The 54,409-nt window shown below is 69.1% G+C and carries 53 protein-coding genes, 2 pseudogenes and 1 riboswitch; of the genes and pseudogenes, 23 read left to right on the top strand and 32 right to left on the bottom strand.

All coding sequences use genetic code 11. From position 1 onward, the window contains the following. Positions 1-96: 96 nt before the first annotated feature. Positions 97-1,782: a M28 family metallopeptidase gene (locus CSC71_RS09865; RefSeq protein WP_162374205.1), complete on the bottom strand. Its 1,686-nt coding sequence runs from the start codon at positions 1,780-1,782 to the stop codon at positions 97-99. Positions 1,783-1,844: 62 nt separating this feature from the next. Beyond that, positions 1,845-2,501, bottom strand: coding sequence for a DUF4097 family beta strand repeat-containing protein (locus CSC71_RS09860; protein WP_211367960.1), 657 nt, complete (start codon positions 2,499-2,501; stop codon positions 1,845-1,847). 138 nt (positions 2,502-2,639) lie between these two features. On the opposite strand from CSC71_RS09860, the gene gpmI reads away from it, so the two are divergent. The 3 genes and pseudogenes from gpmI to CSC71_RS09845 all read left to right on the top strand — a co-directional run. Then, a complete protein-coding gene (gene gpmI / locus CSC71_RS09855; protein ID WP_162374203.1) occupies positions 2,640-4,196 on the top strand; it encodes a 2,3-bisphosphoglycerate-independent phosphoglycerate mutase in 1,557 nt (518 codons plus the stop codon). After that, positions 4,193-5,416: a murein hydrolase activator EnvC family protein gene (locus tag CSC71_RS09850; protein WP_162374202.1), complete on the top strand. Its 1,224-nt coding sequence runs from the start codon at positions 4,193-4,195 to the stop codon at positions 5,414-5,416. Before gpmI ends, CSC71_RS09850 begins: the two co-directional genes overlap by 4 nt. Positions 5,417-5,651: 235 nt before the next feature. After that, positions 5,652-6,992, top strand: a pseudogene (locus CSC71_RS09845) (S41 family peptidase); the annotation flags it as partial. 73 nt (positions 6,993-7,065) lie between these two features. Here CSC71_RS09845 and CSC71_RS09840 read toward each other — a convergent pair. The 4 genes from CSC71_RS09840 to CSC71_RS09825 all read right to left on the bottom strand — a co-directional run bounded on the left by CSC71_RS09840 (position 7,066) and on the right by CSC71_RS09825 (position 9,181). After that, the gene (locus CSC71_RS09840) at positions 7,066-7,389 is read right to left on the bottom strand and encodes a DUF190 domain-containing protein (RefSeq protein WP_162374200.1); all 324 of its coding nucleotides are present in this window, start codon (positions 7,387-7,389) and stop codon (positions 7,066-7,068) included. Then, positions 7,386-7,787, bottom strand: a complete 402-nt coding sequence (gene crcB, locus CSC71_RS09835; RefSeq protein WP_246192135.1) for a fluoride efflux transporter CrcB — start codon at positions 7,785-7,787, stop codon at positions 7,386-7,388. Before crcB ends, CSC71_RS09840 begins: the two co-directional genes overlap by 4 nt. An 85-nt stretch (positions 7,788-7,872) precedes the next feature. Continuing rightward, positions 7,873-7,952: riboswitch (Fluoride riboswitch) on the bottom strand. 130 nt (positions 7,953-8,082) lie between these two features. Next, positions 8,083-8,403 (bottom strand): DUF1820 family protein, encoded by a 321-nt coding sequence (locus CSC71_RS09830; RefSeq protein WP_162374198.1) that lies wholly within the window; start codon positions 8,401-8,403, stop codon positions 8,083-8,085. Positions 8,404-8,497: 94 nt separating this feature from the next. Continuing rightward, positions 8,498-9,181, bottom strand: a complete 684-nt coding sequence (locus CSC71_RS09825; RefSeq protein WP_162374197.1) for a rhomboid family intramembrane serine protease — start codon at positions 9,179-9,181, stop codon at positions 8,498-8,500. Positions 9,182-9,420: 239 nt separating this feature from the next. On the opposite strand from CSC71_RS09825, the gene CSC71_RS09820 reads away from it, so the two are divergent. After that, positions 9,421-10,806, top strand: a complete 1,386-nt coding sequence (locus CSC71_RS09820; RefSeq protein WP_162374196.1) for an OmpP1/FadL family transporter — start codon at positions 9,421-9,423, stop codon at positions 10,804-10,806. A gap of 48 nt (positions 10,807-10,854) precedes the next feature. On the opposite strand, the gene CSC71_RS09815 is transcribed toward CSC71_RS09820, so the two are convergent. Together CSC71_RS09815 and putA are read right to left on the bottom strand one after the other, a co-directional pair. Further along, positions 10,855-12,024 carry a GGDEF domain-containing protein gene (locus CSC71_RS09815; protein ID WP_162374195.1) on the bottom strand — a complete coding sequence of 390 codons (1,170 nt, stop codon included), beginning with the start codon at positions 12,022-12,024 and terminating at the stop codon, positions 10,855-10,857. 210 nt (positions 12,025-12,234) lie between these two features. Next, positions 12,235-15,453: a bifunctional proline dehydrogenase/L-glutamate gamma-semialdehyde dehydrogenase PutA gene (gene putA / locus CSC71_RS09810; protein ID WP_162374194.1), complete on the bottom strand. Its 3,219-nt coding sequence runs from the start codon at positions 15,451-15,453 to the stop codon at positions 12,235-12,237. Positions 15,454-15,729: 276 nt separating this feature from the next. Between putA and coxB the strand changes: the two genes are divergently transcribed. From coxB to CSC71_RS09790, 5 genes are read left to right on the top strand one after another with little or no spacing between them, the layout of a single operon-like run. Next, a complete protein-coding gene (gene coxB, locus CSC71_RS09805; RefSeq protein WP_246192139.1) occupies positions 15,730-16,617 on the top strand; it encodes a cytochrome c oxidase subunit II in 888 nt (295 codons plus the stop codon). A 30-nt stretch (positions 16,618-16,647) separates the two neighbouring features. Beyond that, a complete protein-coding gene (gene ctaD, locus CSC71_RS09800; protein WP_162374192.1) occupies positions 16,648-18,258 on the top strand; it encodes a cytochrome c oxidase subunit I in 1,611 nt (536 codons plus the stop codon). Positions 18,259-18,268: 10 nt separating this feature from the next. Then, the gene (locus CSC71_RS15410; protein ID WP_170295394.1) at positions 18,269-18,415 is read left to right on the top strand and encodes a hypothetical protein; all 147 of its coding nucleotides are present in this window, start codon (positions 18,269-18,271) and stop codon (positions 18,413-18,415) included. Continuing rightward, entirely contained in the window at positions 18,412-19,026 is a 615-nt protein-coding gene (locus CSC71_RS09795; RefSeq protein WP_162374191.1) for a cytochrome c oxidase assembly protein, read from the top strand. Before CSC71_RS15410 ends, CSC71_RS09795 begins: the two co-directional genes overlap by 4 nt. Before the next feature lie 31 nt (positions 19,027-19,057). Continuing rightward, positions 19,058-19,945: a cytochrome c oxidase subunit 3 gene (locus CSC71_RS09790; RefSeq protein ID WP_162374190.1), complete on the top strand. Its 888-nt coding sequence runs from the start codon at positions 19,058-19,060 to the stop codon at positions 19,943-19,945. 200 nt (positions 19,946-20,145) lie between these two features. Here the strand turns inward: CSC71_RS09790 and CSC71_RS09785 are convergent, their stop codons facing one another. Then, positions 20,146-20,364, bottom strand: coding sequence for a twin transmembrane helix small protein (locus CSC71_RS09785; protein WP_162374189.1), 219 nt, complete (start codon positions 20,362-20,364; stop codon positions 20,146-20,148). Between the two features lie 71 nt (positions 20,365-20,435). Between CSC71_RS09785 and CSC71_RS09780 the strand changes: the two genes are divergently transcribed. From CSC71_RS09780 to ubiM, 6 genes are all read left to right on the top strand, one after another. Further along, a complete protein-coding gene (locus tag CSC71_RS09780) occupies positions 20,436-21,173 on the top strand; it encodes an SURF1 family protein (RefSeq protein WP_425501944.1) in 738 nt (245 codons plus the stop codon). After that, the gene (locus tag CSC71_RS09775) at positions 21,170-21,739 is read left to right on the top strand and encodes a hypothetical protein (protein WP_162374187.1); all 570 of its coding nucleotides are present in this window, start codon (positions 21,170-21,172) and stop codon (positions 21,737-21,739) included. Before CSC71_RS09780 ends, CSC71_RS09775 begins: the two co-directional genes overlap by 4 nt. Before the next feature lie 10 nt (positions 21,740-21,749). Then, the gene (locus CSC71_RS09770; protein WP_162374186.1) at positions 21,750-22,934 is read left to right on the top strand and encodes a COX15/CtaA family protein; all 1,185 of its coding nucleotides are present in this window, start codon (positions 21,750-21,752) and stop codon (positions 22,932-22,934) included. Between the two features lie 2 nt (positions 22,935-22,936). Further along, positions 22,937-23,830, top strand: a complete 894-nt coding sequence (cyoE, locus tag CSC71_RS09765; RefSeq protein ID WP_162374235.1) for a heme o synthase — start codon at positions 22,937-22,939, stop codon at positions 23,828-23,830. A 146-nt stretch (positions 23,831-23,976) separates the two neighbouring features. Further along, a complete protein-coding gene (locus CSC71_RS09760) occupies positions 23,977-25,326 on the top strand; it encodes a Gfo/Idh/MocA family protein (RefSeq protein ID WP_162374185.1) in 1,350 nt (449 codons plus the stop codon). Positions 25,327-25,496: 170 nt separating this feature from the next. Continuing rightward, the gene (gene ubiM, locus CSC71_RS09755; protein WP_162374184.1) at positions 25,497-26,708 is read left to right on the top strand and encodes a 5-demethoxyubiquinol-8 5-hydroxylase UbiM; all 1,212 of its coding nucleotides are present in this window, start codon (positions 25,497-25,499) and stop codon (positions 26,706-26,708) included. A gap of 311 nt (positions 26,709-27,019) precedes the next feature. On the opposite strand, the gene CSC71_RS09750 is transcribed toward ubiM, so the two are convergent. The 9 genes from CSC71_RS09750 to CSC71_RS09710 all read right to left on the bottom strand — a co-directional run bounded on the left by CSC71_RS09750 (position 27,020) and on the right by CSC71_RS09710 (position 32,073). Beyond that, complete coding sequence (locus CSC71_RS09750) at positions 27,020-28,012, bottom strand: MBL fold metallo-hydrolase (RefSeq protein WP_162374183.1); 993 nt, start codon at positions 28,010-28,012, stop codon at positions 27,020-27,022. A gap of 261 nt (positions 28,013-28,273) precedes the next feature. Then, entirely contained in the window at positions 28,274-28,768 is a 495-nt protein-coding gene (locus CSC71_RS09745; RefSeq protein WP_162374182.1) for an SRPBCC family protein, read from the bottom strand. Between the two features lie 75 nt (positions 28,769-28,843). After that, positions 28,844-29,197, bottom strand: coding sequence for an ArsR/SmtB family transcription factor (locus CSC71_RS09740; RefSeq protein WP_162374181.1), 354 nt, complete (start codon positions 29,195-29,197; stop codon positions 28,844-28,846). A gap of 223 nt (positions 29,198-29,420) precedes the next feature. Further along, on the bottom strand, positions 29,421-30,314 hold the full coding sequence (locus CSC71_RS09735) for a c-type cytochrome (RefSeq protein ID WP_162374180.1): 894 nt from the start codon (positions 30,312-30,314) through the stop codon (positions 29,421-29,423). 76 nt (positions 30,315-30,390) lie between these two features. Then, entirely contained in the window at positions 30,391-30,699 is a 309-nt protein-coding gene (locus tag CSC71_RS09730) for a putative quinol monooxygenase (RefSeq protein WP_162374179.1), read from the bottom strand. Positions 30,700-30,813: 114 nt separating this feature from the next. Then, positions 30,814-30,984, bottom strand: a complete 171-nt coding sequence (locus tag CSC71_RS09725; protein WP_162374178.1) for a hypothetical protein — start codon at positions 30,982-30,984, stop codon at positions 30,814-30,816. Between the two features lie 60 nt (positions 30,985-31,044). Continuing rightward, entirely contained in the window at positions 31,045-31,425 is a 381-nt protein-coding gene (locus CSC71_RS09720) for a VOC family protein (RefSeq protein WP_246192137.1), read from the bottom strand. Positions 31,426-31,463: 38 nt separating this feature from the next. Next, complete coding sequence (locus tag CSC71_RS09715; RefSeq protein WP_162374176.1) at positions 31,464-31,703, bottom strand: glycine zipper domain-containing protein; 240 nt, start codon at positions 31,701-31,703, stop codon at positions 31,464-31,466. Between the two features lie 133 nt (positions 31,704-31,836). Further along, the gene (locus CSC71_RS09710) at positions 31,837-32,073 is read right to left on the bottom strand and encodes a hypothetical protein (RefSeq protein WP_162374175.1); all 237 of its coding nucleotides are present in this window, start codon (positions 32,071-32,073) and stop codon (positions 31,837-31,839) included. A gap of 163 nt (positions 32,074-32,236) precedes the next feature. On the opposite strand from CSC71_RS09710, the pseudogene CSC71_RS09705 reads away from it, so the two are divergent. Then, positions 32,237-32,560, top strand: a pseudogene (locus CSC71_RS09705) (IS110 family transposase); the annotation flags it as partial. A gap of 44 nt (positions 32,561-32,604) precedes the next feature. Here the strand turns inward: CSC71_RS09705 and CSC71_RS09700 are convergent. The 6 genes from CSC71_RS09700 to dnaG all read right to left on the bottom strand — a co-directional run bounded on the left by CSC71_RS09700 (position 32,605) and on the right by dnaG (position 38,881). Next, positions 32,605-33,081, bottom strand: a complete 477-nt coding sequence (locus CSC71_RS09700) for a YybH family protein (protein ID WP_162374174.1) — start codon at positions 33,079-33,081, stop codon at positions 32,605-32,607. A 144-nt stretch (positions 33,082-33,225) separates the two neighbouring features. Then, entirely contained in the window at positions 33,226-33,744 is a 519-nt protein-coding gene (locus tag CSC71_RS09695; RefSeq protein ID WP_162374173.1) for a hypothetical protein, read from the bottom strand. Positions 33,745-33,942: 198 nt separating this feature from the next. Continuing rightward, positions 33,943-34,419 carry an Hcp family type VI secretion system effector gene (locus CSC71_RS09690; RefSeq protein ID WP_162374172.1) on the bottom strand — a complete coding sequence of 159 codons (477 nt, stop codon included), beginning with the start codon at positions 34,417-34,419 and terminating at the stop codon, positions 33,943-33,945. An 84-nt stretch (positions 34,420-34,503) separates the two neighbouring features. After that, positions 34,504-36,477, bottom strand: a complete 1,974-nt coding sequence (locus CSC71_RS09685) for a S9 family peptidase (RefSeq protein WP_162374171.1) — start codon at positions 36,475-36,477, stop codon at positions 34,504-34,506. A gap of 146 nt (positions 36,478-36,623) precedes the next feature. Further along, positions 36,624-37,136 (bottom strand): protein tyrosine phosphatase family protein, encoded by a 513-nt coding sequence (locus CSC71_RS09680; protein ID WP_162374170.1) that lies wholly within the window; start codon positions 37,134-37,136, stop codon positions 36,624-36,626. Positions 37,137-37,153: 17 nt separating this feature from the next. Beyond that, on the bottom strand, positions 37,154-38,881 hold the full coding sequence (dnaG, locus tag CSC71_RS09675) for a DNA primase (protein ID WP_162374169.1): 1,728 nt from the start codon (positions 38,879-38,881) through the stop codon (positions 37,154-37,156). A gap of 73 nt (positions 38,882-38,954) precedes the next feature. On the opposite strand from dnaG, the gene dld reads away from it, so the two are divergent. Then, on the top strand, positions 38,955-40,670 hold the full coding sequence (dld, locus tag CSC71_RS09670; RefSeq protein WP_162374168.1) for a D-lactate dehydrogenase: 1,716 nt from the start codon (positions 38,955-38,957) through the stop codon (positions 40,668-40,670). Here dld and CSC71_RS09665 read toward each other — a convergent pair. The 4 genes from CSC71_RS09665 to rpsU form a co-directional block, all read right to left on the bottom strand. Next, the gene (locus CSC71_RS09665) at positions 40,667-41,161 is read right to left on the bottom strand and encodes a GNAT family N-acetyltransferase (protein ID WP_162374167.1); all 495 of its coding nucleotides are present in this window, start codon (positions 41,159-41,161) and stop codon (positions 40,667-40,669) included. The two genes, dld and CSC71_RS09665, sit on opposite strands and share 4 nt — an antisense overlap. Before the next feature lie 16 nt (positions 41,162-41,177). Further along, positions 41,178-41,564: a hypothetical protein gene (locus CSC71_RS09660; RefSeq protein ID WP_162374166.1), complete on the bottom strand. Its 387-nt coding sequence runs from the start codon at positions 41,562-41,564 to the stop codon at positions 41,178-41,180. A 5-nt stretch (positions 41,565-41,569) separates the two neighbouring features. Beyond that, positions 41,570-42,016 carry a GatB/YqeY domain-containing protein gene (locus tag CSC71_RS09655; RefSeq protein ID WP_162374165.1) on the bottom strand — a complete coding sequence of 149 codons (447 nt, stop codon included), beginning with the start codon at positions 42,014-42,016 and terminating at the stop codon, positions 41,570-41,572. Positions 42,017-42,143: 127 nt separating this feature from the next. Further along, the gene (rpsU, locus tag CSC71_RS09650) at positions 42,144-42,359 is read right to left on the bottom strand and encodes a 30S ribosomal protein S21 (protein WP_002808376.1); all 216 of its coding nucleotides are present in this window, start codon (positions 42,357-42,359) and stop codon (positions 42,144-42,146) included. A gap of 125 nt (positions 42,360-42,484) precedes the next feature. Here rpsU and tsaD point away from each other — a divergent pair, with 125 nt between their 5' ends. The 3 genes from tsaD (at position 42,485) to CSC71_RS09635 (ending at position 44,408) form a co-directional block, all read left to right on the top strand. After that, entirely contained in the window at positions 42,485-43,510 is a 1,026-nt protein-coding gene (tsaD, locus tag CSC71_RS09645; RefSeq protein WP_162374164.1) for a tRNA (adenosine(37)-N6)-threonylcarbamoyltransferase complex transferase subunit TsaD, read from the top strand. A 155-nt stretch (positions 43,511-43,665) separates the two neighbouring features. Continuing rightward, complete coding sequence (gene folB / locus CSC71_RS09640) at positions 43,666-44,025, top strand: dihydroneopterin aldolase (protein ID WP_162374163.1); 360 nt, start codon at positions 43,666-43,668, stop codon at positions 44,023-44,025. Continuing rightward, the gene (locus tag CSC71_RS09635; protein ID WP_162374162.1) at positions 44,022-44,408 is read left to right on the top strand and encodes a 2-amino-4-hydroxy-6-hydroxymethyldihydropteridine diphosphokinase; all 387 of its coding nucleotides are present in this window, start codon (positions 44,022-44,024) and stop codon (positions 44,406-44,408) included. The genes folB and CSC71_RS09635 overlap by 4 nt, the downstream gene beginning before the upstream one ends. Before the next feature lie 4 nt (positions 44,409-44,412). Here CSC71_RS09635 and CSC71_RS09630 read toward each other — a convergent pair whose 3' ends face one another. Continuing rightward, complete coding sequence (locus CSC71_RS09630; protein ID WP_162374161.1) at positions 44,413-45,183, bottom strand: pteridine reductase; 771 nt, start codon at positions 45,181-45,183, stop codon at positions 44,413-44,415. A 105-nt stretch (positions 45,184-45,288) separates the two neighbouring features. On the opposite strand from CSC71_RS09630, the gene CSC71_RS09625 reads away from it, so the two are divergent. Then, complete coding sequence (locus CSC71_RS09625; RefSeq protein WP_425501943.1) at positions 45,289-46,479, top strand: class I SAM-dependent methyltransferase; 1,191 nt, start codon at positions 45,289-45,291, stop codon at positions 46,477-46,479. 13 nt (positions 46,480-46,492) lie between these two features. Beyond that, the gene (locus tag CSC71_RS09620) at positions 46,493-46,906 is read left to right on the top strand and encodes a VanZ family protein (RefSeq protein ID WP_162374159.1); all 414 of its coding nucleotides are present in this window, start codon (positions 46,493-46,495) and stop codon (positions 46,904-46,906) included. A 31-nt stretch (positions 46,907-46,937) separates the two neighbouring features. On the opposite strand, the gene CSC71_RS09615 is transcribed toward CSC71_RS09620, so the two are convergent. Both CSC71_RS09615 and CSC71_RS09610 read right to left on the bottom strand, forming a co-directional pair. Next, a complete protein-coding gene (locus CSC71_RS09615; protein WP_162374158.1) occupies positions 46,938-49,019 on the bottom strand; it encodes an N-acetylmuramic acid 6-phosphate etherase family protein in 2,082 nt (693 codons plus the stop codon). Positions 49,020-49,031: 12 nt separating this feature from the next. Then, positions 49,032-51,308, bottom strand: a complete 2,277-nt coding sequence (locus CSC71_RS09610) for a beta-N-acetylhexosaminidase (protein ID WP_246192132.1) — start codon at positions 51,306-51,308, stop codon at positions 49,032-49,034. Between the two features lie 141 nt (positions 51,309-51,449). Here CSC71_RS09610 and CSC71_RS09605 point away from each other — a divergent pair, with 141 nt between their 5' ends. Further along, positions 51,450-52,700, top strand: a complete 1,251-nt coding sequence (locus CSC71_RS09605) for an exo-beta-N-acetylmuramidase NamZ family protein (RefSeq protein ID WP_162374156.1) — start codon at positions 51,450-51,452, stop codon at positions 52,698-52,700. 1 nt (position 52,701) lies between these two features. Here the strand turns inward: CSC71_RS09605 and CSC71_RS09600 are convergent. After that, positions 52,702-54,409 (bottom strand): beta-N-acetylhexosaminidase (locus CSC71_RS09600; protein ID WP_162374155.1); only part of this gene is annotated, 1,708 nt, incomplete at its 5' end.

Genomic DNA, 54,409 nt, shown 5'->3' with positions numbered 1-54,409 from the left:
GTGGCGCCAGCCTAACCGAAATCGCAGCGCAAAAAAGAGCACGGCGCCCTGCGGCGCCGTGCTCTCGCTTCCCTTCGCGGAGGGGTCCGGCGCGGCCTACTTCGCCGCCTTGGCCCGCATCATCTCGTCGCGCGCGGCCTTGAAGGCGTTGCCCGCGTACCAGTTCGGCCACGCATCGCCGCCGGCCAGTTCCCTGCCGACGCCATAGGCCAGTTCCAGGTCTTGCACGGTGCCGTCCAGCTTCCACTTGGCCGGATCGTATTCGTCGGCCGGCGAGTGGTAGCGGTTGTCGCCGTAGTCCTTGGCCGCGGCCTTGCCCGCCTCGACGCCGCCCTCGACCAGGTCCTCGCCGCCGTCGATGTACAGCGCCGGCACGCCGGCCTTGGCGAAGTTGAAGTGGTCGGAACGGAAGTAGAAGCCGCTTTCCGGGCTGTTTTCCGCGTGCAGGGTGCGGCCCTGCGCGTCGGCGAGCGGCTTGAGGATGTCCTCCAGTTCCGAGGAGCCGAAACCGGTCACGGTCAGGTCCCTGGCCTTGCCGGCCACCGACATCGCGTCGATGTTGACCACGCCGGCGATCTTGTCGAGCGGGAAGGTCGGGTGGGCGACGTAGTACTTCGAACCGAGCAGGCCCGATTCCTCCAGTGTCACCGCCAGGAACGCCACCGAGCGCCGCGGTTTCGGATCCTGGTGGGCGAAGGCGTCGGCGACCTCGAGGATGCCGGCCACGCCGGTGGCGTTGTCCACCGCGCCGTTGTAGATGTTGTCGCCGGCCTCGCCGTCGTGCTTGCCCAGGTGGTCCCAGTGCGCCATGTAGATCACCGCCTCGTCGGGCCTGTCGCTGCCCGGCAGCACGCCGATCACGTTGCGCGACTTCTTCTCGGTGATCGCGCTCTTCAGGTCGACCGACAGCTTCGCCCGCAGCGGCACCGGCTTGAAGCCGCGCCTGTTCGCGTCCTTGTAGGCCTGCTCGAGGTCGAGGCCGGCGCCGGCGAACAGCGCCTTCGCCGCATCGGCGGTGATCCAGCCCTGCACCGGCAGGCGCGGTTCCGGATCGTCCTTCGCCGGCAGGTCGTACTGCGCCCCCGACCACGAATTCCTGACCACGTCCCAGCCGTAGCTGGCGCCGGGGGCGTCGTGGACGATCAGCGCGGCGGCGGCGCCCTTGCGCGCGGCCTCCTCGAACTTGTAGGTCCAGCGGCCGTAGTAGGTCATCTTCTTGCCTTCGAACAACGACGCATCGCCGCTGTGGAAGCCGGGGTCGTTGACGAACATCACCACGGTCTTGCCGGTCCAGTCCTGGCCGGCGTAGTCGTTCCACTGCTGCTCCGGCGCATCGACGCCGTAGCCGACGAAGACCATGTCGCTGCCGTCGATCTTCACCTCCGGCTGGTTGGTGCGGGTGCCGACGACCATGTCGCTGCCGAACTTCAGCTCGCGCGCCGTGCCGCCCTGTTCCAGTTTCAGCACGGTGTTCTCGTCGGCGGTGGTTTCGACCATCGGCACGTCCTGGGTCCAGCTGCCGCCGTTGCCCGGCTGCAGGCCGATGCGTTGCATCTGTTCGATCAGGTAGGCGACGGTCTTGTCCTCGCCCGGCGATCCGGGACCGCGCCCCTCGAATTCGTCCGAGGCCAGCTTGCCGACCAGCACGCCGAGGTCGGCTTCGTCGATCGCCGTGGCGAAAGTGTGGGCGGGCGCGGCGGGCGCGGCGGCATCGGGCGCTTCGCGCTTGCATGCCGCGACGGCGGCGAGCGCGGCCAGGCCCAGGACAAGCTTGCGGTTCATCGGGATTCCTCGAATGCGGGAATCCCGATTCTAGCCGCAGCGGCGCGCTGCGGCGAAAGCGGTCAATCCTTCGGCGCGGTCGGCGTGTCGAAGGTCTTCGCGGTGGCGCCGGTCACCGGGCCGATCTTCGCGGTCCGGTGCACGTACAGCACGACCGGGCGCTCGAACACCAGCGCGCCCTCGACCACCGCGTTCGGGCCGATCACGATGCGCGGGTCGCGCTTGGCCTCGAAGCGGACCGAGCTCTTGTTCTTCTCGATGCGGATGCCGCCCTTGACGTGCGAATCCACGCCGACGGTGATGTCGCCGGTGACGGTCCGCAGGTCGCCGCCGACTTCGGTGGCGACCAGGCCGATGCCGCCGTTGACGTTGCTGACGTCGCCTTCGACCTTGCCGCCGCGGTCGACGAAGATGCTGCCGTTCACGGTGGTGATGTCGCCGTCGACGGACACGTCGCGGCCGAGCTCGACGCCGCCGTTGACCGTGGTCAGGTCGCCGGTGCGCGCCTTGTCGGCGACGTCGATGCCGCCGTTGACCGTGGTCGCGTCGCCGGTGGTCGCGCCCGCGCCGATGTCGATGCCGCCGTTGACGGTGTTCAGGTCGCCATAGGTCTGGCCGGCGTCGGCGTCGATGCCGCCCAGCACCTTGGAGACGTCCTGCTGGGCGAACGCGGGTACGGCGCCCAGGGCCAGGGTCAGCAGCAGGACATTGCGAGCGATGGACATGTCGTGGTTCCTCATCCGGGTGGTGGTATGGGATTGGATGCCCATGCGGCGCGCAGAGTTTAAACGGCGCGAACCCATGCTGGCGCGCTTCGCTACAATCGACGCCTGCCTGAAGTCACCGTGAGTTCCGCCGTGTCCGCAACGCCTGCCCGTCCCAAGCCCGTGGTCCTGATGATCCTCGATGGCTGGGGCCATCGCGACGATCCGGCCGACAACGCCCTGGCCCAGGCCGAGCTGCCGAACTGGAACCGCCTGCTGGCGACCAGCCCGCACACGCTGATCCACACCGAGGGCCGCTTCGTCGGCCTGCCCGACGGGCAGATGGGCAATTCCGAGGTCGGGCACATGAACCTCGGCGCCGGCCGCATCGTCTACCAGACCCTGACCCGGATCGACACCGCGATCGAGGACGGCAGCTTCTTCGCCAACCCCGAGCTCGACGCGGCCTGCGATGCGGTGCTCGCCGACGGCGGCACGCTGCACGTGTTCGGCCTGCTGTCGCCGGGCGGCGTGCACAGCCACGAGAACCACGTCTTCGCGATGCTCGAACTGGCCAGGCGCCGCGGCGTGAAGCAGGTCGCCGTGCACGCCTTCCTCGACGGCCGCGACATGCCGCCGCGCTCGGCCGGGGAAAGCCTGCGCAGGCTGCAGCAGGTCTGCGACAGGCTCGGCAACGCGAAGGTCTACAGCGTCAGCGGCCGCTATTACGCGATGGACCGCGACAAGCGCTGGGACCGCCTGCGCAAGGCGTGGGACGCGATCGTCGAGGCGCAGAGCGACCTGCATGCGCCGGACGCGCAGGCCGCGCTCGCCGCCGCCTACGCGCGCGACGAGAACGACGAATTCGTGCTGCCGACCGTGGTCGACGGTGCGCAGCCGATGCGCGACGGCGACGCGGTGGTGTTCATGAACTTCCGCGCCGACCGCGCGCGGCAGCTGAGCGCGGCCTTCGTCGACCCGGCCTTCGCCGGCTTCGACGCGCGCAAGCCGAAGCTGGCGCGCTTCGTCTGCCTGGCCGAATACGACGCCAAGCTGCCGGCGCCGGTCGCGTTCGGTCCGCAGGACCTGCGCCACACGCTCGGCGAGATCGTCTCCGAAGCGGGCCTGAAGCAGCTGCGCATCGCCGAGACCGAGAAATACGCGCACGTGACCTTCTTCTTCAGCGGCGGCGTCGAGGATGTGGTGCCGGGCGAGGAACGCATCCTGGTGCCGAGCCCGAAGGTCGCCACCTACGACCTGCAGCCGGAGATGAGCGCGCCGGAAGTCAGCGCGAAGCTGGTCGCGGCGATCGACAGCGACCGGTTCGACCTGATCGTCTGCAACATCGCCAACCCGGACATGGTCGGCCACAGCGGCATCCTCGCCGCCGCGGTGCAGGCCGCGCAGGCGGTGGACAAGGTGGTCGGCGCGGTCGAACAGGCGGTGCGCGAAAAACACGGCGCGCTGCTGATCACCGCCGACCACGGCAACCTGGAGATGATGCGCGACCCCGAGACCGGGCAGCCGCACACCGCGCACACCATCGGCCCGGTGCCGTTCGTCTACGTCGGCGGGCGCGCTGGCGCGAAGCTGCGCGAAGGCGGCGCGCTGCGCGACGTGGCGCCGACCGTGCTCGACCTGCTCGGCCTGCCGAAGCCGGCGGAAATGGACGGCGCCAGCCTGTTTGAGGCGGGGTTGCCCGCCGGATGAAACCGCGTCGCGCCAGCGGCCTGTTGCTCGCGGTATTGGCCGTGCTGCCGCTCGCCGTCCCCGCGCAGAGCGCGCGCGAGACCGAAAAGAAACTCGGCCAGGTCCGCAGCGAACTGAAGTCGATCGCCGCGGAACGGCGCAAGCTCGAAGGCCAGCGCGGCGACGCCTCGCGCAAGCTGCGCGAGGCCGACGAGCAGGTTGGCCGCTCCAGCCGCTCGCTCGGCGAAACCGAGGCCGCGCTGAAACGCGAGGAAGCGGCGCTGGCCGAACTGCAGCGCAAGCGCGACGCCATGCGGGCGCGCCTGTCCGCGCAGCGCGCGCAGCTGGCGACGCTGTTGCGCGCGGCCTACCTGCAGGGCGGCGCCACGCCGCTGAAGGCGCTGCTGTCGCAGGACAGCGTGGCCCGCGCCAACCTGGCGCTGGCCTACCACGGCTACGTGCAGCGCGACCAGGCGCGCAGGATCGCCGCGCTGACCGGCGAACTGCAGGAACTCGCGCGGGTCGAGGACGAGATCGAAGCGCGCCGCGCGCAACTCGAGGAAGCCCGCCAGCGCCAGCGCCAGCAGGTCGCCGCGTTGCAGAAGGACCGCAAGGCGCGCGCCGGCGTCGTCGCCGAACTCGAACAGAAATACCGGGACCGCGCCGCACGCGAGCAGGCGCTGGGCCGCGACGCGAAATCGCTGGAGCGCCTGCTCGCCAATCTGCGCGCCGCCGCCGCGCGCGCCGAAGCGGAGCGCCGCGCGGCCGAACGCGCGGCGAAGCAGGCCGAGGCGCGCGGCCACAAGCCCGGCGAACGCGCGCCGGCGCGCCCGGCGGTGGCCAACGCGCCGGCGTTGAAGGTCGGCGGGCTCGGCTGGCCGCTGTCGGGCAACCTGCTGGCGCGCTTCGGCGGGCGCATGCCCGATGGCCGCGCCAGTTCCGGCGTGCTGATCGGCGCGCCGGCCGGCAGCACGGTCAGCGCGGTCGCCGACGGCACCGTGGTGTTCTCCGAATGGATGACCGGCTACGGCCTGATCCTGATCGTCGATCACGGCAACGGCTACATGAGCCTGTACGCGCACAACGAAAGCCTGCTGCGCGACGCCGGCGACAGCGTCAAGCGCGGCGACGCGGTGGCGCGGGTCGGCAGTTCCGGCGGCTTCGGCACGCCGGCGCTGTATTTCGAACTGCGCCGCAACGGCCAGCCGGTCGACCCGGTGTCGTGGCTGCAGCGGCGCTAGGAGAAACCCTTCCCGCGTCCGTGGGAAAAGCTGCCGAGGACGGACGAGGTCGCGGGTGCGGCGGGCCCGCCGCCGCCTTCCCGAGGCCGACGGCCGGCCCCGGTCCGGCCCGGCGTGCTGCGCGCGTTCGCCTCTCCCGCGGCGATACGGGCGCGGGGGTTAAGAAGCCGTTGCTACAAGCGCCATTCATCGCTGCTTCGCGCATAATCCGGGCATGATCTTCCGGAGCGAATGCATGCGCCTGCCCCCGATCCTCGCGTTGCTGTTGCTGGCCGCGCCCGCTTTCGCGCAGCAGGCGAAACCGGACGCGACCGGCGCCGGCGAACAGGAAGTCGCGTCCAGCGACGATCCCGACGCCGCCGAGACCGCGCCGGCCAAGGTGCCGCTGGAGGAGATCCACCGCTTCGTCGCCGTGTTCAACGCGGTGCGCGACGCCTACGTCGAACCGGTCGACGACAAGAAGCTGATGCAGTCGGCGGTGCGCGGCCTGCTGCTCGACCTCGATCCGCACAGCGCCTACCTCGACAAGTCCGACGCCGAGGACTTCGACGAACAGGCCGAAGGCGCCTACGCCGGCATCGGCGTCGAGCTGATGACCCAGCCCGACAACACGCTGCGCGTCATCGCGCCGATCGACGACACCCCGGCCGCGCGCGCCGGCATCAGGTCCGGCGACGTGATCGTCGCGATCGACGGCAAGTCGCTGCCCGGCGACGACAGCATGGAGCCGCTGCGCGGCGAACCGGGCAGCAAGGTCAGGCTGAGCATCCTGCGCGAAGGCAGCGACAAGCCGTTCGACGTCCAGCTGGTGCGCGAGATCATCCGCATCGCCAGCGTGGACAGCCGCCTGCTGGAACCGGGCTACGGCTACGTGCGGATCAAGGCGTTCCAGGCCGACACCGGCGCCGATTTCCAGAAGCACCTCGACAAGCTGCAGGCGAAGGGCAAGCTGCGCGGACTGGTGCTGGACCTGCGCAGCAACCCCGGCGGCCTGCTGACCGCGGCGGTGCAGGTCGCCGACGACCTGCTCGACAAGGGCGGCATCGTCAGCACGCGCGGGCGCGTGCCGATCAGCGACGCGAAGTTCGAGGCCACGCCGGGCGACCGCCTCGGCGGCGCGCCGGTGGTGGTGCTGGTCGATGCCGGTTCGGCCAGCGCTTCGGAAGTGCTGGCCGGCGCGCTGCACGACAACAAGCGCGCGCGCATCGTCGGCAGCCGCACCTTCGGCAAGGGCTCGGTGCAGACCGTGCTGCCGCTGGACAACGGCGATTCGGTCAAGCTGACCACCGCGCGCTACTACACGCCCAGCGGCAGGTCGATCCAGGCCAGCGGCATCGTCCCCGACGCGGTGCTGAAGCCGGTGCAGGACGCGACGCAGCCGACCATCATCGGTTCGACGGCCCTGTTGCCGCCGACCGAGGCGGGATTGCCCGGCCACCTGCGCGGCGACGAGGAAGGCGCGGAAGGTTATGCCGCCGGCGACGTGCTCGACGGCGACGGATACATCGCGCAGGCGCTGGCCGAACTGAAGCACCCGGGCGCGGTCGCGGCGGCGGAAAAGGCCAGGGCGTCGAAAAAGAAGTAAGCCGTCCCGTCCGGGTCCGCGCGCCGCGTGCCGGGCGGCGCCATTGCCGGTCGTGCCGCCGCGGTCACGGCGCTTCGCCGGTCACGCCGTATTCGGCCGGAAGCATCGCGTAGAACAGCTGCAGCCGTTCCGTACGCAGCAGTTCCAGCAATTGCTGCGCCTGTTCGCGGGTGACGACGAACTCGACCAGGACCGGTTCCTCGCCGGCCAGTTCGAAGAAATGCTGCTCGTGCATCTTGCCCTGGCGGCCGAAGCCGGCGATCGCGCGGAACGCGGAGCCGCCGTGGATGCCCATGTGCCGTGCGCGCTCGAGCAGCCAGTCGTATACCGGCACGCCGGCGTGCTTGCGGTTTTCGTAGGTGTACAGGCGCAGGTGGATGCCGTTCATTGCGCGCCCCCGAAGGCCTTGGACAATGCCTGCACCGCGAACAGCCCGGCGAGGGTCGCCAGCAGCGAAACGCCGACATGGGCGACGGTGTGCAACGCGGCCCAGCGGTATTCGCCGCGCAGCAGCAGCGTGACCGACTCGGCCGAATAGGTCGAGAACGTGGTCAGGCCGCCGAGGAAGCCGGTGGTGAAGGCCAGCCGTACCGCGGGCGGCAGGCTTTCGTACTGCGCGAACACGCCCAGCGCGCCGCCCATCAGCAGGCCGCCGAGCGCGTTCGCCGCCAGCGTGCCCAGCGGCAGGGTCGGGAAGACCGGGTTCATCGCCAGGCCCAGCGCCCAGCGCAGCAGGGCGCCGCAGCCGGCGCCGACGAAGATGCTCAAAGCGGAAATGCCGTCCACGCGCAACGCTTCCTCATGGCCCGGGGAGCATCGTATGCGAGAAGGCGGTCGGAAAAACGCCAACGCCTGCGCACCCGGGGCTCCGGGGTGGGCAGGCATCATCGGCCACGTCGGCGGTTCGCCCCGGAACTCGGGGGCCGGAGGAATGCCATCTGCGTTGCAGCAGGGCCCATCCTGGCACGAGACAGCCGAAGCTTGCCACTTCCTCGGTGCATTCGCGGCTACGTCATTCGGCGTTATTGCTGCCTTTGCTGGGTGCGCGGCCAAGCAGAAGCAGGACGGAGTTTCGCCGCACTCAACGCGGCTTTGCCGGCAGCGGGAACGGCGTCACCACCTTCTCGCCGCTCTCGGCGTCGCGGATCGCCGACTGGCCCTTGCGCTCCACTTCTTCCACGCGCAACACGCTGTGCATCGGCAGGTGCAGCACCTTGGTGTTGCCGAATTCGTCGCGCAGGCGCTCCTCGGTCGGGTCGACGACCAGGCCGTTGTGCACGTCGAACACCAGTTCGCCGACCTCGGTGAATCCCCAGATGCCGCTCGCGGCCACGTGCCGCGCGTACAGCTCGTAGACCTTGCCGTGGCTGAGGAAACTGACTTTGTAGAGCGGTTTGGCCATGTGCGGTTACAGGAGCGGGGCTTTGGTCGGTAATTGGTGGTGGGTGGCGCCAAATCAAGTTCCGCCGGCCGCGAACCGCCCGCTGCGGGCCCGCTCAATACCCCTGCCGCTTGCGCAGGCGCCGCGCGATCGCGGCGCGCACGAACAGCGCGAACAGCGCGCCGAACACGAAGCCGGCGATGTGCGCCGACCACGCCACCGCGCCGAACGCCGGCCTGAAGTAGGCGAACAGCACCTGCAGGCCGATCCACACCCCGATCAGCAGGAACGCCGGCGCCTTGACGAATTCCAGGAACAATCCCAGCGGCAGCACCACGCCCAGCTTGGCGGTCGGGAACAGCGCCAGATAGGCGCCGATCACCGCCGACACCGCGCCGCTGGCGCCGATGATGACCCGGTCGGGCGCGCCGATGTACAACCCCGCGGCCAGGTTCGATACCGCGCCGCCGAACAGGAACAGCCCGAGCAGCCGCCACGGCCCCATCATGCGCTCGGCCGGCAGGCCGAAGATCAGCAGGAACATCAGGTTGCCCAGCAGGTGCGCCCAGTCGGCGTGCAGGAACATCGCGGTGAACAGGCGCAGGATGCTGCCGTCGTGCAGGCCGGCGCGCCATGCCTCGCGGCTGGCCAGTCCGCCCGACAGCGCCCCCCAGTCGCGCAGCAGGCTGGCTTGCGGCTGCGCCTGGCCCCAGACGAAGGCGGCCAGCAGCAGCAGCGCCAGTGTCGGGGTGGCCCAGCGCAGGGCCGGCCGGTGGCGGGAGGGAAGGGCGACGAACATGGGTGCAATTTAGCCGTTGGCCGGCATTGGGCAATGGGGTCCGTATTCACAATCATGAACAGGCAAATGCCGGGATATCAGCCTTCCAGTTGTTAGCCTTGCGTTAGAAAACCGTACATATGCGTATACTGGATACGGCGTCGTATTGTCGGGAGGGGCTTCCGGCAGGGACCATGGCGGGCGCCCGCCGGGTCCGGATGGCGCGGTCTTCTGGTCCACATCCTTTCCCGGAGAATTTCATGACGAGCATTACCCGCATTTCCGCGCTGGCCATCGGCATCGCCGGCGCCCTGGCGATGGGCCAGGCCCACGCCTCCGGCTTCCAGCTGCGCGAATCCAGCGTTGCCAACGTTGGCCGTGCCGGCGCCGGCAGCGCCGTGTACAACGGCGATCCCACCGTGGTGTCGGGCAACCCGGCCGCGATGTCCAGCTTCGACAGCAAGTCCATCCGCGCCGACGTCACCGTCATCGACCTGACCGCCAGCTTCGAGGGCGGCGGCTACGCCGCGGCGCCGCTGGTGCAGGCGGTGCCGACGGCGGCCCCCGCGCTGGCGCTGCAGGGCGGCGACGGCGGCGATCCGGGCGACGCCACGCCGGTGCCGAACCTGTCGTTCGTGCTGCCGCTGGGCGGCGATTTCGACAAGCTGACCCTGGGCGCCAGCGTCGGCGCGCCGTTCGGCCTGAAGACCGACTACGAGCCGGATTGGGTCGGCCGCTACCACGCGCTGGAATCGGACGTGAAGGTCGTCGACCTGACCCTGTCGGCTTCGGTCGAACTCAGCGAGCGCTTCTCGCTGGGCGCCGGCCTGATCTGGGAACGTGCCGAGGCGACCCTGTCCAAGTCGATCGACTTCGGTTCGGCGCTGTGCCTGCAGTCGGGCAACCCGGCCAACTGCCTCAACCCGCAGTTCCCGTTCCACCCGCAGGCCGCCGACGGCACGTTCAAGGTGGAAGGCGACGACACCGGCATGGGCTGGCTGTTCGGCGCGCAGTTCAAGCCGACCGACAAGCTGACCATCGGCTATGCGCACCGTTCCGAGATCGACCACGAACTGGAAGGCACGGTCGACTTCACCGTGCCGGCGGCGGTGCAGGCCGCGATGGGCCCGCTCGCCGCCGCCTATGCCGACGGCCCCGGTGGCGCCAAGCTGACCCTGCCGAGCGTCGACACCCTCAGCGTGCGCTACGACTTCACCGACAGCTTCCGCCTGCTGGCCGACTACCAGCGCACCGACTGGTCGTCGCTGCGCGAGGTCGACGTGCGCCGCAGCAACGGGGCCTCGATCGGCGCCGAGGACTTCCAGTGGAACGACAGCGACTTCGTCGCGCTGGGCGCCGAGTTCGATTTCAACGACGCCTTCACCTTCCGCGCGGGCATCGCCAAGGACGAAACCCCGACCCACGACGACACCCGCACCCCGCGCCTGCCCGACAACGACCGCACCAACTATGCGATCGGCCTGACCTGGCAGGTGTCGCCGGCGTTCCGCGTCGACGCCGCCTACGAGCGCATCGAGATCGACAGCCCGAGCGTCAACGTGGTCTCGTCCAGCGCCTCGCTGCTGACCGGCAAGTTCGACGGCCACGCCGACCTGTTCGGCATCGCCGCGCAGTACAACTTCTGAACCGCGCCAACGCGGAAGGAAGGAAAAACCCCGCTGCGGCGGGGTTTTTCATGCCTGCTGGTTCGCCGCCCCGGCGGGACGCCACGCCCGCACGTGGTTGCGGCCCAGGCGCTTGGCCTCGTACAGCGCCTCGTCGGCGTTGAGCATCAGCGTGTCGATCCCGTCGGCATCGGCGCCGGTGGCGACGCCGACGCTGACCGTGATCGGATCCGGCGCGATTTCGGCGATCTGCTGGCGCGCGACCTCGCGGCGGATGCGCTCGGCCATGCCCAGCGCGTCGTCCGCGGAAATGTCGTGCAGGACCACGACGAATTCCTCGCCGCCGACCCGCGCGAACAGGTCGCCGCTGCGGATGCAGGTGCGCACCGCGTCGGAGAAGCACCGGAGCACCGCGTCGCCGGCGGGGTGGCCGTGGCGGTCGTTGATCAGCTTGAACCTGTCCAGGTCCAGCGCGATCACCGCCGACCCGCGCGAACCGATCGGGACGAAATCGCCGCGCAGCCGCACGCCCAGGCCGCGGCGGTTCAGCGCATCGGTCAGCGGATCGACCAGGGCGACGTGGCGCAACGACTCGGCGGCGCGGAAGCTCGACAGCATCAGCATGCAGAAGTTGAGCAGGAACCAGGTCGGCAAGTCGATGTCGACCCAGTCCTCGTTGGCGCCGTAGCGGCCGCCCAGCGCGTCGCCCAGGTCGCGTGCGTACAGGAACACCAGCACCGCCATCGCCAGCATGATCAGCCGCGCCGGCAGCAGGGCGGGCACGTCGCGCAGGCGGCGCAGGTGGAAGATCGACACCAGCAGCGACACGACCTCGGACGCGCTCATCGCGCCGCCCTGCGCGTTGAGCGTGCCGGAGCCGATCCACGCGCCGAGCGGAACGGCCACGCAGAACGCCATCAGCGCGACGTCGCCCGGCCGCGGGCCGCGCTGCTCGACGAACTGCACCACCGCCCAGGCCAGGCCGGCGATGCCGCTGCTGGCCAGCAGGCCGCCGAGGTTGGCGGCCCACCACGCGCCGCGCGCGTCGCCCGCCTCTTCCAGCAGCGGCGCGGTGCCGTCCAGCAGCGACGCGCCGATGGTGTAGACCAGGTGCGCGATGCCCCACAGCGCGATGCCGCGCAGGCCGCTGGACACCCGCGCGACGTACCAGAACAGCACCAGCAGGAGCAGCGCCAGCGCGTTGTCGCCCAGCAGCAGGGCGTGGAAATCGGTGGTCATGCCGCTTCGGCCGCCTCCCGTCGCCGTACCGGACACCCGGTACGGCGCGAGAGCATACGGCAAGCGAGGCGCGACCGCCGCCGACGGGCGGCAACGCCCCGCCGCGGGGCTGCGATGGGGCGTCCGTACCCGCTGGCGGTTACCCGTTGCGGCCCGGCGAAGCGCGCCGGGCGTTCATTGCGCGCGCGCGGCCGTGCCGCGAAAGCGCGCTTACTCGCCCAGGGTCAGCAGCGAAGCATTGCCGCCGGCGGCGGTGGTGTTGACGGTGACGGTCTGCTCGGTGGCGAAGCGCGGCAGGTAGTGCGGGCCGCCGGCCTTCGGGCCGGTGCCGGACAGGCCCTGGCCGCCGAACGGCTGCACCCCGACCACCGCGCCGATCTGGTTGCGGTTGACGTAGACGTTGCCGACCTTGACCCGCGCGGCGATGCGCTCGACGGTTTCGTCGATGCGCGAATGCACGCCCAGGGTCAGGCCGTAGCCGGTGGCGTTGACCGCGTCGATGACCTGGTCCAGTTCGTCGGCCTTCCAGCGCACCACGTGCAGCGCGGGGCCGAACACCTCGCGCTGCAGGCGGTCGATCGAATCGATCTCCCACGCGCGCGGGGCGAAGAAGGTGCCGTGCGCGGTCGCGCCGTCGCTCGGCGCGACCGCGATCAGCTTCGCTTCCCGGGCCATGCGCTCGGCGTGCGCCTCGAGGATCTTCAGCGCGTCGTCGTCGATCACCGGGCCGACGTCGGTCGACAGCAGGCCGGGGTCGCCGACCTTCAGTTCGGCCATCGCGCCGGCCAGCATCGTCGTGACCTTGTCGGCGATGTCGTCCTGCACGAACAGCACGCGCGCGGCCGAGCAGCGCTGGCCGGCGGAGGTGAAGGCGGAAGCGAGCGCGTCCTTGACCAGCTGTTCCGGCAGCGCGGAGCTGTCGGCGATGAAGGCGTTCTGCCCGCCGGTCTCGGCGATCAGCACGCCGATCGCGGCGTCGCGCGCGGCCAGCGCGCGGTTGATCGCGCGCGCGGTCTCGGTCGAACCGGTGAAGGCGACGCCGGCCACGCGCGGATCCTTGGTCAGCGCCGCGCCGACCGTGGCGCCGTCGCCGGGCACGAACTGCAGCACCGTCTCCGGGATGCCGGCCTCGTGCAGCAATTTCACCGCGTGGAAGCCGACCAGGTTGGTCTGTTCGGCCGGCTTGGCGATCACGCTGTTGCCGGCGGCCAGCGCCGCGGAGACCTGGCCCAGGAAGATCGCCAGCGGGAAGTTCCACGGGCTGATGCAGACGAACACGCCGCGGCCGTGCAGGCGCAGCTCGTTCGATTCGCCGGTCGGCCCCGGCAGCTTCTCCGGCGCGCCGAACTGCGCGCGCGCCTGCGCCGCGTAGTAGCGCAGGAAGTCGACCGCCTCGCGCACTTCGGCGACGCTGTCGGGGATGGTCTTGCCGGCTTCCTTGACGCACAGCGCGATGAACTCGGGCATGCGCTGCTCCAGCAGGTTCGCCGCCTGTTCCAGCAGCGCGGCGCGGCTCGCCGCCGGCGCGCGGTCCCACGCCGGCTGCGCGGCGGTCGCGTTGGCCAGCGCCTTCTCGACCACGCCGGCGTCGGCCGGCTGCCATTCGCCGACCTTCTGCCGGCGGTCGGCGGGATTCGTCACCGGCAGCGCCGAAGCCGAAACCACCGCGCCCGGCACCAGCGGCGCGGCGCGCCATGGCTTGATCGCGGCGTTGACGCGCTCGGCCAGCGCGCGCAGGTCGTTGTCGTTGGCGAGGTTGGCGCCCATGGAATTGTCTCTGTCGGAAGTCGGGTACGGAGCCGGCTGGTTGCGGTACAGGTCGCGCGGCAGCGGGATGCGCGGATGCGGGATGGATTCGAAGTTCGACACCACCTCCACCGGGTCGCGGATCAGTTCGTCGATCGGTACGTCCTCGTCGGTGATGCGGTTGACGAAGCTGGAGTTGGCGCCGTTCTCGAGCAGGCGCCGCACCAGGTACGGCAGCAGGTCCTCGTGCGAGCCGACCGGCGCGTACACCCGGCACGGCACGCCCAGGCGGTCGGCCGGGATCACTTCGGCGTACAGGTCGTCGCCCATGCCGTGCAGCTTCTGGTGCTCGTACGGGCGGCCCTGCGCGATCGAGCGGATCGCGGCGATGGTCTGTGCGTTGTGGGTGGCGAACATCGGGTAGATCGCGTCGCCGTGGCCGAACAGGCGCTTCGCGTTGGCCAGGTACGACACGTCGGTGTTCGGCTTGCGGGTGAACACCGGGTAGCCCGGGTGGCCGTCGATCTGCGCGCGCTTGACCTCGGCGTCCCAGTACGCGCCCTTGACCAGCCGCACCGGCATGCGCCGGCCGACGCGGCGGGCGAGGTCGGCGAGGAAGTCGATCACGTACGGCGTGCGCTTCTGGTAGGCCTGCACGGCGAGGCCGTAGCCTTCCCAGCCGTCGAGCGACTTGTCGGAGAAGGTCGCCTCGATCAGGTCCAGCGACAGCTCCAGGCGGTCGGCTTCCTCGGCGTCGATGGTGAAGCCGATACCGAACGACCTGGCCAGCCGCGCCAGTTCCAGCACCGCCGGCGCCAGTTCGGCCATCACCCGTTCGCGCTTGGCGTGCTCGTAGCGCGGGTGCAGCGCCGACAGCTTGATCGAGATGCTCGGCGCGGCGAACACGTCGTCGAAAGGCCCGGTCGCGCCGATCGCGCGGATCGCCATGCGGTAGGCGTCGAGGTAGCGCGCGGCGTCCTTCGCGGTCAGCGCGCCCTCGCCGAGCATGTCGAACGAATAGCGGTAGCTGGCGTTGCCGCCCTTGCGCGAACGCGCCAGCGCTTCGCCGATGGTCCGGCCCATCACGAACTGGTGGCCCATGATCCGCATCGCCTGGCGCACGGCCAGGCGGATCACCGGCTCGCCGACCCGGCCGACCAGCCGCTGGAACGCGCCCGGCACGTCGGCGCGGGTCAGGTCGTTCAGCGCCACCAGCTTGCCGGTCAGCATCAGCCCCCAGGTCGAGGCGTTGACCAGCACCGAGTCGCTCTGGCCCAGGTGCTTCTCCCAGTCCGCGTCGCCCAGCTTGTCGCGGATCAGCCGGTCGGCGGTGTCCTGGTCGGGGATGCGCAGCAATGCCTCGGCCACGCACATCAGCAGCACGCCTTCCTCGCTGCCGAGGTCGTACTGGCGCATGAAGGCCTCGATCGCGCCCTGGTCCCGGGCGCGGCGGCGCACCCGTTCGACCAGGTCGGCGGCGAGCGCCTGCGCGCGCGCCTGCTCGTCGGCCGGCAGGCGCGCCTGCGCCAGCAGTTCGCGCACGTGCTCGGCCTCGTCGCGCAGGTACGCGGCGGTGATCGCGGCGCGCAGCGGGGCCGGGGCGGGCGGCAGTTCGGGGGAAAGGATCGGGCCCGGCGGCGAAGCGGCGGCCGCGGCGGTACGAGGGGCGGTGTTCGGGGTCATGGCGGCCATGAAGGCGGAAGCAAGCCGGGCATTTTAGTCCCTGCGTCACGCCCGCGTGCGGCTTCGCAGCTTGCCGCCGTCGCGGGCGCAAGGCTACCATCCGGTTGTTTTCCGCGGCCGGGTGAGCGGCCGTCGTTTGCGGGATCACACCGGCGGCCGCCCGCGGCCGCGACCGACGACACAGCAAGGGTCTGGGCAATGACGCAAGGGAAAGGGGGGGGCAAGCGGTTGCGCGGCAGCGTGCTGGGGAAGGGGCTGCCGCTGGCGCTGGGATCGATGGCACCGGCGCTGGCCCTGGCCCAGACGGCCGATCCGAAGCCGTGGCAGCTGAACATGGGCCGCGGCGTCACCGCCTCCGCGCAGCACGCCTACGACGCGCACATGATCGCGCTGTGGGTCTGCGTGGTCATCGGCGTGATCGTGTTCGGCGCCATGGCCGTGGCCATGTTCAGGTTCCGCAAGTCGAAGGGCGCGGTCGCCGCCCAGTTCAGCCACAACACCGTCGCCGAGATCATCTGGACCGCGATCCCGATCGTCATCCTGGTGGCGATGGCGTTCCCGGCCACGAAGAAGCTGATCGCGATGTACGACACCCGCGACGCCGAGATGACGGTCAAGGTCACCGGCTACCAGTGGATGTGGAAGTACGAGTACCTGGGCGAGGGCGTCGAGTTCACCAGCCGCCTGGCGCGCGAATCCAACGCCCTGCGCCAGAGCCACGCCGTCGCCACGCTGGAGAACAACCCGCACTACCTGCTGGAAGTCGACAACCCGCTGGTGCTGCCGGTCGACACCAAGATCCGCTTCGTGCTGACCGCCGACGACGTGATCCACGCCTGGTGGGTGCCGGCGCTGGGCTGGAAGCAGGACGCGATCCCCGGCATCGTCAACGAGGCGTGGACCGACATCCAGACCCCCGGCACGTACCGCGGCCAGTGCGCCGAACTGTGCGGCAAGGACCACGGCTTCATGCCGGTGGTGGTGCAGGCGGTGTCGAAGGAAGAGTTCAAGCAGTGGCTGGCATCGAAGAAGCCGGCCGCGCCGGCCGAGGCCGCGCCCGCGGAACCCGCCCCGGCGGAGCCGGCGCCCGAGCCGGACCCCGCCGCAGCCGCGCCCACCGCGGCGCGCACCGATTCCGCAGTCGCCGCGCCCGCGGCCGGCTGATCGAACGCCCATTCCGAAGGTAAGTCGCCCATGTCCGTGACCCATCCCGAAGCCGTCGGCCACCACGAACACAAGCAGGGGTTCGTCGAGCGCTGGTTCTTCTCGACCAACCACAAGGACATCGGCACGCTGTACCTGATCTTCAGCTTCGTCATGTTCATCATCGGCGCGGCGATGTCGGTGGTGATCCGCGCCGAACTGGCCCAGCCGGGCCTGCAGTACGTCAAGCCCGAGTTCTTCAACCAGATGACCAGCGTGCACGCGCTGGTGATGATCTTCGGCGGGGTGATGCCGGCCTTCGTCGGCCTGGCCAACTGGATGGTGCCGCTGCAGATCGGCGCGCCGGACATGGCGCTGCCGCGCATGAACAACTGGTCGTTCTGGATCCTGCCGTTCGCGTTCGCGCTGCTGCTGATGACCCTGTTCCTGCCGGGCGGCGCGCCGGCCGGCGGCTGGACCCTGTACCCGCCGCTGTCGCTGCAGGGCGGCTACAACGTGGCCTTCAGCATCTTCGCCATCCACATGATGGGCGTCAGCTCGATCATGGGCGCGATCAACATCATCGCCACCGTGCTGAACATGCGCGCGCCGGGCATCGACCTGCTGAAGATGCCGATCTTCTGCTGGACCTGGCTGATCACCGCGTTCCTGCTGATCGCGGTGATGCCGGTGCTGGCCGGCGCGGTGACCATGCTGCTGACCGACAAGTACTTCGGCACCAGCTTCTTCAACGCGGCCGGCGGCGGCGACCCGGTGATGTACCAGCACATCTTCTGGTTCTTCGGCCACCCCGAGGTCTACATCATGATCCTGCCGGCGTTCGGCGTGGTTTCGGAAATCATCCCGACCTTCAGCCGCAAGCCGCTGTTCGGCTACCAGGCGATGGTCTACGCGACCGCCTCGATCGCGTTCCTGTCGTTCATCGTCTGGGCCCACCACATGTTCACCGTGGGCATGCCGCTGGGCGGCGAGATCTACTTCATGTTCGCGACCATGCTGATCGCGATCCCGACCGGGGTGAAGGTGTTCAACTGGGTCAGCACGATGTGGAAGGGCTCGCTGACCTTCGAGACGCCGATGCTGTGGGCGGTGGCCTTCGTCATCCTGTTCACCATCGGCGGCTTCTCCGGGCTGATGCTGGCGATCGTCCCGGCCGACTTCCAGTACCACGACACCTACTTCGTGGTCGCCCACTTCCACTACGTGCTGGTCACCGGCGCGCTGTTCGGCATCATCGGCGCCACCTACTACTGGTGGCCGAAGTGGACCGGGCGCATGTACAACGAGACGCTGGCCAAGTTCCATTTCTGGTGGACGATGGTGTTCGTCAACCTGCTGTTCTTCCCGCAGCACTTCCTCGGCCTGGCCGGCATGCCGCGGCGCATCCCCGACTACAACCCGGTGTTCGCCGACTGGAACCTGGTCAGCAGCATCGGCGCGTTCGGCATGTTCCTGACCCCGTTCATGATGGGCTTCATCCTGTGGAGCTCGCTGCGCAGCGGTGCGAAGGCCGCCGACCGCGCATGGGAGGCCGCGAAGGGCCTGGAATGGACGGTGCCGTCGCCGGCGCCGCACCACACCCACGCCACGCCGCCGATCATCCGCGACGGCGACCTCGCCCACGGCGACGTGACCCACTGAGCCGGACGCGATGGCCGGGCCGGCTTCCAGCAGGAATGGTTCCAACGACGAGCTGGCCGCGCGCCGCAAGCGCGCCGCGCGCACGGCGGCGTGGGTCGGCGCCATCGCCGTGCTGATCTACGTCGGCTTCATCCTGTCCGGGGTGCTGGCGCGATGAATGCGCCGGTCGCCCGCAACGCCGGATTGGCCAAGCTGCTCGGCGTGGTCGCGCTCGCGTTCGTGCTGACCTTCTCGCTGGTGCCGCTGTACCGGGTGGCCTGCGAGAAGGTGTTCGGCATCCGCCTCGAACAGGGCCCGGGCTCGGACAAGGCCGCGGTCGCCGCGGCGCCGCGCGAGCGCACGGTCACCGTGCAGTTCGACGGCAGCGTCAACTCCAGGCTGCCGTGGGCCTTCCATCCGGAACAGGCGACGCTGCAGGTGGTGCCGGGCAAGCTGTACGAGGCGAAGTACTTCGCCCGCAACGACGGCAAGCGCGCCATCGTCGGCAGCGCCGCGCCGTCGGTGGCGCCGGCACGCGCCTCGGGCTACTTCACCAAGACCGAGTGCTTCTGCTTCACCGCGCAGACCCTGCAGCCGGGCGAAAGCCGCGACATGCCGGTGCGCTTCTTCGTCGACGCGAACCTGCCCGACGACGTGAAGACGATCACCCTGTCGTACACGTTCTTCAAGAACGACGCGCTCACCGAGCGCCTGGCCTCCTCCAACAACGACGCCCCGGCCGCGCAACCCGGCCAGGTCGCCACCGCCGCCACGCACGCGGCGCCCTAGACGCACAGCGGAACGCAACGGAACCGACGCCATGTCCCATTCGCACGACTCGCACGCCGCCCACGCCGACGCCTACTTCGTCCCGCACGGCAGCAAGTGGCCGTTCGCCGGCTCCATCGCCATGTTCACCACGATGGTCGGCGTGGCCAGCTGGATCAACGAGGTCGCCTGGGGCAAGTGGGTGTTCTTCGCCGGCGTGCTGATGCTACTGGCCACGCTGTTCATGTGGTTCGGCGACGTGATCCGCGAATCGATCCGCGGCCACTACAACAAGCAGGTGGACACCTCGTTCCGGATGGGCATGGTCTGGTTCATCTTCTCCGAGGTGATGTTCTTCGCCGCGTTCTTCGGCGCGCTGTTCTACACGCGCCAGTTCGCGATGCCGTGGCTGGGCGGCGAAGGCGACGGCGTGATGACCAACAGCCTGCTGTGGCAGGGCTTCAGCAACGCCTGGCCGAGCAACGGCCCGGGCGCGGTCGGCGGTGCGTTCCAGACCATTCCGGCGTGGGGCCTGCCGCTGCTCAACACGCTGATCCTGCTGTCGTCGGGCGTGACCGTCACCATCGCCCACCACGCGCTGAAGGCCGGGCACCGCAAGTCGCTGCTGTTCTGGCTGGGCGCGACGGTGGCGCTTGGCGCGCTGTTCCTGTACTTCCAGGCCAGCGAATACATCCACGCCTACCACGCGTTGAACCTGACCCTGGGCTCGGGCATCTACGGCTCGACCTTCTTCATGCTGACCGGCTTCCACGGCGCGCACGTGACCCTGGGCACGATCATGCTGGCGGTGATCTGGCTGCGCTGCGCGCGCGGCCACTTCGACAAGGACAACCACTTCGCGTTCGAAGCCGTCGCGTGGTACTGGCACTTCGTCGACGTGGTCTGGCTGGGCCTGTTCCTGTTCGTCTACGTGCTTTGACGCCGTTCCCTTCTCCCCTTGGGAGAAGGTGGCGCGCAGCGCCGGATGAGGGTTCGGCAGGAACAGCGATGCTCGAATCCTCGCGTCAATTCAGCGAGCGAATGGAAGAACGCGGTTGGCTTGCCGCGAGTGCGAGCGATATGACTCCGCCGAACCCTCACCCCAACCCCTGTCCCGACGGGAGAAGGGCTTTTGAGGCTTCAGGCGCCGACGCCGTGCGGCTTGATCCAGCCCATGTAGATGGCCAGGATCAGCAGCAGGATCAGCCCCACCGAGAAGGCGATGCGCCGGGTGAGTGCGTTGACCGTGCGCTTGCTCTGGCCCTTGTCGACCAGCAGGTAGTACAGGCCGGCGCCCAGGTTCCACAGGATCACGGCCAGGAACGCAATGACGACCAGGGTTTTCAGCGAATCGTTCATCGCGGCCTCGCGCGTTCGTGGGCGGGGATGCCCCGTGTGAACGGATTATTGCAGGCGCGGGGTGAAGAAACATGGCGCGGCGCATGAATCCGTGGCTCGGCTGGGCGCTGGCGATCGCGGTCGCCGCGGGATTCGGCTCGCTCGGTTTCTGGCAACTGGATCGCGCGCAGCAGAAGCAGGCGATGCTGGCCGATGCGCAACGCGTGCTCGAAGAGCGCAATCCGCGGCCCTTGTCCCTTGCCGCCGACGCCTCGCGCGCGCGCAGCTACGACTGGGTGGCGGGCGAGGGCGAATTCGCCGAAGCGCCGGCGGTACTGCTCGACAACCAGCAGCGCGATGGTCGTAGCGGCGTGCGTGCGTACCGCCTGTTCGTTCCGGTGGGCGGCGCGCCATTGCTGGTCGAGCTCGGCTGGCTGCCCGTGCCAGGCGATCGCCGGATGCCAGCGATCGGGCTTCCGCCGGGGAAAATGCGCGTGCAGGGCCTGCTGGCTCCGGCGCCTTCGCATGGCATCGCCAGTGCGATCGCGACGAGACAGGCGAACGGCGACCTGCTGACCATCGGCCTGGATGCGGCCAATCTCGCCTCCAGCCTCGGTGTCCACAACCTGCCCGCGCGCGTACTGAAGCTCGATCCCGGGATGGAACTCGGCTACACCCGCGACCTCGACGTCCTCCCCAATACGCTGCCGCCGCAGCGGCACATCGCCTACGCCGTGCAATGGTTCGGCCTGGCGCTGGCGGTGCTGGCGACCGCGGCGATCCTGACTTTCCGCCATCGCCGGGCGGGGCGTGCGAAAATGCCGGCATGAATGCCGTTCCCGGAGCGGACGGGACCCGCCGCGGTCGCCGCACGCTGATCCTGCTCTTTGCCCTGTTCTTCGGCCCGATCCTGCTGGCGCTGGTGCTGGGCCTGCTCGGCCTGCACCCGGCGGGATCGAAGAACCGGGGCGAGCGCCTCGAGCCCTACGCCGACCTGCGCGCGCTGACCCCGCAACTCGCCGACGGCAGCGATTACCACTGGAACCCCGAGCAGCGCCTGTGGCGCATCGCCGTGGTCGCGCCGGCCGGCTGCGCCGACGCTTGCGCGAAGCTCGCGGCCGACATCGACAAGGTCTGGCAGCTGTTCGGCAAGGATGCGGCCCACGCGCAGATCCTGTGGATCGGCGAGTTGCCGCAGGACGCGCCGCGCACGCCGGCCTGGAAGCAGGTCCGTGCCGACCCCGGGCTGCTCGCGAAGCTGCCGCGGTCGAACGATCCGGGCGGCGCGGTGGCTTACGTCATCGACCCGTACGGCTTCGTCGTGCTGCGCTACGCGCCCGGCTTCGACCCGGGCGACCTGCGTTACGACATGGCCAAGTTGCTGAAACTGATGTGAGCCGGTGCGAATGAACGACAACGCCAGGCCGCAGCGCCGCCGCAACTTCCATCGCCTCGCCTGGCTGGCGGCGATCATGACCGCCAGCACCATCCTGTTCGGCGCCTTCGTGCGCCTGTCCGACGCGGGGCTGAGCTGCCCGGACTGGCCGACCTGCTACGGCCGCGCCACCTGGCCGCAGGCGCCGCACGAAATCCTCGACCACGCGGCGACGAAGATCCGTCCGCTGGAAACGCACAAGGCCTGGCGCGAACAGGTGCATCGCATCCTCGCCGGCCTGCTCGGCTTCGAAGTGCTGGGCCTCGCCCTGCTGGCCACGCGCGCGCGCAGGTGGGGCACGGCGCAGGTCGCCGCCGCGGCATTGCTGGTCGCGGCGTCGGTCCCGCTGTACATGCGCGGACTGCACGACGCCGCCGGTGCGCTCGCCGCGCTCGGCGAGGGCCTGCTGCTGTTCGCGGCATGGCGCTGGTCGGGCGCGTCCTCCAGGGGCGGCGACCTGTCGCGCGTCGCGGTGCTCGCGCTGGCGACCATCGTGTTCCAGGCGCTGCTCGGCATGTGGACGGTCACCTGGCTGCTGAAGCCGATCGTGGTGATGGGCCACCTGCTCGGCGGCCTGACCCTGTTCGCGCTGCTGCTGTGGATGGCGTGGCGCGCGACCGGCCTGCCGATCCGCCTGGTGGAGGCCGATGCGCTGCGCCGCTGGCTGCTGGCCGGGCTGCTGCTGCTGGTCGCGCAGATCGCGCTCGGCGGCTGGGTCAGCGCCAACTATGCGGCGCTGGCCTGCGGCGGCGGCGACGCATCGATGTCCAACTTCCCGCAGTGCGTCGGCCGCTGGTGGCCGCCGCACGATTTCGCCGAAGGCTTCGTCCCGTGGCGCGGCATCGGCGTCGACTACGAGGGCGGTGTGCTCGACGGCGCCTCGCGCATCGCGATCCAGATGGCGCACCGCATCGGCGCGCTGGTCGTCGCGCTGTACCTGGTCGCGCTCGCGTCGAAGCTGTTGCGCACGCCGGGCCTGCGCGGCTGGGGCGGCTTCCTGCTGTTCGCGCTGGCGTCGCAGGTCGTGCTGGGCGTGCTCAACGTCAAGCTGGCGCTGCCGCTGGCGGTGGCGGTGCTGCACAACGGCGGCGCGGTGCTGCTGCTGTTCGTGCTGGTCACCTTGCTGGCGCGGCTGCGCAAGCCGGAGCAGGCGTGAGCATGCCGGTGCCGTTCGCCCAGTACTGGGAACTGACCAAGCCGAAGGTGGTGGCGCTGATCGCGTTCACCGCGCTGGTCGGCATGTTCCTCGCCGTGCCGGGACTGCCGCCGCTGCGGCAGACCGTGTTCGGCCTGCTCGGCATCTGGCTGGCCGCGGCCAGCGCCGCGGCGATCAACCACCTGATCGACCAGCGCATCGACAAGGTCATGGCCCGCACCGCGCACCGGCCGCTGCCGACCGGCGCGCTGAGCCCGGTGCAGGTGCTGGCGTTCGCGGTGTGCCTCGGCGCGCTGTCGATGGCGCTGCTGGTGTCGATGGTCAACCCGCTGACCGCGCTGCTGACCTTCGCCTCGCTGATCGGCTACGCGATCGTCTACACCGGCTTCCTGAAGCGCGCCACGCCGCAGAACATCGTGATCGGCGGCATCGCCGGCGCCGCGCCGCCGCTGCTCGGCTGGGCCGCGGTCACCGGCATGCGCGAGCCGTGGGACTGGGCGCATGCGCTGCTGCTGGTGCTGATCGTGTTCGTGTGGACGCCGCCGCACTTCTGGGCGCTGGCGATCTTCCGCCGCGAAGACTACGCGCGCGCGCTGATCCCGATGCTGCCGGTGACCCACGGCGTGACCTACACCCGCTGGCAGATCCTGCTGTACACGCTGCTGCTGTTCGCGGCGACGGTTTTGCCGTGGGCCACCGGGATGAGCGGGCTGTTCTATCTCGGCGGCGCGGTCGTGCTCGGCGCGGTGTTCCTGTGGTATGCATGGAAGCTGCTCGATCCGCCCGACGAATTCTTCGCGATGCGCGTGTTCAAGTACTCGGTGGTCTACCTGATGGCGCTGTTCGCGTTCCTGCTGGCCGACCACTGGCTGATGCCGTGGCTGCGCGGCGCATGAGGCCGGGTGCGTCCGGCGCCTGCCGGATCCCGCCGAATCCAAACAAGGATTAGCCGAATCCGCGATGACGAAGCGGGACCGGGTGCGGCGTGCGCGGCCGCGGCCGCGATTAGAATCGGAAGCGGATTCCAGCGTCGAGGCAGCGCATGAAGCGTCGTGATTTCGTCAAGGCCAGCGCACTGGCCGGTTTGTCGGCCAGCATCGCCCCCACCGCCTTCGCCCGCGCGCGTTCGCGGCTGCGCGTCGGCATCGTCGGCACCGGCCTGCGCGGGCGGTCGCACCTGTCGCTGCTGCTCGACCGCGACGACGTCGAAATCGCCGCGCTGTGCGACATCGAACAGTTCATGCTCGACAGCGCGCTGAAGATGGTCGCCGACGCCGGCAAGCCGAAGCCGCGCGTCTACACCGGCAGCGACGACGCCTGGCGGCGCATGTATGCCGACGGCAAGCTCGACGCGGTGGTCATCGCCACGCCGTGGGAGTGGCATGCGCCGCAGGCGATCGGCGCGATGGAGGCGAAGATCGCGGTCGGCTGCGAGGTCGTCGCCGGCATCACCCTCGACGACCACTGGAACGTGCTGCGTACCCAGCAGCGCACCGGCACGCCGTACATGCTGCTGGAGAACGTCTGTTACCGCCGCGACGTGATGGCGGTGCTGAACATGGCGCGACAGGGGCTGTTCGGCGAGGTCGTGCACCTGGAAGGCGGCTACGAACACGACCTGCGCGCGGTCAAGTTCAATTCCGGCGAACCGGGCGCGCCCTACGGCGGCGGCGTCGAGTTCGGCGACAAGGGCTGGTCGGAAGCGAAATGGCGCACGCCGCATTCGGTACGCCGCAACGGCGACCTGTACCCCAGCCACGGCATCGGCCCGTGCGCGATGTGGGCCGACATCCACCGCGGCAACCGCTTCGTGCGCCTGACCAGCTACGCCAGCAAGGCGCGCGGCCTGCACGATTACATCGTGAAGAACGGCGGCGAAGCGCATCCGAACGCGCAGGTGAAGTTCGCGCTCGGCGACGTGGTTACCACGCAGATCGCCTGCGCCAACGGCGAGAGCATCCTGCTGACCCACGACACCTCGCTGCCGCGCCCGTATTCGCTCGGCTTCCGCGTGCAGGGCACCGGCGGGCTGTGGATGGACGTGAACCAGTCGATCTATCTGGAAGGCAGGAGTCCGGAGCCGCACAAGTGGGAACCGGCGCAGGCGTGGCTGGACAAGTACGACCACCCGCTGTGGAAGAAGTACGCCGGCGACGCGGCCGGCGCCGGCCACGGCGGCATGGATTTCTTCGTGATCCACGCCTTCGTCGAGGCGATCAAGCGCGGCGAGCCGATGCCGATCGACGTCTACGACGCGGTCGCGTGGAGCGCGATCACGCCGCTGTCGGAACAGTCGATCGCCGGCGGCAACCGCACCGTCGATTTCCCCGACTTCACCGAAGGCAAGTGGCGCGACCGCCCGCGCATCTTCGCGCTCGACGACCGTTACTGATCCCGCCGCGCACGGACGGTGGCGCGCCGACCCCGGCGCATCGGCGGCTGGACGGCCGACCGCGCGCCCCCGGGCACCCATCGGCCCGGCCGCGCCCCGCGCTTGATCCGGATCAAGACCCCGCGCCCGCCGATGCGTGACACTGGCCCGGGTTGGCGACGGGAGCAGCGATGAAACGTTACGACATCATCATCGTCGGCGCGGGGCCGGCGGGTCTGGGTTTCGCGCGCGCGCTGGCCGGCAGCGGCCTGTCGGTCGCGCTGGTCGAGCAGCAGGACCGCGGCAAGCTCGCCGATCCGGCCTTCGACGGCCGCGAGATCGCGCTGACCCATACCTCGCGGCTGCTGATGGAACGGCTCGACCTGTGGCAGCGGATTCCGGCCGGGGAAATCTCGCCGCTGCGCGACGCGCGGGTGATGAACGGGCCGTCGCCGTTCGCGCTGACCTTCGCCGATTCCAGCGGCGGCGACGAACTCGGCTGGCTGGTCCCCAACCAGCTGATCCGCCGCGCCGCGTGGCAGGCGGTGCAGGGGCAGGACGGGCTGGACATCATCGACAACGCCGCGCTGGCGGCGCTGCAGGTCGACGATGACGCCGCGACGGCGACGCTCGCCACCGGCGAACGGCTGTCGGCGCGGCTGCTGGTCGCCGCCGACAGCCGGTTCTCGGCGACGCGGCGCATGCTCGGCATCGGCGCGCAGCTGCGCGACTTCGGCAAGACCATGCTGGTGTGCCGGATGCGCCACGAGCTGCCGCACCACCACGCGGCATGGGAATGGTTCGGCTACGGCAAGACCGTGGCGTTGCTGCCGCTGCACGGCGAGCGCGCCGGTGCGGTGCTGACCCTGCCGCCGCGCCGGATCGAGGCGCTGCTGGCGATGGACGAGGCCGGCTTCGGCCGCGCCATCACCGAGCTGTTCGAAGGCCGGCTCGGCGAGATGGCGCTGGACGGTTCGCGCCACGCCTATCCGCTGGTCGCGGTGTACGCGGACCGCTTCGCCGGCCGGCGCAGCGCGCTGATCGGCGACGCCGCGGTCGGCATGCACCCGGTCACCGCGCATGGCTTCAACTTCGGCCTGCGGAGCGCGGCGCGGCTGTCGAAGGCGGTCGTCGAAGCCGCCGCCGCCGGCCGCGACATCGGCTCGCCACCGCTGCTCGCCGGCTACGAACGCAGCCACCGGCGGGCGACGCGGCCGCTGTACGAAGCGACCAACGCGATCGCCGCGCTGTACACCGACGACCGCCTGCCGGCCCGCGTGCTGCGCAATGGCGCGTTGCGCGCGGCCCGGTTCGTCGCGCCGTTCCGCAAGGCGATCGTCGCGCAGCTCACCCAGCGCGATGCGGCGTGGCTGCCGCGCGCCGGGCAGACGCGCGGCGCCTGAGCGTCTGTCGCCATCCGCCATCTGCGCGAACGGACGGTCCGGCGCCGGCGTGCGCCGGAAGGCGTGACGGCCGGCGAATGTTTGCACTCGTCGCATAACCGTTGTGGCCGGAAGGTTCCGGCGGAATTCCCGCGCCCGCCGGATCCGCATCGTCCGGCACAGGGGCACGGCGTGCGGCTGCGCATCGACCCGCTGCCGGGGGAGCAGGGCTTCTTCACCGATTGCTTCGGCAACCACGCGGTGATGGCCGTGGCCGCGCTTCGCGCCTTTCCCTCTCCCGCGGAGGGGAGAGGGAGGACAGGCCGGCTATTTCACTCCGCGACCCACGCGTAACCGTCGCCGCGCTTCTCGAACCTGCCCAAGCCCGGGAACGGGAAATGCACGGCGTAGATCCGCTGCCCGCTCGCGGCGTTCTGCTCGATCAGCGCCTTGCGGCTCGCGGCGGCGGTGGCGGCATCGCCGTCGAAGCCGTTCGGCCACACCGGGTGCTGCACCGACACCACCGAATGGTGCGCGGCGTCGCCGATGTACAGCAGCGTGTCCTCGCCCGAGCCGATCAGGTAGCCGGAATGGCCCGGCGTGTGGCCCTTGATCTCGACCGCCTTCACCACGCCGGGAACGATCTCGGCGTTCGGCGGGAACGCGGCGACCTTGGGCGTGATCGCGGCGACGAACTTCTCGTGCTCGCCCAGGCCGATGGCCTTGGCCTTTTCCGGATCCAGCCCGGCCAGGAACGCCCATTCCGGTTCGGACATGTGGATCGTGGCGTTGGGGAACGCCAGCATGCCTTCGGCGTTGACCAGGCCGCCGACGTGGTCGCCGTGGGCGTGCGAGATGAAGATGTCGGTGACGCTTTGCGGATCCACGCCTGCGGCGGCCAGCGACGCAGGCAGCTTGCCGGCGCTCGGCCCGAAGTTGCCGCCCGCGCCGGTGTCGAACAGCAGCACGCGGTCGGCGGACTTCACCAGCAGCGGCTGCAGGCTCAGCTGCAGTTTGTCGGTGGGTTCGCCGGCGGCGCCCAGCAATGCGGCGACTTCCTCCGGCGCGTGGCCGACGCCGAACACCTGGTTGTCGTTGGGGAATTCCAGCGCGCCGTCGCGCAGGGCCATGGCGGAGAGCTCGCCGATGGCGAAGGGCTTCACGTCCGCGCTTTGCGGCGCGGCCGCGGGTTCGGCGGCGGGCGCGGCCGCGGCGGGGTCGGGCGGCGCCTGCGTGGCTTCGTTCTTCGGCGAGCAGGCGGCGAGCGTCGTGGCGATGGCGAGGGCGATCAGGGAGTGCGGGATGCGGGTGGGGGTACGCGACATCGTGGTTCTCCGTTTGGGGGTCGGGATCGAATTGTAGGCCGGGCAGGGTGCAGCGGCCTTGAACGGACGAATGACCGGTCCGCCCGTTCGCCGGCAGCCTGCGCGCGCAGGCTGCCGACGATCATCGATGCGAGGAGCGGGACGAACCGCGGATGGAGGCCGCAATGGCGGCCTGGGGCGGTCGAACGCGGGGCGGTGGCGGAATCAGGCCGCGCCGCGAAGCGGGTTCGGCCCGAACGGATTGCCGGGCCGTACGCCGAATTACGCGGCTTTTCTGGCGAGCAGGCCGTCCAGGCGGCTGTAGCTGTACTCCATCCCGTCGGCCATGCCGGTGGAGACGGCGCCGTCGCGCGCCTCCTTCGACGCGAACGTCATGTTGCATACCAGCGTCGTGACGCCGTTCTGCTCGCTGAGTTCGAGCGACACGATGCAGGGATCGTCGGCGGGCATGGCGAAGTCCGTTTCGCCGGAATCGAAGTATTGTTCGTGCGTGAGCTTCGACGGCGGATCGACCTCGGTGAACGTGCCGAAGAAGCCAAACTGCTTGCCGTCTTCGCGGTTCTTCCACTGCCAGCGGTATTTTCCGCCGACGCGGACGTCCATGTCGCGCACTGGCATGTCCCAGCCGTCGTAGCCCTGCCACCTGTGCACGAGATCGGGATTTGTATGGGCATCCCACACCAACTGGCGGGGCGCATTGAACGTACGCGTGACGCGAACCTCGCGATCACTCGGCAATGTGACTTCTGCTGGCATTGCGCTTCTCCTCGGGTTTGTTGATGCGGCAGCTCATTCGGGGAGCAACGAGCGCGCCGCGGGATGACGAACACGCTATTTCTTCCGTTTCGATCTTGCGGGCGTGCCCTTGAGGTCGTCGAGCAACGCATCGAGGCGTTGGTAGTTCTGCTCGAAGATCTCGCGGTAGCGCTCGATCCAGCCCGCGGCTTCCTCCAGTCGCTTTGGTTCGAGCCGGCGCGGGCGGCGCTGCGCATCGATGTCGACCGAGACGAGCCCTGCGCGCTCCAGCACTTTGAGGTGCTTGGAGATGGCGGGCTGGCTCATCTCAAACGGCGCGGCGAGTTCCTGAACCGAGGCTTCGCCGGTGGCCAAACGCGCCAGGATGGCGCGCCGGGTGGGATCGGCGAGCGCGGCGAAGGTGAGATCCAGGCGTTCGGAGCTTTTCATAACCGATATCTTCTATAACTTTCTGGTTATATACTACTGCTAACGACCGCCGTCAAGAGGGGAAACAGCCATTTTTTTGCGATTGAGCGCGGCCGCGGTCGCGGCAGAGCTCAGTCGGGCTTGCCCATGCGCTTGTTGCGTGCGCCCAAGGCCGGGATGAAGCCGACGCTGCGAAGCAGGTCCGGCTCGAATGAAACGTAGCGCCGGGCACGCGTGGTCGGACTCATCTAGGAGATTCCCGGGGGAGGCCATGGTGCTGCCTCAGGAATGCGCGGATATCGTCGATCTCCTGGTCCCTGAAATGGATGAGCCCGTTGCGTGCGACCCAGCCCATTTCACCGAGATCGCGGCCGCCTATGGGTTCTCCGGTGCGCATCAGGTGCCGGAACTCGTCGCGCCCGTACATTGCGACGAGTGCCAGTGACGGACCGCCGTCGTAGGTGTTGTCCTTGAACGCGTTGCCGCGGAAATCGAGGCCGTGGCATTCGGAGCAGGTGACCGAGGCCAGGTAACGACCCCGTTCGAAGGGCGTCGTGCGCGGGAGTTCGCCCCAGCGAGGGCGCGTTGCATCGATCCGGTCTGCCGCGACTTGCCATTGCGCCAGGGCAAGCTTGAAACGTGCGGCGATGGTTATCGTCCTGTGCCTGGGCATGGCAGGTTGGAAAGGCTGCCTTCTCAGGTGGGCGATGACGTTGGCCAGGTCTTCGTCCGAGAGTGGATAGAAGGTGTACGAGATCATCCCCAGCGCCGACGTTCCGTCGCGCTTGACGCCGAATCGGATGAGTCGTGCGAGTTCCGGATCGCTGTATTGCCGGATGGCGAAATTGAGGTTCGGGGCCGTGACGCTGTAGTAGCCCTGCATGTCGATGAAGCCGCCCTGTCCGGTCATGCCGTGGCATCCGGCCCAGCAACCGATGATCCTGGACAGGCGCTCGCCCTCGGCAACATCGGCCGGCCCGCGTCCCGCCTTCAGTGGCGTGAGTGGAACGTCGTGGGTCCGGCGCAGCTTCCACTCGGCAACACCCAGGAGAGCCGCGCCGCCGGTCAGCGAAACCAGGCACGCGAGGCCCAACACCGTCCCGAGGATCCTGCAGATCTTGCTGAAATGTCCGGCCATGGTGATGCCCGTGTCTGGAGCCGCCTGACGCCTGAATCGAGCCAAGCCGCGGAGCGGCTTCGGCTTGAATGAATGGTTAGACCCCCTTGGACCACACCGGCGTCAGGGCGGTCACTTGCGGCGGACCGAGCAGAAGGGGCTCGACATCCTTCAGGTATGCTGCATAACCGTCAGTGGCAAGGAACTGCTGCGATGCTTCGGCGCTCTCATACACCTGGAACGCGCTGATCGAATCCTGATCGTCATTATCGAGGCAGTAGAAATAAGCGGCATGGCCGGGATTGCCCGAGACCGCGGGCGCCATGTGCTTTTCCCAGACCGCACGAACCTCATCCCGTTTCCCTGGTTGGGTCCTGTGCCTGATGATGAGCGCCAGTTGAGTCATCTGCGTTCTCGCTGGTGGGGGTTGGCAAAGGAGTCTAGCGCCTGAGTTGTGCCGGGCCGTGAAGCGGGTGAGGCTCGAACGAATTGTCGGGCGTGTTACAGCCGGCGCCCGCGATCAATCGTTTCGCTTCATGGCCTGCGAGAAAGCCACGAGTAATCCCACGGCCAGGATCAGTTCGCCGGCAAGCCGGAACCCACCATTGTCTGTGTAGGTGCCAACTGCAAGAAAGAGTAATGCTGCAACAAGTAGCGCAACAGTGCTTGATCTTATTTGCTTCAGGCCCATGGAATTTCCCCTATTGTTGGAACTGCCGGGCAAACAGTCGATAAGCGCCTAACGCCCGAGTCAGGCCGCAGCCGTGGCGCTGATCGAAACGTAGTATCCGTCCGGGTCGCGTACAGTGAACTCCCAAGCGTGCGGACCGGGATTGACGTGCGGCTCCTCCTCGAGCTGAAGCTTGAGCTCACGAGCCCGTGAAAGAGTCTCGTCAAAATCGTCAACCCGGAGAAACAGGAGCAGGCCATTCCCGGGCTGTTCCTTGCCTGGCCTGGCCAAGGTAGGGTGGTCGTGATCACCCCACCTGTGAAGGCACAGTAAAACGGAACCGTCGGCGTCAAGGACCTGGCTATAGTAGTCGTGGTTCGGAGGGCTTGAAGCCAGGCCTAATAGAGCCTGATACCACTTGAGGCTACTTGCCACATCCCGGACGGCGATCGTTGTCCACATACGCTTCATGGAAGCCCTCCTGCGGCCTGATGCCCAAGTCAGGCCCCGCCGCCGTAGCCATCACCACCACCACTTGAAGCGTCTTGATTTGACGTTGCGGTCTTGCCGGACTGTCGGCTGGGGAGTGCAAGCGAGATGGCAATTCCTACAGCAATGCCAAGTCCAATGCCCAAGGCAAGATTGTCCAGGGCGATGCCGAAGGCTGCGCCGATGGCGACGCCAAGCGCAATGCCAATGCCGAGATTGCCGGACCTCTTGTCGTCGCCGTTCCTGGACATGCGATACACCTCCAAAGGGGCCTAACGCCTGGGTTGAGCCGACCCGCCGCCGCAGCGACCGGGATGCGGCGGTAAATCTGCTTGCGAGTCGTTCAAGACGAAGCTGCGAAGCGGATTCAGCCTGAACGAATTGTCAGGCGCCGCCGCGTTGCCCGCGCTGACGCCATACCTGAAAGGTTCCGATCCCAAGGCATATCACCGCGGGCCAGAAGGTAAGGAAGAACAGCAAGCCCGGACCGATGGGATTGGGGTCTGGATCGGGCCACAGACCGATTGCGGCAAGAAGAATGATGGCGATCAGCGGTGTCCAGCCGACCAGGGCGATGATCGCGCCAATCTTGAAGAGTCGATTGCTCCAGAGCTCTCTCATCCGATACCCCCGACAAGGTGCCTGACGCCTGAATCAAGCCGAGCCGCGAAGCGGCTCCGGCTTGAATGAGTAAGAAGGAAACTCCCGTCCCTGCGGATAACCGCTCGGTCTTGAAGGACCATGATGGCATTCACCATCGGTGAGTCGGAACGAGGAGTTTCCAATGCGGACTATAACCATCGGCGTGGATCTGGCAAAGCAGGTGTTTTCGACGTGTCCGGTGGACGCGGCCGGGCGCGTTCAGGACCGGCGCGAATTGCGCCGAGAGGCCTTCAGCCATTGGTTGCCGAACGTTCCGGCAGGCACGGCCGTGGCGATGGAGGCCTGCAGCAGTGCGCACCACTGGGCACGCCGCTGCGAGAGCTACGGTTTGCAGCCACGGCTGATGGCCGCGCAGTTCGTCGCCCCGTTCCGCAAGAGTCGAACGGCAAAGAACGACCGCAATGATGCCGAAGCGATCGCTACCGCCGCCCGTCAAGGCAACATGGCGACAGATCTACGCGTCAAGCCAAACCGCGAACGGATCCGGCCTCAATGCGTTTCGGCTGCCGGCTCGGGGCCGTGGTTCCAGGTGTCGTACACGCACTTCCAGGAGCCGTCGGATTGCCGGCGCCACACGGTAATGCCGCGGCCCGTCTCGGTGACGAGGCTGCCATCGGGCCCGGGCATCGTGATCGTGCTCTCGGCTGTCGTGTAGCCCATCGTTCCGTCGGCGCTTACCTCGGCATCCAGCGTCTTCCAGCTGATGTGGAAGCCCGGGGTCGCGAAGCTCCGGGACACGAACTCGCGGATGGCCGCCTTGCCGGAAACGACAGGCGCGCCAGCCGGAACGACCTTCGCGTCATCGGTCCAGAACGCCACGACCTTTTCGATGTCCTTGCCCTCGGCGGCGGCGGCGGACCACGCCTGGTCCGTGCGAACCAACGCTTCCCTGGCGGCATCGTCCTGCGCCGACGCCGTGCCGGCGATCAGGACGGAGCACAAGAACAACATCGCGGTGTGTTTCATGGTTATCGCCTCCCATAGCGATCAGGCCGCCTGGTTCTTCCTGACGTCCTAATCGAATTCCTCGCCCGGGCCGAGACCGCGAAACGGGCTGGGTTTGAATGATGAGATGGACTCCTCCCGCGTCCATACACGAATTGTCAGGTCTCACCTGCCACTCTTGCTGACAAGCTGCGATCGTGGCATGTCAATCATGTGCTTGCGGAAGTTCAATACGGTGCCTGAGGTGGCGTTGGTCACTACAAAAGCGATGGGTATTGCCGGCTCGGCATCCAGGACCACGTTGGCTTCGAATCCGCGGGAGCGCAGGAATTGCGCCGCATCGTTGGCGCTGGCTACCGGATCATCCGCCACGAGTCCGATGCTGGCCGAAGCATGGCCAAGCTTTTGAAGAACCTCCGGAGGGGCGTAGTTGATGATGGTCCCGTCCCACATGATCGAGCGGAGTATCCCGGTGCTGTTGGCTTCAAAACGTTCATTGATGCCATGGCGGGCCAGGAGCGCAACGATTGCATCCTTGGCTTCGGGCGAAGGGGTCGAGAAGATCCGCGATCCGCGATCCGGGAAAGGAAACGGATTGCGCCCCGAGGCCAGCAAGTAGGTCCAGGTTGCAAGAACGGCAAGGACGACGCATACCAGCGCTACCAACCATTTCGGTACAAGCATGCTTTTCTCCCATGAGGCACGGTGAACTGTTTGGTGGGGCCTGGCGCATCAATCAAGCCGGGCAGCGAAGCGGATCCGGTGGGAATGCCCCGGCAGGGTGAGTGATTGTTCTCATTCATCGCAGCCTCCATTGGTGGCGGGTTGTGCGCTAATTGGCCTTGCCCGGGCCGTGAAGTGCGGTGCAAACTGCCGCGGCGATCAGGCCACCTTGTTGGTCTTGACGTTCCAGCCGAATCCGACGCCCGGGCCGAGGCCGCCCCTGGCGTTCTGCGGCCGGTAGACGAAATCGATCGCGCCGCAAGCCAGCGTGACGCTCTCGCTGGTCCCGTCGCCGTCGCCGGACATCGACACGCCGGTCACCAGCACGTCCTTCAACGTGACGATCAGGTAGTCCTGCTGGCCCTTGCCGGCCTTGCGCGCGCTCAGCGTCGCCGTGGGGATGTGCGTGCCCTTCGCGCAGGACTTCGCCAGCAGCGGCGAAGCCTTGTCGTAGGCATGGGTGAAGACCAGCTCGTGCGCCACCGCCTTGCCCGCGCGGCCACCGCCGCCGGCACCCGGCCTGGCGGTGTTCTCGATGCCCCAGCTCCACCACTGCACTTCGATTTCGTTCGGGTGTTCCTTGCGCGTCGACTCGCCGTCGATGCCGGCGATCTTGAGGTGGGTCTGCACGGCCATGGCGTCTGCTCCGCTCGGGCCGCGATCGGCCCGCTCACCGGAGAAAACGCCTTCCCGGGCCCGTGGCGGACACCGCCCGGCCGGTCAATCCAGCAGGTGCTGCCGCCAGAACAGGATCGACGCGGCGCCGAACCAGTCGCTGTTGGCCTTCTTGCGGAAGCCGTGGCCCTCGTCGTCGTACATCAGGAACCACACCGGTTGGCCGTTGCCGCGCACCGCCTTCACGATCTGCTCGGCCTCGGTGTACGGCACGCGCGGGTCGTTCTTCCCCTGCGCCACGAACAGCGGCGACCTGATCTTCGCCGCGTTCTTCAGCGGCGAGATCCGGTCGAACACCGCCTGCATCGCCGGATCGCGTTCGTCGCCGTACTCGGCGCGGCGCAGGTCGCGGCGGTAGCTTTCGGTGTTGTTGAGGAAGGTGCCGAAGTCGGAGATGCCGACCACGTCGAGGCCGGCCCTGATTCGGTCGCTGTAGTGCAGCAGCGAGGCCAGCACCATGTAGCCGCCGTAGCTGCCGCCCATCACGCCGACGCGCGAGGCGTCGAGCTCCGGCTGCGTCGCGATCCAGTCCAGCAGCGCGCCGATGTCCCTGACCGAATCCTCGCGCTTGTCCGCGTTGTCCAGCGACAGGTAGGTCTTGCCGTAGCCGGCCGGGCCGCGCACGTTCGGCACCAGCACCGCCACGCCCAGTTCGTTGACCAGGAACTGGGTGTTGGCGCTGAAGCTGGGCAGCGACTGGCTTTCCGGGCCGCCGTGGATGTTGATGATCACCGGCAGCTTGCCGTCCTTCGCCGCCGGCTTGTACAGGAAGGCGGGAATCGTGCGGGGCTTGCCGTCCACTTCGTCGAAGGTCGGGTAGCGCACCAGCGTCGGCGCGACGAACTTCGCCGTGTCGAGGCCGCCGACTTCGCTCTGCGTCCAGCGTTCGATCTTCTTCGTGCCCGGCTCGATCACGTACACGTCGCTGGGCGAGGTCGCGGTGTTCAGCGTGACCGCGATGCGCTTGCCGTCGGGCGAGAACTTGAAGCCGCCGATCACGCCGACCGGCAGTTCCGGCAGCGCCACCGGCGCGTGCTTCGGCAGCGCGATCGCGTGCAGCTTGCCGATGCCGTCCTCGTTGGTCGCGTAGGCCAGGTACCTGCCGTCGTCGGAAATGTCGAAGCCTTCGACGTCCCACGGGATGCCGGCGCTGATCACTTCCAGCCTGCCGCTGGCCGGATCGTGGTAGCGCAGGCTCTGGAATTCGCCCGGCTTGCCGTCGACCGGTTCGTCGGAAACGAAGTACACGCCCTTGCCGTCCGGCGCGTACCGGAAGCCGCCGAACGCGGCCTTGCCGCCGTCCACCGGGAACAGGGTCAGCTCGCCGGTCTGCAGGTCGACCTCGCCCGGGTACGACTCGCTGGCCGAAACGTATTTCGCCACCAGCAGCCGCTTGCCGTCCGGCGAGAAATCCAGCGCGTGCCAGCTGCCGCCCTGGACCACGACCGCGCGCGCCTGGCCGGTCTTGGTGTCGCGGACCCAGACGTCGGTGTCGGTGCCGTTGCGCGCGGTGCTGGAATACGCGATCAGCGCGCCGTCGCGGCTGGGCAGCGCGCCGCCGTTGCGGCTGCGCTTGCCGTCGCTCAGCAGGATGGTCGCGCGGGTCTTGGCGCCGAACCAGTACAGCTGGCTGAATTCGTCGCCGCCCTTGTCCTTGGTGAACCAGAAGCCGTCGGCGGCGGCCCGTGCCGGCGCCGGCGACAGCGCGCCGACCGGTTCCGGGTAGAAGGTCAGCTGTTCGCGCATGCCCAGCGGTCGGCAGACGCGATGCGCCTGCGCGGTTTCGGCGAAGCGCGTGCCGACCAGCAGGCAGCCGTCCCGGGTCCAGCCGGCGAGGTTGGCGCCGCGGGTGTTCTGGTAGCGGTTGAGTTGTTCGAGCAGCTCGGCCGGAATCGGCGGGATGTTCTCGCTGGTGCGGTTGCCGACGACCTCGCGCTTCGTTCCGGCGTCCTGGGCGAAGGCGGGCGCGGCCAGCGCCGCGGCGGCGAGCAGGACGAACGGCAGGCGGTGCGCGGACATGGACGGTCTCCCTCGGGTCGAGCCGCGAGGGTAGCCGAGTCCCGTGCCGAGTAGAACCTGTCCCAGGACTGGAAGCCGTTCGTGTCGAGCGCTTGACTTCGCCCAGGACGAACGGGTTTCCGGCATGGATGCCAGGCGGCTTCAGGTCACTGCGCAGGTTCCGGCGCGGCCGCAGGCGCGGCAACGCCGAGCTTCTCCTCGATCGCCGGCGCCAGCGACTTCAGGCCGGCGCGCCGGCCCAGTTCCAGTGCCTGCTCCGGCGTGGCGCCTTCCTGCTGCGCGGCCATCAGCGCGAGCAGCGCGCCGACGCGGTTGCCCGACGCACAGTGCAGCAGCACGCCGTCGCCGCTGGCATCGAGCAGGCGCTTCAGCGCGGCGGCATTGGCGGGGGTCAGGTCCTGCGCGCCGGCGATCGGCAGGCGGTGGTAGGCCAGCCCGCGCGATTCCAGTTCGGCCGCTTCGTCGTAGCCGCGGTCCTCGTCGTCGGTGCGCAGGTCGATCACCGTGCGCACGCCTTGCGCGGCCAGCGCGTCGATCTGCTCCAGGCTCGGCTGCCCGCCGGTGTGCAGGCCGGGGCGCGGCTGCATGGTTTCGCCGGCCTGCGCGGCAAACGCCAGCGCCAGCAATGCGGCCAGCAGGAAATGGCGGATCGCGTTCATCGCAGGCCTCCCGCGGTTCAGTGGCTGGCGCGCGCCTGCAGCAGCGCGCGCAATTCGTACTTGTCGGCTTCGTCCAGGCCGGTTTCGCGCTGCTTCCTCTGCAGCTCGTCCAACCGTTGCTGCAGCATCTGCCTTTCCAGCTGAACCACGGCATCATGCAGCTCCGCGCGCCAGTGCGCCTCCTCGCCGGGCAGGTCCTGCATCGCCAGTTTCTGCAGGGCGGACAGTTCCTCGCGTTCGGCGAAATGCTCCAGCAGCGCACCGGTGGTGATGTCGGGGCGCGAATGGACGATGTCGAACAGCTCGGCCAGCAGTTCCACGCCCGGCTGGCGCAGGCCGGCGAACGGGTACGGCGGTTCCACCGACAGCGCGATCGACGGCGAATGCAGCAGGCGCACGATCGCGCTGCGCACCAGGCTGGGCTTGTTCGCGCCCGCGGGCGCCGCGCGCCGCGCCGGGGCACCCGCGGGCGTCGGCGCGCCGGCGCCCGCGGCGCCCACGCCGGTGATCTCGGTCAGGCGCTGGCGCATCAGGTCGCCGAAGGCGCCGTCGGGGATCTGCGCCAGCAGCGGCTTCGCGCGCTCGGCCAGGCGCGCCTTGCCGTCGAGCGTGCGCAGGTTCACTTCCTTCGACAGTTCGTCGAAGAAGAACTGCGACAGCGGCGTCGCGTCCTTCAGCCGCGCATCGAACGCGGCGGCGCCCTCGTGGCGGACGATGGTGTCCGGGTCCTCGCCCTCGGGCAGCAGCAGGAAGAACGCCTGGCGCCCGTCGCGCATGCGCGGCAGCACCGATTCCAGCGCGCGCCACGCCGCCTTGCGCCCGGCGTTGTCGCCGTCGAAGCAGAAGTACACGTCCGGCGCGTTGCGGAACAGCAGCTCGGCGTGGTCCGGCGTGGTCGCGGTGCCGAGCGTCGCCACCGCCTGGGTCACGCCGAACTGGAACAGCGAGACCACGTCCATGTAGCCCTCGACCACGATCAGCCGCTCGAGCTTCTGGTTGGCCTGCCGCGCCTGCCACAGGCCGTACAGCTCGCGGCCCTTGTGGAACAGCGCGGTTTCCGGCGAGTTGAGGTACTTCGGCGAGTCGTCCTTGTCGATCACGCGCCCGCCGAACGCGATGGTGCGGCCGCGGCGGTCGTGGATCGGGAACATCACGCGGTGGCGGAACTTGTCGTAGACGTGGCCGCGGTCGTTCTTCGAGAACAGCCCGGCGCGGTCGAGCAGCTTCAGGCGCCGCTCGTCGGTGCCCAGCGCGTCCTTCAGCGCGGAAAAACCTTCCGGCGCGTAGCCGAGGTGGAACTGCTCGCGGGTATGCTCGTCGACGCCGCGCTGGTCGAAGTAGGCGCGCGCCTTCCCGCTGGCGTGCAGTTGGCGCTGGAAGAACTTCGACGCCGCCTCCAGCGCCGCGTACAGGTCGCGGCTGTCGTCGTTCTCGTTGCGCTGCCGGGTGTCGCGCGGCACTTCCATGCCGACGCGCTTGGCCAGTTCCTCGACCGCATCGAGGAACTCCATGCGGTCGTAGTTCATCAGGAACGAGATCGCGGTACCGTGCGCGCCGCAGCCGAAGCAGTGGTAGAACTGCTTGGTCGGCGACACGGTGAAGCTGGCCGAGCGCTCGTCGTGGAACGGGCAGCGCGCGGCGTATTCCTTGCCCTGGCGCTTCAGCGGCACGCGCGCGTTGACGACCTCGACGATGTCCGTCCGGGCCAGCAAGTCGTCGATGAATGCGTCGGGGATGCGCGCCATGGGACCCGGATTGTACCTTTCGGCCGTGCCCGGAGACTGGTTACCGCGGTCGCGTTCGCGGGACAATGGCGCCATGGATGCCGTTCCTTCCGCGACCCTGCTGGCGCGCCTGCGCGAAACCGTCGGCGCGGCGCACGTGCTGACCGGCGACGGCGAGACGCGGCGCTTCCGCAAGGGTTACCGCCGCGGCGACGGGCCGGTGCTGGCGGTCGTGCGCCCGGGCACGCTGCCGGAGCTGTGGCGCGTGCTGCAGGCGGTCGTGGCGGCCGGGCGCATCGTGATCATGCAGGCCGCCAACACCGGCCTGACCGGCGGCCCCCCGCCCGACGGCGACGGATACGACCGCGAGATCGTCCTGGTCAGCACGCTGCGCATCGCCGGCATCCAGGTCATCGACGAAGGCAGGCAGGTCGTGTGCCTGCCCGGCGCGACGCTGGACGCGCTGGAGAAGGCGCTGGCGCCGTTCGGCCGCGAGCCGCATTCGGTGATCGGCTCGTCGTGCATCGGCGCCTCGGTGCTCGGCGGCATCTGCAACAACTCCGGCGGCGCGCTGGTGCGGCGCGGGCCGGCGTACACGCAGCTGGCGCTGTTCGCGCAGCTGGGCGAAGACGGCGCGCTGCGCCTGGTGAACCACCTCGGCATCGCGCTGGGCGACACGCCCGAACAGATCCTCGCCCGCCTCGAGGCCGGCGCATACACGGCGGCCGACATCGTCCACGACCCGTCGCTGGCCGCTTCGGCCCGCGATTACGACAGGCGGGTGCGCGACGTCGACGCGCCGACGCCGGCGCGCTACAACGCCGATCCGGCGCGGCTGCACGAAGCCAGCGGCTCGGCCGGCCGGCTGTGCGTGTTCGCGGTGCGCCTGGACACTTTCCCGAAGGAGGACGCCCGCGTCTTCTACATCGGCACGAACGATCCGCACGACCTGACCGGCGTGCGCCGGCACCTGCTGACCGCGTTCGAGCGCCTGCCGGTTTCCGGCGAATACATCCACCGCGACGCCTTCGACATCGGCGCCAAGTACGGCAAGGACACGTTCCTGCTGATCGAGAAGTTCGGCACCGGCCGGGTGCCGCAGGCGTTTGCGATCAAGAGCCGCGTCGACGGCTGGTTCGAGCGCATCGGTTTGCGCGGCGCGACCGACCGCGCGCTGCAGGCGCTGATGGCGTTGCTGCCGAACCACCTGCCGAGGTTCATGCTCGAATGGCGTAACCGCTACGAGCATCACCTGCTGCTGAAAGTATCGGCACGGGACGCGGATGCGACACGCGAATACTTGCAGCGATTCTTCGCCGACAAGCCTGGCGAGTTCTACGAATGCGACGCGGAGGAGGGGCGCAAGGCCTTCCTGCACCGCTTCGCCGTCGCCAGTGCCGCGGTGCGCTACCGCGAGACGCACCGATCGACGGTCGAGGACATCGTCCCGCTCGACATCGCCCTGCGCCGCAACGACCGCGACTGGGTGGAAACGCTGCCGCCCGACCTGGACGCGGCGATGGTGGCGAAGCTCTACTACGGTCACTTCTTCTGCCACGTGTTCCACCAGGACTACATCGTGAAGAAGGGCAGCGATCCGCTGGCGATCGAACACCGCCTGTGGCGGCTGCTCGACGCGCGCGGCGCTGAATATCCGGCCGAGCACAACGTCGGCCACCTGTACCACGCCAAGCCGGCGCTGGCGGCGTTCTACCGTGCGCTGGATCCGACCAACAGCTTCAACCCGGGCATCGGCCGGACGTCGAAGAAGCGGAACTGGGGCGAATGCGGAGGCTGCGGCGGAAGCTAGGCCTGCGCGGCGAGATTGCGCAGCGCTTCGCCGGTCATCCGCTGCACCGTCCATTCGTCCATCGGTTTCGCGCCCAGGCTGCGGTAGAACCGGATCGCCGGCTCGTTCCAGTCCAGCACCGACCACTCGAAGCGGCCGCAATCGCGTTCGACCGCGATCTTCGCCACTTGCGCGATCAATCGCTTGCCGACGCCGAGGCCGCGGTATTGCGGGCGCACGAACAGGTCTTCGAGATAGATGCCGGGCTGGCCGGTCCAGGTGCTGAAGTTGTGGAAGAACAGGGCGAAGCCGGCGGGCTCCGCGCCGACTTCGGCGATGAGGACTTCGGCGTACGGCCGCGGCCCGAACAGGTGCCGCTGCAGCTGTTCCGGCGTGGCCTTGGCCGAATCGGGTTCCTTCTCGTACTCGGCGAGCTCGCGGATGAGGGCGAGGATCAGCGGGATGTCGGCCGGCGCGGCGGGGCGGAGGGTGATCGAATGTGCGTTGGGCATGGTTTTGGTCTTCGGGTCAATCGCCGTGGAATGGCTCGGCTACTACCTGCCAAGCGTCTTCGTGAACGATATATCCGGGGCGATCAGTTTGCAGAAGCTCGACGACAAGCCCGTGCCGTTCAGCGATACCTGCAATGGCACGAAAACGACTCACCAGATCGACCGCATCGGCCTTGACCCACGATATGCCGTGGGTTTGCTTGTGCGAAACGTTGCGCTTGCGGGCGAATCGGGCCGGAACAGGGACGTTGGTTTCGACCCATTCGACGTGTCTGCGCAATTCATCCTCTTCTGCCTGCGGCATGTCGCCTGCGCGGAGCAGATCGTAGGCTGCGGACATCAGACCTGTGAATTGGCCGGTGCGCCGGTCCCGATCCGGGATGACGAAGCGCAACAGGATCACGGACTTCAGCCGGCGAGCTTCTTCTTCACCAGTGCCGACACCAGGCCCATGTCGGCCTGGCCGGCCAGCCGGGGCTTCAGCACGCCCATCAGCTTGCCCATGTCGGCCGGGCCCTTCGCGCCGGTTTCGGCGATGGCCGCATCGATCGCGGTCCGGATCGCGTCCTCGCCCAGCTTGGCCGGCAGGTAGCCGTCGATCACCGCCAGTTCGGCGCGTTCGACGCTGGCCAGGTCCTCGCGGCCGGCGGCCTCGTACTGCGAAATCGAATCCTTGCGCTGCTTGACCATCTTCTCCAGCACGGCCAGCACGACGGCGTCGGTGATTTCGATGCGCTCGTCGACCTCGCGCTGCTTGATCGCGGCGTTGATCAGGCGGATGGTGGCCAGGCGCTCCTTGTCGCCGGACTTCATCGCGGCCTTCATGTCTTCGGTGAGTTGCTGCTTCAGGCTCATGGCTGTCTCCGGGTGCTAGAACACAAAAAGCCGGCCACGCTTGCGCGTGCCGGCTTTCGGTCGACCCCTTTGAAAGTCCGCACGCGGATGCGCGGGCCTTTGCGGAGGGGTCCGCGTATGCCGCGGCTCAGTACAGGCGCTGGCGCTTGGTGACGTCGCGCGAGCTGCGGCGCAGCTGGCGCTTCACCGCGGCGGCGGCCTTGCGCTTGCGTTCCTGGGTCGGCTTCTCGTAGAACTCGCGCTTGCGGGTCTCGGCCAGGACGCCGGCCTTTTCGCAGGTGCGCTTGAAGCGACGCAGAGCAAACTCGAACGGCTCGTTTTCGCGGACTTTGACGCTGGGCATGGAATCTCCGGGGCACAAAATACCGGGCCGGGCCCGGTGAGCCGCGCATTATAATGATCGAACCCGCCCGGATGCAAGCCGGCCGGGCCTTCCCAATCAGGCAGATAGCCCCCAAATCCCTCCCCATGCGCGTCCTCGGCATCGAAACCAGCTGCGACGAAACCGGCGTGGCCGTCTACGACACGGCCCGCACCGGCGCGGACGGCCTGCTGGCGCACGCGGTCTACAGCCAGATCGCCCTGCATGCCGAATACGGCGGGGTGGTGCCGGAGCTGGCCAGCCGCGACCACGTGCGCAAGCTGTTGCCGCTGGTCCGGCAGACCCTGGCCGAGGCCGGGCTGGACACCGCCGACCTGGACGGCGTGGCCTACACCGCCGGGCCCGGGCTGGTCGGTGCGCTGCTGGTCGGGGCCGGCGTCGCCCGCTCGCTGGCCTGGGCGCTGGACCTGCCGGCCGTCGGCGTGCACCACATGGAAGGCCATCTGCTGGCGCCGCTGATCGAAAACGACCCGCCCAAGCCGCCGTTCGTCGCCCTGCTGGTCTCCGGCGGCCACACCCAGCTGGTCGAAGTGGACGCCATCGGCCAATACCGCCTGCTCGGCGAGACCCTCGACGACGCCGCCGGCGAGGCTTTCGACAAGACCGCCAAGCTGATGGGCCTGCCGTACCCGGGCGGCCCGCAACTGGCCAGGCTGGCGGAGCAGGGCACGCCGGGGCGCTACCGGTTCGCCCGGCCGATGACCGACCGGCCCGGCCTCGACTTCAGTTTCAGCGGCCTGAAGACCCAGGTGCTGCTGGCGTGGCGCGACTCCGACCAGTCGGAGCAGACCCGCGCCGACATCGCCCGCGGCTTCGAGGACGCGGTGGTCGATACCCTCGCGATCAAGTGCGAACGCGCGCTCGACGAAGCCGGTTGCGACACGCTGATCGTCGCCGGCGGCGTCGGCGCCAACCAGCGCCTGCGGGCGAAGCTGCAGGCGATGGCGCAGAAGCGCGGCGGCCGGGTCTGCTTCCCGCGCATGGAGCTGTGCACCGACAACGGCGCGATGATCGCCTACGCCGGCGCACTGCGGCTCGAAGCCGGCCAGCGCGAGGACGCGCAGGTGAAGGTGACGCCGCGCTGGGACATGGCGACGCTGCCGGCGGTGTAACGTTCGCCATTCCGGCGCGAGCCGGGTTTCCAGCGGCCGCGCGGCCGGCATCCATTTCGCTGCCGCTCTTAATCCTGCGGAACGAGGGCAAGGCAGCGGCGAGCCGGGTTTCGGCTTGCGCAGGGAGGGCGGCAAAAGCGGATATGCTTCCGCGCATGGACATCGTCTTCATCGAGGCCCTCGAGGCCGACGCGCTGATCGGCGTCTACGACTGGGAACGCACCGCGCCGCAGAAGCTGCTGTTCGACGTCGAGATGGGCTTCGACAACCGCGGGCCCGGCGCCAGCGACGCGCTCGCCGACACCATCGACTACGCGCAGGTGGCGGAAACCATCGTCGCGATCTGCCGCGATTCGAAGTTCCAGCTGGTCGAGGCGCTGGCCGAGCGCATCGCCGGTGAATTGCTGCGACGCTTTCCCGTCGCAACCCTGTCGCTGCGCGTGAGCAAGCCCGGCGCGGTGCCGGCCGCGCGCGGGGTCGGCGTGCGCATCGTCCGCGAAAGACCGCGCGCATGAGCGAACACCGCTACGTGCTGCTGCTCGGCAGCGGCACCGACGAGGAAGCGCGGCTGCGCCATGCCCGCGACGGACTGAAGCGGCGCGGACGCATCCTGGCCCGATCCGGCATCGTGCACTCGCCGAGCGTGGTGCCGGGCGACGGCCACCACTACGTCAACCAGGCGCTGCTGTTCTGCAGCGAACTGCCGCGCACGGAGTTCGCGCCGTGGCTGAAGGAGCTGGAACAGAAGCTGGGCCGCACGCCCGAGGACGAGCCGTGCGTCATCGACATCGACCTGGTCGGCGAATGCGACGCGCATGGCGCGCCGCTGTGGGAAGACCCGGCGAAGCTGGCGCATCCGCTGTTCCGCGACCTCGTCGCCAAGGTCGCGCGGCGATAGCCCATCAGATGAACGTCGATCTTCCGCCGTCGATGGCGAGGATCTGCCCGGTGACGAAATCGTTGCCGCCCAGCAGCCAGCTCACCGCCGAGGCGATTTCCTCCGGCTTGCCCTGGCGCTGCAAGGGCACGCGTTCGCGCAGCAGTTGCGGCGTCTCGGCCTTGTCCGGGTTCTCCGCCCACAGGATGTTGCCGGGCGCGACCGCGTTGACCCGCACTTCCGGCGCGAGTTCGCGCGCCAGCGACTTGGTCATCATCACCAGCGCCGCCTTGGCCATGCTGTAGATCGAATGGCCCGGCAGCGGGCGTTCGGCATAGACGTCGGCGATGCTGACGATGGCGCCGCGGCTGGCCTTCAGGTGCGGCGCCGCGGCCTGCGACAGGAAGAACGGCGCACGCGCGTTGCTGGCGAACAGCTCGTCCCACTGCTGCGGCGTCGCGCTGCCGATCGGCGTGGCGTAGTAGGCCGAGGCGTTGTTGACCAGCGCGTCGAGCCGGCCGAAATGGCCGACGGCCTTCGCCACCAGTTCCGGCAGGCGGTCGAATTCGGCCAGGTCGGCCTGCAGCGTGAGAACGCTGCCGGGGCGCGTGGTTTCCAGTTCCACGGCCAACGCGTGCGCCTCGGCCTGCGAGCCGCGGTAGTGCAGTGCCAGCGCGTAGCCGTCGGCGTGCAGGCGGCGGGCGATGGCCGCACCGATGCGCCTGGCGGCGCCGGTGATCAGGGCGACGCGTCGGGGTTCGCTCACGCGGGTGTCCTTCGATGGGTCCGGCCGCATTGTCGCACCTGGGCCTGTTCCGGTGGCGTCGACGGGTCCTGGCCGACTGGCGGGGCGGCTCGACCGGGGTGCGCGCCGGCCTCTGGCGGAGGAACTCCGCGTACCATGTGCGCCATGTCCGCCGAGTTCCCGCCCCCCGACGCCGACGCGCTCGAACACAGTGCGCGCCTTGCCGCCAGCCTGCGCGCGGAAATCGCGGCGAACGGCAGCATCCCGTTCTCGCGCTTCATGGAGCGCTGCCTGTACGCGCCGGGGCTGGGCTACTACAGCGCCGGCAGCGCCAAGTTCGGCGGCGAGGGCGACTTCGTCACCGCGCCGGAACTCGGCCCGCTGTTCGCCGCCTGCGTCGCCGAGGCGGTCGCGCCGGTGCTGCGCCAGCTCGGCCCGGAAGCGCAGTTGCTCGAGATCGGCGGCGGCAGCGGCGCGTTCGCCGAGGTCGCGCTGAAGCGCCTGCTGCAGGCCGACGCGATGCCGGCGCGCTACGCGATCCTCGAACCCAGCGCCGACCTGCGCGAACGCCAGCGCGCGCGCCTGCGGCAAAACCTGTCGCCGCTGGTGTTCGACTGCATCGAATGGCTGGACGCGCCGCCCACCGAGAAGTGGAACGGCGTGCTGTTCGCCAACGAGGTAATCGACGCGCTGCCGACGCCGCGCTTCGCGATCCACGCCGGCGAGGTGTTCGAGGAAGGCGTGGCGCTGGACGGCGAGGGCCGCTTCGTCCGCTGCGAACGCCCCGCCGACGCGCTGCTGGCCGCGGCGGTGCGCCACGTCGAGCATTACCTGAAGCGACCGTTCGCCGACGGCTACCGCTCCGAACTGCTGCCGCAACTGCCGTACTGGGTGCAGGCGGTGATGGGCGGGCTGCAGGCCGGCGCGATGCTGTTCGTCGACTACGGCTATCCGCGCGGCGAGTACTACCTGCCCGAGCGCGACGACGGCACGCTGCGCGCGTTCTACCGGCACCGCCTGCACAACGACGTCTACGCCTGGCCGGGACTGCAGGACATCACCGCATCGGTCGACTTCACCGCGCTGGCGGAGGCGGGCACCGGCGCCGGTTTCGACCTGGCCGGCTACTGCACCCAGGCCAGTTTCCTGCTCGGCAACGGCCTGGCCGACCGCTTGCGCGAAGTCGACGAGCGCGGCGACGCGGCGCTGTCGCTGAAGTTCGCCAACGAGGCGAAGAAACTGACCTTGCCGACCGAGATGGGCGAGCGTTTCCAGGCCATGGGTTTCGCCCGCGACGCCGATTTCGAGACCGCATTCCTCGCCGGCGACCTGAGCTGGCGCCTGTAGAGGGGACGTCACGATGGAATACCGCTTCGGCCGTTCGCTCAAGCCGTTCCGCCGCCCGCTGCTGTGGAGCGGCCTGTGGTGCGCGGCGATCGCCGCGGTGGTGATCGGCTCGCTGGTGTCGCCGGCGGGCCTGCCGCTGCCGGAGGTGCGCAACGGCGACAAGCTGCTGCACCTGTCCGCCTACTTCGCGCTGGCGGCATGGGCGGTGCAGTTGTTCCCGCGCTGGAGTTCGCTGCTCGGCGCCGGCATCGGCCTGGTGCTGATGGGCATCGGCGTGGAATACGCGCAGGGCGCGCTGACCGTCGACCGGATGATGGACGCGCGCGACGCGCTGGCGAACACGCTGGGCGTGATCGCCGGGCTGGGCACGCAGCTGACGCCGTGGCGGGATGCGCTGCTGAAATTCGACAGCCGCGGGATGCGGTAGGAGCGGGCGGGGCCCGCTCCCGCGCGGGATTTCAATCGTCGTAGTCGGCGAGGTAATCGTCCAGCTTGCGCTGCTGCAGCAACGCGTTGGCCTCGCCCCACGAAATGCCGCGCTGCAGGCGCAGGCTCTCGAGGATGCGCACGATGCTCAGTTCCACTTCCGGCGCGGTGGCCTGCGCGGCGTTGTCGTGGCGCCAGTCCACCGCGTCGAACATCACCGCGTTGGCATCGGCGTAATCCAGCGGCGCGTGCCCGCCGTTGGCCTCCTGCCACTTGCCGCTGGCCAGCACCGCGTTGACGTGCGACTGGATCAGGAAGGTGGCGCGGCCGTACAGCTTCAGGTTGCCCGGCTGCACCGCGGTCATGGTGTTGCCGACCACGCGGCCGAGCTTGGCCATGATGCCGGTGGAATGCGCGTTGAGCAGCATCTTCAGCGCGATGGTGCGGTTCAGCTCCAGCGGGTCGTGCCGCAGCGGCAACGCCAGGTCGAACACCTGCAGCCGCGGCACGTCCCGGCGCAGCGCGACCAGTTCGCCGGCGGGAAGCGGCGCGTCGCCGACGTGGACGATGCCCAGCGAGGCGCCGCCGTCGGCGAACCGGCGCAGCCAGTCCCTGCCGAGCTCCCGCGGCGACTCGGCGCCGAGCAGGATCATCGCGCCATGGTCGCCGCGCGACGGCCCGAAGCGTTGCAGGTTGTCCGCCGACAGCGACAGGTCGTAGAGCCGCTGCTGCTCGGCGCCGGCGTTGGCCAGGCCGCGCGCGGCGGCGTTGCGCAGCCACGGGTCGTCGATCTGCTCTTCGAACGGCTTCGCGTACAGCGCCGGATCGAGCCCGTGGAACGGGCGATGCAGCAACGCGTTCCATGCCGAGTCCGCGTCCTTCGCCGGCGTCCACACCTGGATCCACGAGCGGCGCTCCGTGGCGTCGACGCGGTCCAGCGGCGCGAGGCGGAAGGTCGGGGCGCGTTCGGTGACGTCGACGAACACCGGCATCAGCGCGCGTTGCACGAGGTAGGTCGCGTGGTGGCCGCTGGCGTAGGTGGAGGATTCGAGGTCCGTCCACGGCGCCAGCAGGGGGGCGGCGTCGGCGACGGTTTCCTGCAGCGCGGCGAAGTCGCGCAGGCGCGAGGCGATGTCGGCCTTCTCGTCGAAGCCGAGGTCGCGCAGTTCCTGCTTCGACAGCAGTGGCCTGAGCAGCGCGTGGATCGCGTCCTCCATCGCCACCCCCAGCGCGTACAGGCTGGTCGTGGTGGCCTGCATGCGGGTCGAGCCGGTGATCGATTGCGGACCGGTCGGCAGCTTGATCTTGCTGATGCCGGGGTGTTCGATCGCCTCGCGGCTGCGCACGAACGGCAGCAGCACCTCGTCCGGGTTGTTGTAGACGAACCAGGTCTTGCGCGGGTCGTTGCCGTTGATCTCGGCGCCTTCCTTGGCGGTGCCGATCACCGCCGAGGTCTCGCCGCCCTCGGTCACGGCGAAGACCACGTCGTCCTTGCCGATGCCGTTGTCGTGCAGCTGCAGGCGGCCGATCAGCTGCAGGTCCTCGAAGCCTTCCAGCGACGAGATCAGCGCGCGGTCGCCGCCGGTGATCTCGCCGCGCACCCGGTCCTCGATGCCCGGATAGGCCTTGCGGATCCTTTCCCACGCATCCGTCCGGGCCACGCGCAGCCAGAACGGCCGCCACAGCCCGCTCTCCAGCGTTTCGGCGAGGCGGCCGGTCGAGCCGGTGCCGTAGAAGTAGACGCGGTGGCCGCTGCGCAACGCGTCCTGCATCGCCTGCGAGGCTTCCTGCAGCTTGCGCAGGCGTGCCGGGTCGGCGGCGACGGCATCCATCGTGGCGACCACGTCGCGGTCGACCGCGAACAGGGCCTGCAGGCCGGCGGTGGTGTCGCCGGCGATGCGCCGGCTCAGGTCCATGGTCTGCGGATGGCGCTGTTCGGTCAGCAGCGTGTGCAGCTGGAACTGCTGCTTGTTCCGCACGTAGTCGCGCGACTGCTCCGACGGGCTGATGCCGAGCAGCTTGAGCACGTCGTCGTTGCCGCCGCGCGCGTGGGCGATGCCGGCCAGCAGGGACAGGAACAGGGCGCCGTACTTGAGTTTGCGGAATCGGGACATGGCGATCATGGCTCAGGGTGACGGGGAAAGGGTAATCCGGTCCAGCGCCCACATCTGCGGGCGGAAGTCGCCGCTGAAGCGGATGCACAGCGAATCGGCGGCGTCGAACTTGCGGCGCAGCGGCGCGTGCACGGTGACGAAGCCGTCGGCGTCCGGCCGCGCCGGCAGCGGTGCGCTGGCGACGGTTTCGCCCGCGCAGGAACCGGCGCGGACGTCGAGCTCGCCGTGCGCGTTCTTCGCCGGCAGGTACTTGCGCGCGGCGTCTTCCTCCGCGCCCTGGTTGAAGATGTAGGGTAGGCGGCCGGCGCGGACCTCGATGCCGGCGATGCCGTCCAGTGGCGCGTCCTCCCACCGCCAGCAGGGCGCCATGATCGCGACGTTGAACAGGGCGCGGCGGCGCTTTCCCTCCGGATCGAACGGACCGTCGTCGTCCATGCGCAGCACCGGGCCATTGGCCGCACACTGCTGCAGCTGCTCGTCGGTGCGGGTCAGCAAGCCGGCAGCGGTGACGTCGAAGTCGCCGACGGGATCCAAGGCCTCGCCGGCGGAAAACGCCGCGGCCCGCAGCTTCGCCGGCAGCTTCAGCGACAACGGCCCGCCATACGGCGTCGATGCCGATGTCGGCGTGCTGCCGTCGAGCGTGTAGCGGATCGTGTAGCCGAGCGGGTTGGCGAGCGCGATGCGCGCGTGGCCTTCCCGGTTGTCGGGCCTGGCGTCGAGGATCGTCTCGAACGGCGTGCGCGCGTAGCCGATGCCGAGCGCCTGGTAACGCTTGATCCATGCCGGCAATCGCTGCAGGAAGCTTGCGTAGTCCTTCTTCTCCCTCGGCGTCCAGCCGGTCTCGGCGACGGCGAGCAGGCGCGGGAAGGTGTTGTGCTCGACCCCGGCGAACAGGCGGTTGTCGGTGGTCCACATGTTCGCCTGCAGGCCGAGGATGTGCCGGCGCTGCGATTCGTCGAGTTCGTCCGGCACCGGTTCGAAGTCGTAGACCTTGCGCATCGGCAGCAGCCGCGGCGCGGGCCGGCCGGGGAACTCGTTCGGCGAATCGGTCTGCAGGTAGTCGAAATACAGGCTGGACACCGGCGACATCACCACGTCGTGGCCCTGTTTCGCCGCTTCGATGCCGCCCTCGATGCCGCGCCACGACATCACCGTGGCATCGGGCGACAGGCCGCCTTCGAGGATCTCGTCCCAGCCGAGCAGGCGCTTGCCGTGCGCATGCAGGATCGCTTCCAGGCGATGGACGAACCAGCTTTGCAGCGCCGTTTCGTCCGCCAGGCCCAGCGCGCGGATCTTCGCCTGTACCGGCTTCGAGGCCTGCCACTGGTCCTTCAATGCCTCGTCGCCGCCGATGTGGATGTAATCGCCGGGAAAGAGCTGCGCCACTTCGGCGAACACGTCGTCGAGGAAGCGGAACGTGCCTTCCTCGACGTTGAACAGGTTGGAATGGATGCCGCGGTAGGCGGTCACCGGGATCTGCTTTCCTTCGGTGCCGAGCTGCGGGTACGCGGCGATCGCGGCGGTGGCGTGGCCGGGCACGTCGATCTCCGGCACGATGGTGATGTGGCGCGCGGCGGCATAGGCGACCACGTCGCGGATGTCGTCCTGCGTGTAGTAGCCGCAATACGGCGCCGGCTTGCCGGTCGCGGGATCGATGCCGGCGTCGCCGGCCGGGATGCGGCAGCCGCCGACCTCGGTCAGCTTCGGGTATTTCCTGATCTCGATCCGCCAGCCCTGGTCGTCGGTCAGGTGCCAGTGGAACACGTTGAGCTTGTGCAGCGCCATCGCATCGAGCAGGCGCTTGATCTCGTCGACGCTCTGGAAGTGCCGCGCCGAGTCCAGCATCAGCCCGCGCCAGGAAAAGCGCGGCGTGTCGTCGATGTGCATTGCCGGCAGCACGACGCGCCCGTCCTCGCCCTGGGTCAGCAGCTGCCATAGCGTGACCGCGCCGTAGAACAGGCCGGCTTCGTCGCTGGCGGTGACGAAAATGCCCTCGGTCCCCGGCTGCACCGTGAGCCGGTAGCCTTCCGGCGGCAGGGAGGCTTCGGGCCGGAGGTCGAAATGGATGCCGGCGATGTCGTCCTGCGAATATTCCAGCGCGGGCCTGTTGGCGGCCGTCAGCAAGCGGTTGAAGTGTGCCGCCACGCGCTGCGCGATATCGGAATTGGCCAGCACCGTGGTGTCCGCATCGATCGTGAAGCTGCCCGCGCCGGCGCGCATCGCCGCCGGCTGCGGGATCAGCGACGGGACGATGGCGGCTTCGCCACTGGCGGGCGCGGTGCAGGACATCACCAGCAAGCAAGCGGCGAGCGGGAGAAAACGGCGCATTGCGGCTTTCGGGCTCCGTCCGGGGCGCATGGAGCCCGATTATCCGACGATCGGTTATCGTTGCCTATGCTTTTCGTCACGCCAGCCGCACGGGTCGCACGCATGCTTCGATACGGACGAGACATTCTCCTTTGCGGGCTGGCGATGCTGGCGTTGGCCGCGCCGTTGCGGGCCGCCGGTCCGCGCGATGCGGGCCCGGAGCCCGGCATCGAGGTGCTGCTGCACGAACGCGCCGGCGAACTGCACGGCAAGCGCATCGGCCTGGTCACCAACATGACCGGCGTTGACCGCGAATTGCGCAGCGACATCGACCTGCTCGCCGCGCGCAAGGACTTCCGGCTGGTCGCGCTGTACGGCCCCGAACACGGCGTGCGCGGCGACGTGCAGGCCGGCGGGCACGTGGACTCGTCGCGCGACGCGGCGACCGGGCTGCCGGTGTACAGCCTGTACGGCAAGACCCGCGAACCGACCGCGGAGATGCTGGACGGCGTCGACGTGCTGCTGTTCGACATCCAGGACGTCGGCGCGCGCTACTACACCTATCCCTACACGCTGGCCAACGTGCTGCGCGCGGCGAAGAAGCGGGGCATCCCGGTGTGGGTGCTGGACCGGCCGAACCCGCTGGGCGGCGAGAAGGTCGAAGGCCCCGTGCTCGATCCGGAGTTCTCGTCCTTCGTCGGCATGTTCCCGATCCCGGTGCGCCACGGCATGACCATCGGCGAGCTGGCGACGCTGTTCAACGACGAATTCGGCATCGGCGCGGAACTGGCCGTGGTGAAGATGCGCGGTTGGCACCGCGGCGACGCCGAACCCGGCGGCACGATGCCGTGGGTGCCGCCGTCGCCGAACATGCCCACCCGCGACACCGCGCTGGTCTATCCGGGCACGGCGCTGATCGAGGGCACCAACGTTTCCGAGGGCCGCGGCACCACGCGTCCGTTCGAGACCATCGGCGCGCCGTTCGTCGATGCGCGGCAGCTCGCCGCCAGGCTCAATGCGCTCGGCCTGCCCGGCGTGCGCTTCCGCCCGACCTGGTTCACGCCGAGCTTCTCCAAGCACAAGGACGTGCCGTGCGGCGGCGTGCAACTGCACGTGTTCGACCGCGACGCGTTCCAGCCGTTCCGCACCGGGGTGGCGCTGGTGAAGACCCTGCACGACCTGTATCCGCGGGATTTCAGGTTCCAGTCCGGCCTGCCCGGCGCATCGCCGGACTTCTTCGACAAGCTCGCCGGCAATGCGTGGTTGAAGCAGGCGATCGAGCGCGGCGATCCGCTCGACGCCATCGAGGCGCGCTGGCAACCGGCGCTGGAAGCGTTCCGGCGCCAGCGCCGGCGCCATTTGCTCTATCCGTGAATCACCGCTTCGGGACCAGGGTGACCCGGTCCAGCACCCACATCGCCGGCCGCGTGTCGCCGGTGAAATAGACGCACAGGTCGGCCGGCCGCGACCGCGCCGGGATCGGCGCCTGCAGCGTGACGAAGCCGTCCGCGTCCGGTTGCGCCGGCAGCGGCACGTTCGCCAGTTCCGCGCCGTCGCAACCGGCCCGGACCACCAGCTCGCCGTGCGCGGACTTCGCCGGCTTGAAGCTGCGCTTCTCCTCGTCGTGGGCCAGCTGGAAGTTGTACGGGATGCGCCCGGCGCGCACTTCGACCGCGCCGATGCCGGCCAGCCGCGCCTGCTTCCATTCCCAGCACGGATTGAAGATGTCGACGTTGAAGATCGCGCGTTCGCCGGCGAACGGACCGTCGTCTTCCAGGCGCAACGGCACCGTGCGGCTGCACAACGCCATTTGCTCGTCGCTGCGGCTGTTGCCCTGCGCGACGGCCTTCTCTTCGAACGGCGTCTTCGCGTACTTGATGCCGAGCGCGTCGTAGCGGCGCAACTGCGCGGGCAGGCGGACGAGGAAATCGTCGTAGTTCTTCTTCGCCGCCGGCGACCAGCCGGTTTCGGCCAGCGCGGCGATGCGCGGGAAGACCTGGTGCTGCACGCGGTCGAAGGTGCGCATGTGCTCGGTCCACGCATTGGCCTGCAGGCCCAGGATGTGCTGCTGCCGGTCCTCGGGCAGCGCCGACGGCAGCGGCTCGAAGTCGTACACGTCCTTCAGCGTCGACAGCGTCGGGCGGCCGGGCACCTCGTCGGGCGAATCGCTCTGCAGGTAATCCAGGTACAACGTGTCCACCGGCGTCATCACCACGTCGTGGCCGCGGTTGGCGGCGGCGATGCCGCCCTCGGTGCCGCGCCACGACATCACCGTGGCCGACGGAGGCAGGTCGCCCTCGAGGATCTCGTCCCAGCCGATCAGGCGCTTGCCGCTGGCGGCAAGCAGCTTCTGCAGCCGCGCCACCAGCAGGCCCTGCATCGCCATCTCGTCCTTCGCGCCCAGCTCCTTCATCCGCTGCTGCACGTGCCGCGACGCGATCCACTGGTCCTTCACCGCCTCGTCGCCGCCGACGTGCACGTACTCGCCGGGGAACAGGGCGGCGACTTCGCCGAACACGTCCTCGAGGAACCTGAAGGTGCTTTCCTCGGTGTTGAACAGGTTGGCGTGCACGCCCCATTCGTTCGACACCGCCGGCGCCTCGCCGAGCAGGCCGAGCCGCGGATACGCGGCGATCGCGGCGGTGGCGTGGCCGGGCACGTCGATCTCCGGCACGATGGTGATGTGGCGCGCAGCGGCATAGGCGACCACGTCGCGGATCTGGTCCTGTGTGTAGTAGCCGCAATACGGCGCCGGCTTGCCGGTCGTGGGGTCGATGCCGGCGTCGCCGGCCGGGATGCGGCAGCCGCCGACCTCGGTCAGCTTCGGGTATTTCCTGATCTCGATCCGCCAGCCCTGGTCGTCGGTCAGGTGCCAGTGGAACACGTTGAGCTTGTGCAGCGCCATCGCATCGAGCAGGCGCTTGATCTCGTCGACGCTCTGGAAGTGCCGCGCCGAGTCCAGCATCAGCCCGCGCCAGGAAAAGCGCGGCGTGTCGTCGATGTGCATTGCCGGCAGCACGACGCGCCCGTCCTCGCCCTGGGTCAGCAGCTGCCATAGCGTGACCGCGCCGTAGAACAGGCCG

This window comes from Pseudoxanthomonas sangjuensis (genome assembly GCF_010211755.1).
GTDB classification, from domain to species: Bacteria; Pseudomonadota; Gammaproteobacteria; order Xanthomonadales; family Xanthomonadaceae; genus Pseudoxanthomonas_A; species Pseudoxanthomonas_A sangjuensis.
This window is presented reverse-complemented; position numbering and strand designations above follow the sequence as displayed.

What these genes read in the sequence shown, in the direction of transcription:
- CSC71_RS09865 (WP_162374205.1), bottom strand. Translation starts at nt 1,782, where the DNA reads ATGAACCGCAAGCTTGTCCTGGGCCTGGCCGCGCTCGCCGCCGTCGCG.
- CSC71_RS09850 (WP_162374202.1), top strand. Translation starts at nt 4,193, where the DNA reads ATGAAACCGCGTCGCGCCAGCGGCCTGTTGCTCGCGGTATTGGCCGTG.
- CSC71_RS09840 (WP_162374200.1), bottom strand. Translation starts at nt 7,389, where the DNA reads ATGAACGGCATCCACCTGCGCCTGTACACCTACGAAAACCGCAAGCAC.
- CSC71_RS09830 (WP_162374198.1), bottom strand. Translation starts at nt 8,403, where the DNA reads ATGGCCAAACCGCTCTACAAAGTCAGTTTCCTCAGCCACGGCAAGGTC.
- CSC71_RS09825 (WP_162374197.1), bottom strand. Translation starts at nt 9,181, where the DNA reads ATGTTCGTCGCCCTTCCCTCCCGCCACCGGCCGGCCCTGCGCTGGGCC.
- CSC71_RS09820 (WP_162374196.1), top strand. Translation starts at nt 9,421, where the DNA reads ATGACGAGCATTACCCGCATTTCCGCGCTGGCCATCGGCATCGCCGGC.
- CSC71_RS09815 (WP_162374195.1), bottom strand. Translation starts at nt 12,024, where the DNA reads ATGACCACCGATTTCCACGCCCTGCTGCTGGGCGACAACGCGCTGGCG.
- putA (WP_162374194.1), bottom strand. Translation starts at nt 15,453, where the DNA reads ATGACCCCGAACACCGCCCCTCGTACCGCCGCGGCCGCCGCTTCGCCG.
- coxB (WP_246192139.1), top strand. Translation starts at nt 15,730, where the DNA reads ATGGCACCGGCGCTGGCCCTGGCCCAGACGGCCGATCCGAAGCCGTGG.
- ctaD (WP_162374192.1), top strand. Translation starts at nt 16,648, where the DNA reads ATGTCCGTGACCCATCCCGAAGCCGTCGGCCACCACGAACACAAGCAG.
- CSC71_RS15410 (WP_170295394.1), top strand. Translation starts at nt 18,269, where the DNA reads ATGGCCGGGCCGGCTTCCAGCAGGAATGGTTCCAACGACGAGCTGGCC.
- CSC71_RS09795 (WP_162374191.1), top strand. Translation starts at nt 18,412, where the DNA reads ATGAATGCGCCGGTCGCCCGCAACGCCGGATTGGCCAAGCTGCTCGGC.
- CSC71_RS09790 (WP_162374190.1), top strand. Translation starts at nt 19,058, where the DNA reads ATGTCCCATTCGCACGACTCGCACGCCGCCCACGCCGACGCCTACTTC.
- CSC71_RS09785 (WP_162374189.1), bottom strand. Translation starts at nt 20,364, where the DNA reads ATGAACGATTCGCTGAAAACCCTGGTCGTCATTGCGTTCCTGGCCGTG.
- CSC71_RS09780 (WP_425501944.1), top strand. Translation starts at nt 20,436, where the DNA reads ATGGCGCGGCGCATGAATCCGTGGCTCGGCTGGGCGCTGGCGATCGCG.
- CSC71_RS09775 (WP_162374187.1), top strand. Translation starts at nt 21,170, where the DNA reads ATGAATGCCGTTCCCGGAGCGGACGGGACCCGCCGCGGTCGCCGCACG.
- CSC71_RS09770 (WP_162374186.1), top strand. Translation starts at nt 21,750, where the DNA reads ATGAACGACAACGCCAGGCCGCAGCGCCGCCGCAACTTCCATCGCCTC.
- cyoE (WP_162374235.1), top strand. Translation starts at nt 22,937, where the DNA reads ATGCCGGTGCCGTTCGCCCAGTACTGGGAACTGACCAAGCCGAAGGTG.
- CSC71_RS09760 (WP_162374185.1), top strand. Translation starts at nt 23,977, where the DNA reads ATGAAGCGTCGTGATTTCGTCAAGGCCAGCGCACTGGCCGGTTTGTCG.
- ubiM (WP_162374184.1), top strand. Translation starts at nt 25,497, where the DNA reads ATGAAACGTTACGACATCATCATCGTCGGCGCGGGGCCGGCGGGTCTG.
- CSC71_RS09750 (WP_162374183.1), bottom strand. Translation starts at nt 28,012, where the DNA reads ATGTCGCGTACCCCCACCCGCATCCCGCACTCCCTGATCGCCCTCGCC.
- CSC71_RS09745 (WP_162374182.1), bottom strand. Translation starts at nt 28,768, where the DNA reads ATGCCAGCAGAAGTCACATTGCCGAGTGATCGCGAGGTTCGCGTCACG.
- CSC71_RS09740 (WP_162374181.1), bottom strand. Translation starts at nt 29,197, where the DNA reads ATGAAAAGCTCCGAACGCCTGGATCTCACCTTCGCCGCGCTCGCCGAT.
- CSC71_RS09735 (WP_162374180.1), bottom strand. Translation starts at nt 30,314, where the DNA reads ATGGCCGGACATTTCAGCAAGATCTGCAGGATCCTCGGGACGGTGTTG.
- CSC71_RS09730 (WP_162374179.1), bottom strand. Translation starts at nt 30,699, where the DNA reads ATGACTCAACTGGCGCTCATCATCAGGCACAGGACCCAACCAGGGAAA.
- CSC71_RS09725 (WP_162374178.1), bottom strand. Translation starts at nt 30,984, where the DNA reads ATGGGCCTGAAGCAAATAAGATCAAGCACTGTTGCGCTACTTGTTGCA.
- CSC71_RS09720 (WP_246192137.1), bottom strand. Translation starts at nt 31,425, where the DNA reads ATGTGGACAACGATCGCCGTCCGGGATGTGGCAAGTAGCCTCAAGTGG.
- CSC71_RS09715 (WP_162374176.1), bottom strand. Translation starts at nt 31,703, where the DNA reads ATGTCCAGGAACGGCGACGACAAGAGGTCCGGCAATCTCGGCATTGGC.
- CSC71_RS09710 (WP_162374175.1), bottom strand. Translation starts at nt 32,073, where the DNA reads ATGAGAGAGCTCTGGAGCAATCGACTCTTCAAGATTGGCGCGATCATC.
- CSC71_RS09700 (WP_162374174.1), bottom strand. Translation starts at nt 33,081, where the DNA reads ATGAAACACACCGCGATGTTGTTCTTGTGCTCCGTCCTGATCGCCGGC.
- CSC71_RS09695 (WP_162374173.1), bottom strand. Translation starts at nt 33,744, where the DNA reads ATGCTTGTACCGAAATGGTTGGTAGCGCTGGTATGCGTCGTCCTTGCC.
- CSC71_RS09690 (WP_162374172.1), bottom strand. Translation starts at nt 34,419, where the DNA reads ATGGCCGTGCAGACCCACCTCAAGATCGCCGGCATCGACGGCGAGTCG.
- CSC71_RS09685 (WP_162374171.1), bottom strand. Translation starts at nt 36,477, where the DNA reads ATGTCCGCGCACCGCCTGCCGTTCGTCCTGCTCGCCGCCGCGGCGCTG.
- CSC71_RS09680 (WP_162374170.1), bottom strand. Translation starts at nt 37,136, where the DNA reads ATGAACGCGATCCGCCATTTCCTGCTGGCCGCATTGCTGGCGCTGGCG.
- dnaG (WP_162374169.1), bottom strand. Translation starts at nt 38,881, where the DNA reads ATGGCGCGCATCCCCGACGCATTCATCGACGACTTGCTGGCCCGGACG.
- dld (WP_162374168.1), top strand. Translation starts at nt 38,955, where the DNA reads ATGGATGCCGTTCCTTCCGCGACCCTGCTGGCGCGCCTGCGCGAAACC.
- CSC71_RS09665 (WP_162374167.1), bottom strand. Translation starts at nt 41,161, where the DNA reads ATGCCCAACGCACATTCGATCACCCTCCGCCCCGCCGCGCCGGCCGAC.
- CSC71_RS09655 (WP_162374165.1), bottom strand. Translation starts at nt 42,016, where the DNA reads ATGAGCCTGAAGCAGCAACTCACCGAAGACATGAAGGCCGCGATGAAG.
- rpsU (WP_002808376.1), bottom strand. Translation starts at nt 42,359, where the DNA reads ATGCCCAGCGTCAAAGTCCGCGAAAACGAGCCGTTCGAGTTTGCTCTG.
- tsaD (WP_162374164.1), top strand. Translation starts at nt 42,485, where the DNA reads ATGCGCGTCCTCGGCATCGAAACCAGCTGCGACGAAACCGGCGTGGCC.
- folB (WP_162374163.1), top strand. Translation starts at nt 43,666, where the DNA reads ATGGACATCGTCTTCATCGAGGCCCTCGAGGCCGACGCGCTGATCGGC.
- CSC71_RS09635 (WP_162374162.1), top strand. Translation starts at nt 44,022, where the DNA reads ATGAGCGAACACCGCTACGTGCTGCTGCTCGGCAGCGGCACCGACGAG.
- CSC71_RS09630 (WP_162374161.1), bottom strand. Translation starts at nt 45,183, where the DNA reads ATGCGGCCGGACCCATCGAAGGACACCCGCGTGAGCGAACCCCGACGC.
- CSC71_RS09625 (WP_425501943.1), top strand. Translation starts at nt 45,289, where the DNA reads ATGTGCGCCATGTCCGCCGAGTTCCCGCCCCCCGACGCCGACGCGCTC.
- CSC71_RS09620 (WP_162374159.1), top strand. Translation starts at nt 46,493, where the DNA reads ATGGAATACCGCTTCGGCCGTTCGCTCAAGCCGTTCCGCCGCCCGCTG.
- CSC71_RS09615 (WP_162374158.1), bottom strand. Translation starts at nt 49,019, where the DNA reads ATGTCCCGATTCCGCAAACTCAAGTACGGCGCCCTGTTCCTGTCCCTG.
- CSC71_RS09610 (WP_246192132.1), bottom strand. Translation starts at nt 51,308, where the DNA reads ATGTCCTGCACCGCGCCCGCCAGTGGCGAAGCCGCCATCGTCCCGTCG.
- CSC71_RS09605 (WP_162374156.1), top strand. Translation starts at nt 51,450, where the DNA reads ATGCTTCGATACGGACGAGACATTCTCCTTTGCGGGCTGGCGATGCTG.